Origin of the sequence: Candidatus Thalassolituus haligoni, assembly GCF_041222825.1 — a bacterium.
Lineage (GTDB): Bacteria > Pseudomonadota > Gammaproteobacteria > Pseudomonadales > Oceanobacteraceae > Oceanobacter > Oceanobacter antarcticus.
In genome coordinates this window covers 3,878,726-3,934,576 of sequence record NZ_CP139482.1, presented here as the reverse complement: position 1 = coordinate 3,934,576, position 55,851 = coordinate 3,878,726, and the positions used below count along the sequence as shown (strand labels likewise).

At 52.0% G+C, this 55,851-nt stretch carries 58 protein-coding genes (1 of these 58 running past the window's edge); 34 read left to right on the top strand and 24 right to left on the bottom strand.

Annotated features, from left to right (window positions below; translation table 11 throughout):
* Positions 1-17: 17 nt before the first annotated feature.
* The gene (locus tag SOJ49_RS17795; RefSeq protein WP_369855824.1) at positions 18-1,247 is read left to right on the top strand and encodes an ABC transporter substrate-binding protein; all 1,230 of its coding nucleotides are present in this window, start codon (positions 18-20) and stop codon (positions 1,245-1,247) included.
* Between the two features lie 133 nt (positions 1,248-1,380).
* Here the strand turns inward: SOJ49_RS17795 and SOJ49_RS17790 are convergent, their stop codons facing one another.
* On the bottom strand, positions 1,381-2,436 hold the full coding sequence (locus SOJ49_RS17790; protein ID WP_369855823.1) for a Rieske 2Fe-2S domain-containing protein: 1,056 nt from the start codon (positions 2,434-2,436) through the stop codon (positions 1,381-1,383).
* Between the two features lie 115 nt (positions 2,437-2,551).
* Positions 2,552-3,523, bottom strand: a complete 972-nt coding sequence (locus SOJ49_RS17785) for a 2Fe-2S iron-sulfur cluster-binding protein (RefSeq protein ID WP_369855822.1) — start codon at positions 3,521-3,523, stop codon at positions 2,552-2,554.
* A 236-nt stretch (positions 3,524-3,759) separates the two neighbouring features.
* On the opposite strand from SOJ49_RS17785, the gene SOJ49_RS17780 reads away from it, so the two are divergent.
* Positions 3,760-5,538: a sigma 54-interacting transcriptional regulator gene (locus SOJ49_RS17780; protein ID WP_369855821.1), complete on the top strand. Its 1,779-nt coding sequence runs from the start codon at positions 3,760-3,762 to the stop codon at positions 5,536-5,538.
* Positions 5,539-5,562: 24 nt separating this feature from the next.
* On the opposite strand, the gene SOJ49_RS17775 is transcribed toward SOJ49_RS17780, so the two are convergent.
* Positions 5,563-6,453 (bottom strand): LysR substrate-binding domain-containing protein, encoded by an 891-nt coding sequence (locus SOJ49_RS17775; protein ID WP_369855820.1) that lies wholly within the window; start codon positions 6,451-6,453, stop codon positions 5,563-5,565.
* A gap of 236 nt (positions 6,454-6,689) precedes the next feature.
* Between SOJ49_RS17775 and SOJ49_RS17770 the strand changes: the two genes are divergently transcribed.
* The gene (locus SOJ49_RS17770) at positions 6,690-7,619 is read left to right on the top strand and encodes a catechol 2,3-dioxygenase (protein ID WP_369858085.1); all 930 of its coding nucleotides are present in this window, start codon (positions 6,690-6,692) and stop codon (positions 7,617-7,619) included.
* Between the two features lie 332 nt (positions 7,620-7,951).
* Here SOJ49_RS17770 and SOJ49_RS17765 read toward each other — a convergent pair whose 3' ends face one another.
* A complete protein-coding gene (locus tag SOJ49_RS17765; RefSeq protein WP_369855819.1) occupies positions 7,952-9,691 on the bottom strand; it encodes a sigma 54-interacting transcriptional regulator in 1,740 nt (579 codons plus the stop codon).
* Between the two features lie 302 nt (positions 9,692-9,993).
* Here SOJ49_RS17765 and SOJ49_RS17760 point away from each other — a divergent pair, with 302 nt between their 5' ends.
* The 7 genes from SOJ49_RS17760 (at position 9,994) to SOJ49_RS17730 (ending at position 15,797) form a co-directional block, all read left to right on the top strand.
* Positions 9,994-10,284: a phenol hydroxylase subunit gene (locus SOJ49_RS17760; protein WP_369855818.1), complete on the top strand. Its 291-nt coding sequence runs from the start codon at positions 9,994-9,996 to the stop codon at positions 10,282-10,284.
* Between the two features lie 153 nt (positions 10,285-10,437).
* A complete protein-coding gene (locus SOJ49_RS17755; RefSeq protein ID WP_369855817.1) occupies positions 10,438-11,424 on the top strand; it encodes an aromatic/alkene monooxygenase hydroxylase subunit beta in 987 nt (328 codons plus the stop codon).
* A gap of 11 nt (positions 11,425-11,435) precedes the next feature.
* Positions 11,436-11,705, top strand: coding sequence for an MmoB/DmpM family protein (locus SOJ49_RS17750; protein ID WP_369855816.1), 270 nt, complete (start codon positions 11,436-11,438; stop codon positions 11,703-11,705).
* Between the two features lie 52 nt (positions 11,706-11,757).
* Complete coding sequence (locus SOJ49_RS17745) at positions 11,758-13,257, top strand: aromatic/alkene/methane monooxygenase hydroxylase/oxygenase subunit alpha (protein ID WP_369855815.1); 1,500 nt, start codon at positions 11,758-11,760, stop codon at positions 13,255-13,257.
* A 193-nt stretch (positions 13,258-13,450) separates the two neighbouring features.
* A complete protein-coding gene (locus SOJ49_RS17740) occupies positions 13,451-13,813 on the top strand; it encodes a phenol hydroxylase subunit P4 (RefSeq protein ID WP_369855814.1) in 363 nt (120 codons plus the stop codon).
* A gap of 4 nt (positions 13,814-13,817) precedes the next feature.
* Positions 13,818-14,879 carry an NADH:ubiquinone reductase (Na(+)-transporting) subunit F gene (locus tag SOJ49_RS17735; RefSeq protein ID WP_369855813.1) on the top strand — a complete coding sequence of 354 codons (1,062 nt, stop codon included), beginning with the start codon at positions 13,818-13,820 and terminating at the stop codon, positions 14,877-14,879.
* Between the two features lie 96 nt (positions 14,880-14,975).
* The gene (locus SOJ49_RS17730; protein ID WP_369855812.1) at positions 14,976-15,797 is read left to right on the top strand and encodes an alpha/beta fold hydrolase; all 822 of its coding nucleotides are present in this window, start codon (positions 14,976-14,978) and stop codon (positions 15,795-15,797) included.
* A gap of 192 nt (positions 15,798-15,989) precedes the next feature.
* Here SOJ49_RS17730 and SOJ49_RS17725 read toward each other — a convergent pair whose 3' ends face one another.
* Positions 15,990-16,217 (bottom strand): hypothetical protein, encoded by a 228-nt coding sequence (locus tag SOJ49_RS17725; RefSeq protein WP_369855811.1) that lies wholly within the window; start codon positions 16,215-16,217, stop codon positions 15,990-15,992.
* 158 nt (positions 16,218-16,375) lie between these two features.
* On the opposite strand from SOJ49_RS17725, the gene SOJ49_RS17720 reads away from it, so the two are divergent.
* The 7 genes from SOJ49_RS17720 (at position 16,376) to SOJ49_RS17690 (ending at position 22,607) form a co-directional block, all read left to right on the top strand.
* Positions 16,376-17,311, top strand: coding sequence for a catechol 2,3-dioxygenase (locus tag SOJ49_RS17720; RefSeq protein ID WP_369855810.1), 936 nt, complete (start codon positions 16,376-16,378; stop codon positions 17,309-17,311).
* A gap of 179 nt (positions 17,312-17,490) precedes the next feature.
* Positions 17,491-18,846, top strand: a complete 1,356-nt coding sequence (gene benA, locus SOJ49_RS17715; protein ID WP_369855809.1) for a benzoate 1,2-dioxygenase large subunit — start codon at positions 17,491-17,493, stop codon at positions 18,844-18,846.
* Positions 18,847-18,857: 11 nt separating this feature from the next.
* On the top strand, positions 18,858-19,349 hold the full coding sequence (benB, locus tag SOJ49_RS17710; RefSeq protein ID WP_369855808.1) for a benzoate 1,2-dioxygenase small subunit: 492 nt from the start codon (positions 18,858-18,860) through the stop codon (positions 19,347-19,349).
* Between the two features lie 196 nt (positions 19,350-19,545).
* On the top strand, positions 19,546-20,556 hold the full coding sequence (gene benC, locus SOJ49_RS17705; protein WP_369855807.1) for a benzoate 1,2-dioxygenase electron transfer component BenC: 1,011 nt from the start codon (positions 19,546-19,548) through the stop codon (positions 20,554-20,556).
* A 58-nt stretch (positions 20,557-20,614) separates the two neighbouring features.
* Positions 20,615-21,400 (top strand): 1,6-dihydroxycyclohexa-2,4-diene-1-carboxylate dehydrogenase, encoded by a 786-nt coding sequence (locus SOJ49_RS17700; protein WP_369855806.1) that lies wholly within the window; start codon positions 20,615-20,617, stop codon positions 21,398-21,400.
* Positions 21,401-21,615: 215 nt separating this feature from the next.
* Positions 21,616-21,918 (top strand): hypothetical protein, encoded by a 303-nt coding sequence (locus tag SOJ49_RS17695; RefSeq protein ID WP_369855805.1) that lies wholly within the window; start codon positions 21,616-21,618, stop codon positions 21,916-21,918.
* 125 nt (positions 21,919-22,043) lie between these two features.
* Complete coding sequence (locus SOJ49_RS17690; RefSeq protein ID WP_369855804.1) at positions 22,044-22,607, top strand: CBS domain-containing protein; 564 nt, start codon at positions 22,044-22,046, stop codon at positions 22,605-22,607.
* Positions 22,608-22,700: 93 nt separating this feature from the next.
* Here SOJ49_RS17690 and SOJ49_RS17685 read toward each other — a convergent pair whose 3' ends face one another.
* From SOJ49_RS17685 to SOJ49_RS17675, 3 genes are all read right to left on the bottom strand, one after another.
* Positions 22,701-24,089 carry a TRAP transporter large permease subunit gene (locus SOJ49_RS17685; RefSeq protein ID WP_369855803.1) on the bottom strand — a complete coding sequence of 463 codons (1,389 nt, stop codon included), beginning with the start codon at positions 24,087-24,089 and terminating at the stop codon, positions 22,701-22,703.
* A complete protein-coding gene (locus SOJ49_RS17680) occupies positions 24,079-24,630 on the bottom strand; it encodes a TRAP transporter small permease subunit (RefSeq protein WP_369855802.1) in 552 nt (183 codons plus the stop codon). Before SOJ49_RS17680 ends, SOJ49_RS17685 begins: the two co-directional genes overlap by 11 nt.
* 109 nt (positions 24,631-24,739) lie before the next feature.
* Positions 24,740-25,789, bottom strand: a complete 1,050-nt coding sequence (locus tag SOJ49_RS17675; RefSeq protein WP_369855801.1) for a TRAP transporter substrate-binding protein — start codon at positions 25,787-25,789, stop codon at positions 24,740-24,742.
* Positions 25,790-26,086: 297 nt separating this feature from the next.
* Here SOJ49_RS17675 and SOJ49_RS17670 point away from each other — a divergent pair, with 297 nt between their 5' ends.
* Positions 26,087-29,578, top strand: a complete 3,492-nt coding sequence (locus SOJ49_RS17670) for a PAS-domain containing protein (protein WP_369855800.1) — start codon at positions 26,087-26,089, stop codon at positions 29,576-29,578.
* Between the two features lie 143 nt (positions 29,579-29,721).
* Here the strand turns inward: SOJ49_RS17670 and SOJ49_RS17665 are convergent, their stop codons facing one another.
* Entirely contained in the window at positions 29,722-30,336 is a 615-nt protein-coding gene (locus tag SOJ49_RS17665) for a response regulator (protein ID WP_369855799.1), read from the bottom strand.
* A gap of 440 nt (positions 30,337-30,776) precedes the next feature.
* Here SOJ49_RS17665 and SOJ49_RS17660 point away from each other — a divergent pair, with 440 nt between their 5' ends.
* Positions 30,777-31,871: a DcaP family trimeric outer membrane transporter gene (locus tag SOJ49_RS17660; protein ID WP_369855798.1), complete on the top strand. Its 1,095-nt coding sequence runs from the start codon at positions 30,777-30,779 to the stop codon at positions 31,869-31,871.
* Positions 31,872-32,089: 218 nt separating this feature from the next.
* Here SOJ49_RS17660 and SOJ49_RS17655 read toward each other — a convergent pair whose 3' ends face one another.
* The 5 genes from SOJ49_RS17655 to SOJ49_RS17635 all read right to left on the bottom strand — a co-directional run bounded on the left by SOJ49_RS17655 (position 32,090) and on the right by SOJ49_RS17635 (position 34,493).
* The gene (locus SOJ49_RS17655; RefSeq protein ID WP_369855797.1) at positions 32,090-33,085 is read right to left on the bottom strand and encodes a helix-turn-helix transcriptional regulator; all 996 of its coding nucleotides are present in this window, start codon (positions 33,083-33,085) and stop codon (positions 32,090-32,092) included.
* Positions 33,086-33,105: 20 nt separating this feature from the next.
* A complete protein-coding gene (locus tag SOJ49_RS17650; RefSeq protein WP_369855796.1) occupies positions 33,106-33,369 on the bottom strand; it encodes a hypothetical protein in 264 nt (87 codons plus the stop codon).
* 192 nt (positions 33,370-33,561) lie between these two features.
* Complete coding sequence (locus tag SOJ49_RS17645; protein WP_369855795.1) at positions 33,562-33,933, bottom strand: VOC family protein; 372 nt, start codon at positions 33,931-33,933, stop codon at positions 33,562-33,564.
* A 52-nt stretch (positions 33,934-33,985) separates the two neighbouring features.
* Positions 33,986-34,240 carry a type II toxin-antitoxin system BrnA family antitoxin gene (gene brnA, locus SOJ49_RS17640; protein WP_369855794.1) on the bottom strand — a complete coding sequence of 85 codons (255 nt, stop codon included), beginning with the start codon at positions 34,238-34,240 and terminating at the stop codon, positions 33,986-33,988.
* Between the two features lie 79 nt (positions 34,241-34,319).
* Positions 34,320-34,493: a BrnT family toxin gene (locus SOJ49_RS17635; RefSeq protein WP_369855793.1), complete on the bottom strand. Its 174-nt coding sequence runs from the start codon at positions 34,491-34,493 to the stop codon at positions 34,320-34,322.
* A 155-nt stretch (positions 34,494-34,648) separates the two neighbouring features.
* Here SOJ49_RS17635 and SOJ49_RS17630 point away from each other — a divergent pair, with 155 nt between their 5' ends.
* Both SOJ49_RS17630 and SOJ49_RS17625 read left to right on the top strand, forming a co-directional pair.
* Positions 34,649-34,888, top strand: a complete 240-nt coding sequence (locus SOJ49_RS17630; RefSeq protein ID WP_369855792.1) for a type II toxin-antitoxin system ParD family antitoxin — start codon at positions 34,649-34,651, stop codon at positions 34,886-34,888.
* Positions 34,888-35,181, top strand: a complete 294-nt coding sequence (locus SOJ49_RS17625) for a type II toxin-antitoxin system RelE/ParE family toxin (protein WP_369855791.1) — start codon at positions 34,888-34,890, stop codon at positions 35,179-35,181. Before SOJ49_RS17630 ends, SOJ49_RS17625 begins: the two co-directional genes overlap by 1 nt.
* An 84-nt stretch (positions 35,182-35,265) precedes the next feature.
* Here SOJ49_RS17625 and SOJ49_RS17620 read toward each other — a convergent pair whose 3' ends face one another.
* From SOJ49_RS17620 to SOJ49_RS17585, 8 genes are all read right to left on the bottom strand, one after another.
* The gene (locus SOJ49_RS17620) at positions 35,266-35,688 is read right to left on the bottom strand and encodes a hypothetical protein (protein ID WP_369855790.1); all 423 of its coding nucleotides are present in this window, start codon (positions 35,686-35,688) and stop codon (positions 35,266-35,268) included.
* Positions 35,689-35,810: 122 nt separating this feature from the next.
* Entirely contained in the window at positions 35,811-36,074 is a 264-nt protein-coding gene (locus tag SOJ49_RS17615; RefSeq protein ID WP_369855789.1) for a Txe/YoeB family addiction module toxin, read from the bottom strand.
* A complete protein-coding gene (locus SOJ49_RS17610) occupies positions 36,067-36,321 on the bottom strand; it encodes a type II toxin-antitoxin system Phd/YefM family antitoxin (RefSeq protein WP_369855788.1) in 255 nt (84 codons plus the stop codon). Before SOJ49_RS17610 ends, SOJ49_RS17615 begins: the two co-directional genes overlap by 8 nt.
* A 151-nt stretch (positions 36,322-36,472) precedes the next feature.
* On the bottom strand, positions 36,473-38,080 hold the full coding sequence (locus tag SOJ49_RS17605; protein WP_369855787.1) for a P-loop ATPase, Sll1717 family: 1,608 nt from the start codon (positions 38,078-38,080) through the stop codon (positions 36,473-36,475).
* A gap of 161 nt (positions 38,081-38,241) precedes the next feature.
* Positions 38,242-38,790, bottom strand: a complete 549-nt coding sequence (locus tag SOJ49_RS17600; RefSeq protein WP_369855786.1) for a toll/interleukin-1 receptor domain-containing protein — start codon at positions 38,788-38,790, stop codon at positions 38,242-38,244.
* Positions 38,791-38,806: 16 nt separating this feature from the next.
* Entirely contained in the window at positions 38,807-39,250 is a 444-nt protein-coding gene (locus SOJ49_RS17595; protein ID WP_369855785.1) for a hypothetical protein, read from the bottom strand.
* On the bottom strand, positions 39,251-39,940 hold the full coding sequence (locus SOJ49_RS17590) for a TIR domain-containing protein (protein ID WP_369855784.1): 690 nt from the start codon (positions 39,938-39,940) through the stop codon (positions 39,251-39,253).
* Between the two features lie 117 nt (positions 39,941-40,057).
* Positions 40,058-40,522, bottom strand: coding sequence for a hypothetical protein (locus tag SOJ49_RS17585; protein WP_062383255.1), 465 nt, complete (start codon positions 40,520-40,522; stop codon positions 40,058-40,060).
* 913 nt (positions 40,523-41,435) lie between these two features.
* Here SOJ49_RS17585 and SOJ49_RS17580 point away from each other — a divergent pair.
* From SOJ49_RS17580 to SOJ49_RS17555, 6 genes are all read left to right on the top strand, one after another.
* Positions 41,436-42,401, top strand: a complete 966-nt coding sequence (locus SOJ49_RS17580; protein ID WP_369855783.1) for a lipase family alpha/beta hydrolase — start codon at positions 41,436-41,438, stop codon at positions 42,399-42,401.
* Positions 42,402-42,404: 3 nt separating this feature from the next.
* Entirely contained in the window at positions 42,405-43,547 is a 1,143-nt protein-coding gene (locus tag SOJ49_RS17575; protein WP_369855782.1) for a lipase secretion chaperone, read from the top strand.
* A 268-nt stretch (positions 43,548-43,815) separates the two neighbouring features.
* Positions 43,816-44,292 carry a tRNA (N6-threonylcarbamoyladenosine(37)-N6)-methyltransferase TrmO gene (gene tsaA, locus SOJ49_RS17570; protein ID WP_369855781.1) on the top strand — a complete coding sequence of 159 codons (477 nt, stop codon included), beginning with the start codon at positions 43,816-43,818 and terminating at the stop codon, positions 44,290-44,292.
* A gap of 445 nt (positions 44,293-44,737) precedes the next feature.
* Entirely contained in the window at positions 44,738-45,022 is a 285-nt protein-coding gene (locus SOJ49_RS17565) for a 2Fe-2S iron-sulfur cluster-binding protein (RefSeq protein WP_369855780.1), read from the top strand.
* Between the two features lie 56 nt (positions 45,023-45,078).
* Complete coding sequence (locus tag SOJ49_RS17560; RefSeq protein WP_369855779.1) at positions 45,079-45,426, top strand: 2Fe-2S iron-sulfur cluster-binding protein; 348 nt, start codon at positions 45,079-45,081, stop codon at positions 45,424-45,426.
* A 477-nt stretch (positions 45,427-45,903) separates the two neighbouring features.
* Entirely contained in the window at positions 45,904-47,178 is a 1,275-nt protein-coding gene (locus SOJ49_RS17555; protein ID WP_369855778.1) for an ABC transporter substrate-binding protein, read from the top strand.
* On the opposite strand, the gene SOJ49_RS17550 is transcribed toward SOJ49_RS17555, so the two are convergent.
* The gene (locus SOJ49_RS17550) at positions 47,167-48,063 is read right to left on the bottom strand and encodes a LysR family transcriptional regulator (protein ID WP_369855777.1); all 897 of its coding nucleotides are present in this window, start codon (positions 48,061-48,063) and stop codon (positions 47,167-47,169) included. The two genes, SOJ49_RS17555 and SOJ49_RS17550, sit on opposite strands and share 12 nt — an antisense overlap.
* A 546-nt stretch (positions 48,064-48,609) precedes the next feature.
* Between SOJ49_RS17550 and SOJ49_RS17545 the strand changes: the two genes are divergently transcribed.
* The 6 genes from SOJ49_RS17545 to SOJ49_RS17520 all read left to right on the top strand — a co-directional run bounded on the left by SOJ49_RS17545 (position 48,610) and on the right by SOJ49_RS17520 (position 53,412).
* Positions 48,610-48,939, top strand: coding sequence for a phenol hydroxylase subunit (locus tag SOJ49_RS17545; RefSeq protein ID WP_369855776.1), 330 nt, complete (start codon positions 48,610-48,612; stop codon positions 48,937-48,939).
* A gap of 23 nt (positions 48,940-48,962) precedes the next feature.
* On the top strand, positions 48,963-49,946 hold the full coding sequence (locus SOJ49_RS17540; protein ID WP_369855775.1) for an aromatic/alkene monooxygenase hydroxylase subunit beta: 984 nt from the start codon (positions 48,963-48,965) through the stop codon (positions 49,944-49,946).
* Between the two features lie 10 nt (positions 49,947-49,956).
* Complete coding sequence (locus tag SOJ49_RS17535; protein ID WP_369855774.1) at positions 49,957-50,226, top strand: MmoB/DmpM family protein; 270 nt, start codon at positions 49,957-49,959, stop codon at positions 50,224-50,226.
* Positions 50,227-50,363: 137 nt separating this feature from the next.
* Positions 50,364-51,863: an aromatic/alkene/methane monooxygenase hydroxylase/oxygenase subunit alpha gene (locus tag SOJ49_RS17530; protein ID WP_369855773.1), complete on the top strand. Its 1,500-nt coding sequence runs from the start codon at positions 50,364-50,366 to the stop codon at positions 51,861-51,863.
* Between the two features lie 122 nt (positions 51,864-51,985).
* The gene (locus tag SOJ49_RS17525; RefSeq protein WP_369855772.1) at positions 51,986-52,348 is read left to right on the top strand and encodes a phenol hydroxylase subunit P4; all 363 of its coding nucleotides are present in this window, start codon (positions 51,986-51,988) and stop codon (positions 52,346-52,348) included.
* A 2-nt stretch (positions 52,349-52,350) separates the two neighbouring features.
* The gene (locus tag SOJ49_RS17520) at positions 52,351-53,412 is read left to right on the top strand and encodes an NADH:ubiquinone reductase (Na(+)-transporting) subunit F (protein ID WP_369855771.1); all 1,062 of its coding nucleotides are present in this window, start codon (positions 52,351-52,353) and stop codon (positions 53,410-53,412) included.
* A gap of 96 nt (positions 53,413-53,508) precedes the next feature.
* On the opposite strand, the gene SOJ49_RS17515 is transcribed toward SOJ49_RS17520, so the two are convergent.
* On the bottom strand, positions 53,509-55,437 hold the full coding sequence (locus SOJ49_RS17515) for an FAD-dependent monooxygenase (protein ID WP_369855770.1): 1,929 nt from the start codon (positions 55,435-55,437) through the stop codon (positions 53,509-53,511).
* A gap of 149 nt (positions 55,438-55,586) precedes the next feature.
* Between SOJ49_RS17515 and SOJ49_RS17510 the strand changes: the two genes are divergently transcribed.
* Positions 55,587-55,851, top strand: the 5' portion of a protein-coding gene (locus SOJ49_RS17510; RefSeq protein ID WP_369855769.1) for a LysR family transcriptional regulator. It continues 674 nt past the right edge of the window; only the first 265 of its 939 coding nucleotides appear in the window; its start codon is at positions 55,587-55,589; the stop codon falls past the right edge of the window.

Below are 55,851 nucleotides of genomic sequence, written 5' to 3'. Positions count from 1 at the left end.
GAACGGGTGTTGAGTTTATGAATATGATTGGGTTACTGACGGCCTCGTTCAGAGGCTGTGTCTGGTTATTGGCGCTACTGGTGTTACCGGTCGTGGCCGCCGATACCGTCAAAATCGGCATGACGTTTCCGAATACCGGACGCTACAAAAATCTGGGTATCGATCAGGCGCGTGGAGCCTTGCTGGCGATTGATGAAATCAACGCGGCAGGTGGCGTGCTGGGCAAGCCGCTGGAGTTGCTGCTGTCGGCCTCTGGCCGCAAAGGTAAGGAACAGGAACATGTGAGCGAACTGGTCAACGCGGGTGTCAGCATGGCTTTTGGCAGCTCGCTGCAACCGCAGGCAACCGCCACGGCGGCGGCCAATGCCAACCTGCTGTATTTCGATACCCTGTTTCATTCGCCCGGCGACCGTATACAACGGCCGACGGTGTTTTATGCCTCTTACGATGCCTGGATGGCAGCCAAGACGCTGGCGTTTTATATCAACCAGTCGCTTGGCGGCAAGAAGATGTTTTATATCACCAGCGATAGCCCTGGGGGATTAATGACAGAGCAGATTCTGCGCAAATTCACCCATACCACCGATCTCAGTGTGCACGGACAGTCGTTAACCCGTTTTCCTGGCCCGCGCCGCAAGGAGTTTATCGCCGCCGTTGAGCAAGCCAGGGATGACGGGGCCGAGGTGCTGGTACTGGTGCAAGCGGGTGATGACCTGGCCAAGGCATTGCAGGTGATCCATGAATTGGGGCTGACCACGGCGTTAAAAATCGTCGCTCCCAATATGACGCTCAGTGTGGCCCGCGCGGTGGGAGCGGACATGCTGGAAGGGGTGATTGCGACGGTTCCCTGGAGCTGGCAGGTCGCGAAAGACTACCGCTATGGCGATGGTGTGCGTTTTACCGAGGCTTATGTTGCACGTTACGAAACCAACCCGTCGGCGCTGGCAGCTACCGCCTATAGCCTTGTCTGGCACTACCAGCGCGTGGCCGAGGAAGCAGGCACACTGGATTCCCGGACACTGGCGAAACGCCTTGAAGGGCTGACCTTTACTGGTTTGAAGGACCCGCAAAGCTGGCGGCGTTTTGATCACTTGAGTGTGCAGTCGGTGTACGTGGTGACCGGTAAGCCTCGGGAACAGGTGATGCAAGGGAGTTTGCGGGAAGACTACTTTCGGGTGGTTTCCAATATCGCTGGTCAGATCATCGTCCCCACCGAGAAGGAAGTCGCTGAGCGGGCCTGGGAATAAACCGTCGTCGCTGCCGCTGTTAGGCTTAGTTTTGGGTTTAGTTTTAGTTTTAGTTTTAGTTTTGGGCTGTTGCTTCACAACAGCCCGGTCGAGTGGCAGAACGGAATCGATCAGCCGGTTCGCACGTTAGCCATCATAATGGCTGATGTTCCAGCGTAATCTGTTCAGCCAGTTTGCGACGCACCTTGACGGCGGCAATGTCACTGGGCAGCAAGACCGGCTTCAGGCTGAACAGGTCGGTGGTGCCCATTTGCTGGTGAACTGCATCCAGCACCGGGCCATCTTCGGTTTCAAAGGCATCGTGCATGGCTTTGGTTTTCATGGCGTTAAATTCCGCATCATCTTCCAGATGATTGCGCCGGGTACCAAAGAAATAGTGAGTTGAGTTCAGCGTTTCCGGAGTACAGGTATGCAGGTCGTATTGACCGACACAATGATGCAGATCCAGGCTGTCATTGTTCTGGGTGGCACCCACCGTCAATTGAATATTGGCCGGGGCGCTCCAGGTAATACCGATAAAATGCCGTGCTGAGGCTTCGGGGGCTGGCAGGAACTGGTTAAAAATCAGCATGGGTGGTGTCTGTTCCCATTCCCAGCGGGCCGACACTGTGTCTGCTGTTTCGGACAGTTGCGGCACCTGGGGTGACAGTTTGCCGCGAGTGGTGATGATTTCACCATGCAGATGGTCAATGTGGCTCAGATCCATCACGTTGTCGTTGATCAGCTCGTAGTTGCATTCCCGGCGCATGTAGGTGTAACCGACGCCGTTCGGGTGGCCATCAACCAGCGGGCCATAGTCGGGAATCAGGTCCGGGTTGGCTGGCTGGTTGCCCATCCAGATCCAGAGGAAGCCATAACGCTCCACCAATGGGAAAGACTGCACCACCGCTGCCTCGGGAATATGCTGGTTGCCATGGGGGTTGTGGTTGCACTTGCCGCTGCAATCGAAGCTCAGGCCGTGGTAAGGGCAGACCACGCTGTCACCGTCTCGCTTGCCTTGCGACAGCGGCACAAAACGGTGTGGGCAGCGATCACGCAAGGCAACCGGGGTGCCGTCCTGGCGGCGGTAGATCATGACGCTGGTGTCCAGCAAGGTGCGGCTGAACAGGGCCTCATCATCGACTTCGGTGGACAGGGCTGCGACGTACCAGATATTGCTCAGATAGGGGAGATTTTGCGTTGTTGTCATTGTTATATCTCATGTTGTGTTGAAGGGTGGCCGACGCTGTACGGCCATAGCGTGGCTGAGACTGGCTCAACCAAAACGGTGACTGAACGGGTGTTATGACTGGCTGCCCATCCGCCTAGATATCCAGTACCAGACGTCTGGATTTGGCGCGGGAGCAACAGGGTGTGAAACGATTGTTAGTGGCTTTTTCAGCCTCGGTCTGAAAATAGTCCTGATGATCCGGTTCGCCATCGATCACCGCCGTGAGGCAGGAGCCACAGATGCCCTGCTCGCACGAGATCGCCACCGGGACACCGGCTGCGATCAGCGCCTGGGCGGCAGACTGATCGGCAGAGACCGGGATAATCTGACCAGAGCTGGCCAGTTGCAGCTCAAATGCATGACGGTTGGACAGCGCCTCGTGGTTGGTAACGGGGGCTGAAAACTGCTCGTAATGCACCTGAGTGGTCGCCCAGAGGCAGGACTTGGCCGTTTCCGTCAGATGGCGAATAAAGCCTTCCGGCCCGCAGACGTAGAGATGGCTGGAATCCGGGTTGGCTAACAGCGCCGGGGCATCCAGTGGTGCGGTTGTCGGGTCGTCATCAAAGTGCAACTGCACCCGGCTGGCAAAGGCAGATGTTTGCAGACGATCGACAAAGGCGGCACGGGAACGCGAACGGGCACAGTAGTGCAGTTCAAAGTCCTGCCTTTGCCGCTGCAGGCTTTCGGCCATGGCCAGAATCGGGGTAATACCGATGCCTCCGGCAAACAGCCGGTAGCGTGGAGAAGGCTGGAGTGGAAACAGATTACGCGGTGCGCTGATGGTGAGTGTGTCGCCTGCTTGCAGGGTCTGGTGAATCGCCAGCGAGCCACCCCGGCTCAACGGATCCAACAGGATTCCCAGTTGGTAGTGGTCGCGTTGTGCCGGGCTGTTGCAGAGCGAATATTGACGCACCATGCCATTGGCAAGGTGGATATCGATATGGGCACCGGCCTCAAATTCGGGTAATAAACTACCGTCTGGTGAAACAAGCGTTAGGCCAATAATATCTTCTGCCAGCGTGAGTTTTTGCTGAATACGTACGGTGAAAAGCAATGGACCGGTCATGGCCTGCTCCCTTGATCATTTTTATTATTGTTCAAAGTCCCGGTTGTCGGGCTGACTAGGAGATAGCAACCGATATGCCAGTTTTTTAATTCTTGTAACATATTGAATTTTATGGGAATTTAATTTTATTGCTGATGGTTTAATAGACTGCTTTAATAAAATGATGAAATTCAGCAATTGCTTAAATAAAGAAAATTGCTCTAATAATAAAAATAAACAGGAGGTGGGAAACTGCTATGTCAGCCCACAACCAACATCAGACGTTACATCCGATCCGTGAATTTATTGATGATCAGGCACTGGCGGAAAAACTCCGCTTTGCACCCGATAGTGGACTTATCCAGCTGTTTGAAAATCGCATGTTACTGGTGCATGGATTTTCTCTGGCCGCGCTGCGGCGGGAGTTGATCGAACGCTTGGGGCTGGACAAGACCCGAGAGATGTTCACCCGGTTGGGCTATCAGCAGGGCGTGGCCGATGCCCGCTCGCTGATCGAGTCCGAAGGCGGTCAGACAGACACCAAGCTGGCGATGTTGCCGAGGCTGCGGGAACTGCAGGGATTCGTTCGTAATCAGGCCGTCGACCGCATGCACTTCAATGAGCAGACCGGTGATTTTTGGGGCGATTATTACTGGCAATCGTCATGGGAAGCCGATGCTCATCTGCAGCATTACAGCATCAGTGGTATTCCGGCTTGCTGGATGATGACGGGTTACGCCTGCGGTGCAACCACGACCATTATGGGGCGTCCGATTCTCTGGCGCGAGGTAGAATGCGTTGCCATGGGTCATGCTCGTTGTCGCGTGGTTGGACAGCCGTTAGATGAGTGTGACGACTCCGCCGAACACCTGAAGTTTTTACAAATCGAGGACTTTGTGGCGGCACCAGGCCGACGACCGCCACCCCGGCAGGACAAGGGTTTTCAACTGGCCGACATCAGCAGTTTACCCGATCTGGTCGGTGCCTCCGCCAGCTTTAACGCAGCGGTACACTTGTTGAAACGGGTTGCCCCGACAGATGCCACGGTACTGCTGAAGGGCGAAAGCGGCGTTGGCAAGGAACGTTTTTCGAAAACCCTGCATGCGATTGGTCCCCGTGCGGATAAACCGATGATCTCGGTAAACTGCGCTGCGATTCCGGCAGATCTGGTCGAGGCAGAACTGTTTGGCGTGGAAAAAGGCGCTTTCACCGGGGCGACCGTATCGCGCCCAGGACGATTTGAACGAGCCGATGGCGGCACCCTGTTTCTGGATGAAATCGCCAGCTTGCCACTCCATGCCCAGGGCAAATTGCTGCGGGTGCTGCAGGAAGGTGAAGTTGAACGGGTCGGTGACATCCGGGTTCGGGCGGTGGATGTGCGTATTGTTGCCGCTGCCAATCGTAACCTGCGCGACGAAGTCAAAGCCGGACGTTTCCGTGAAGACCTGTTCTATCGGCTGAATGTTTTCCCCATCGAAATACCTCCACTGCGGGAACGCCGGGAAGATCTGCCGCTGATGGTCAGCGTGTTTGTAAAACGTTATTCGCAGCGCTTTAACAAGGTGATCAAGGGCATCACACAGCGCGCCAGCGAAGCCTTGTGGGCTTATGAATGGCCCGGCAATGTGCGGGAACTGGAAAATATCATCGAAAGAGCAGTTATTCTGGCGGATAACGACGCCAATATCGATTTACACCATTTGTTTTCCGGTGATGAAGACAATCTGGAAATCCTGTTCAAACTGGGGCCGGATGGCGAATTGACCCGTTCCGGCAGGGGAGAGCCGAGTGCTGCTGCGGATATCAGGGTGACTGAACATCCGTTACCCTCGGTTGGTGGCGGTAGCAGAGATGGACTGATTGCCTCGTTTCTGGATACTTTCGGTTCGCTGGAAACCATGGAAACCAGCGTGCTGGACTATGCCCTGGCACAAAGTGGCGGCAATCTCTCGGCCGCAGCCAGACTGCTGAAAATGACCCGAGCCCAGTTTGAATACCGGTTGAAAAAATATCGACAGTTGCAGCGCTCGCACTGACGAGCATAGTGCTCGCCAGTCCAACTAAGTCAGCGCGGTTGTCCTTACGGTCTCCAGGAACGAGGTCAGGATCGGTGACTCCCGGTCTTTCAGATACACGCAACTGAGGTCGACCGAAGCGGCTTCCGACAAGCCTTCAAAGGGTTTGAATATCACGCCGGGCAGCCCGAGTTTGGTGGCGGACTGAGGTACAACACACACGCCAAAACCACTGGATACCAGCGCAACACCGGTGACGGCATCACCGACCTCCTGCACAATATTGGGCAGAAATCCCTGTTCCTGGCAGAGGTTGACAATCTTGTCGACAAAGTTGGGGCGGCCAGAATTGGGAAAGGCAATCAAGGGTTCGTTTTCCAGTACCCGGAAAGGCAAGGCAGCAAGGGCAGCCAGCGGCGATTGCACATTCACGGCAATGTACAGTTTTTCGGTGCCAATCACTTCGCTGACGATATCGGGCAGCGGTGCCAGCATGCGGTTAAATCCGACCGTGATACGGCGCTGGCGTAACGCCTCGATCTGCTCGCCTTTCTCCATATTGTGCAGCACCACATTGACGTCGGGATGGCGGTTGCGGAACGCCAATAGCAGCTTGGGGATGGTATCGAAAATGGCCGAACCAAAAATCCCGACATCCAGGCGGCCCAGTTGGCCTCGGCCAGCACGCTGGGTGCGTTCGGCCGCCAGTGCGACGACCGAACGGATATTCCTGGCTTCTTCCAGAAACATGGCACCGGCTTCGGTCAGTTCAACGCCCTTGGGGGTACGGACAAACAACTGCACTCCCAGATTCTCTTCCAGTTGCTGAATCTGACGGGTGAGAGGTGGCTGGGAAATATGCAGTTTCAGCGCTGCCCGGCCAATATTGCCTTCTTCTGCAACTTCAATGAAATAGCGGATCTGGCGAAGTTCCATACGTCATTCCTGGGATGGCCAACGAGATCTTAATACCTTATTGGCATGAAGTGGCCGGGTCAATAGTATTAGACGAGTATCGGGTGCTGGGATAATTTGAGGCTCATATGGTGTGAAATCGATCATCGCCAACCGTCGGCAAGACGACGTTTTATGGTGAGTTGACCGTTTCTGCATCCGCTGATTTTTAAAAATACCCACTGTGAAAATAACAAAAAGGGGACAGCAAGATGGCAATGACAGGTGTTTTACGTCCAGGGCATGCCCAGATTCGGGTAATGAATCTTGAAGAAGGGGTTCATCATTACCGGGACATCCTCGGCATGACCGAAACCGGGCGAGATGATCAGGGCCGCGTCTATCTGAAATGCTGGGAAGAGTACGATCACAGCAGTGTGATTCTGCGTGAAGCCGACTCCGCCGGTATCGATTTTTTTGCTTTTCGCGTGCTGGATAACGCGACGCTCAACAAGCTGGAAGCCGACCTGATTGAATACGGTTTGCCAACCACCCGTATCCCGGCCGGAGAACTGCTGGAAACCGGTGAGCGGGTGCGCTTTACCCTGCCGTCCGGCCACGATATTGAACTGTATGCCGAGAAGACCCGTATTGGTAACGGCCTCGGTGGTATCAACCCGAACCCTTGGAACGAAGGGGCTGAAAAAGGCATTGCGCCACTGCGTCTTGATCACTGCCTGCTGTATGGGCCAAATGTGATGGAAGTGCAGAAGATTTTTGAAGATGTACTGGGCTTTCAGTTGGTGGAGCGTTCACTGACGCCGGATGGCGAAGCCAATATGGGTATCTGGATGACCTGTTCCAACAAGGTTCACGATATTGCCTTTGTTGAACACCCGGAACCCGGCAAGCTGCATCACCTGTCATTCCTGTTGGATAGCTGGGAAAAAGTGCTGCGTGCTGCCGACCTGATGTCGATGAACGATGTACCGGTCGATATTGGCCCAACCCGCCATGGCATCACCCGTGGGGCGACCATTTATGCCTGGGATCCATCGGGTAACCGCTTTGAAACCTTTATGGGTGGTTATACCGTGTATCCAGACAGTGAGGTATTAACCTGGACCTTTGAAGGACTGGGAGAAGGCGGCGGTCTGGATTTTGCGCAACGTAAATTGCATGAATCCTTTTTGACGATCGTAACCTGATTCAAACGCGATTGGTTGCCGGGTTGTTTGAGGGTCATATCGACCTGACCCGGCTGCACAAGTTGCCACTGGAACTCACAATCAGTCTGGATTAGTAACCCTGAGAACCCGGTGCATATAATCATCCGGGTACCGTGGACACTGTTAAAATACTGCGACTATTGCCAGAGTATTAAGAATATTGTTGGCCTCTTGGAATATTCCGGTTTTGACCTTTGGCGGGTGCAATTGTCGCCTTTTTTGCCCCGCTTTTTTTACCCGCCTTTTTACACCGATATATCCTTTCTTGTTATGTAAATTATTATTTTTGGCTGTTTCTGTTTTGGCTGTTTCTACTGCGAATCGTTCTTTTCCATATCATTCAGCTTCTTTAATCGATAGGACATGGCCGCCCGGCTGATACCCAATAACTGCGCTGCATGGGTGATGTTATTAGCGGATTGTTCCATCGCTTGTTGCAGCATCTGTTTTTCTACTTCTTCCAGCCCGACACCACCGTCGATCAGGCTGCGGATATGATTCTGCTGCACAATCAGCTGGGACGTGCTGGCCGACAGTGAACCGTTCTGGTCGATTACATTCAGCGGATGCGACGGTTCCATCAACGATGGAAACAGATTACACAGATCAATTGATGTACCGTTGTCGGTGAGAATAACGCCTCGCTCGATCATGTTTTCCAGCTCGCGAATATTACCTGGCCATTTGTAGCGAATCAGCGACTGCATGGCCTTGTCGGTGATGCCAGCCAGCTGTTTACGGTAAAGGTTCTGGTATTTTTCGAGAAAATATTCCGCCAGCAGGGGAATGTCCTGTAGCCGTTCGCGTAGTGGTGGAATTCGCACCGGGAAAACGTTCAGCCGGAAAAACAGGTCAGCCCGGAAGCGACCTTCCTTGACGGCTTTTTCCAGATCTTCGTTGGTGGCTGCGACCACTCGGACATCAATGGCGCGGGTCTGGTTATCGCCGACCCGCTCCAGTTCACTTTCCTGCAAAACCCGTAACAAGGTTGCCTGGGCGCGAGGGGAGAGTTCGATGACTTCGTCGAGAAAAATAGTGCCACCGTTGGCCCGCTCAAAACGGCCTTCACGGCTGACGGTCGCCCCGGTAAATGCGCCTTTTTCGACTCCGAACAATTCCGCCTCGATCAGATCCGGTGGAATACAGGCGCAGTTGACGGCGATAAACGCTTTATTGGCCCGATCGCTGGCGTTATGCAGCCCGCGCGCGACAACCTCTTTGCCGACGCCGGTTTCTCCCTGTAATAACACCGTGGCCCGACTCTGGCTGGCTTTGCGAATCAGCTGACACACCTGCATAAAGGCTTCCGATTGACCGACTGAATTGGTCAGCAGATCGTCATCCAGTGCACCCTGGCGGAAGCTGGCTTTCAGATGACAGACCTGTTGTTGCAGCGAGAACAGCTCATCGGCGAGGTGGTCGGGTGTCATCAACCGCTGCATGGCTTCACGGTCTTCCCACTGTTCTGCCGGTTTGCCGACAATTGAACAGTGTTCATGTCCCATGCCCCGACACTGCACTTCCTTGTACAAAATGGGCATGCCCAGAAAGGCCGACGTATAACCACTGGCGTACCCCAGCAGCGTCCAACACACCGGTGAGTCAGACAGCTCATGCTTGGCCAGATACTGATCCGCCTCATACGAGCCGTGCCAGTCGAACTCACCATAAAAATGATGGATCGACGGATCCAGCTGCACTTTTTTGGCGACCACCAGTGCAATACCTTCGATGGCATGGAGCTGAACCCCGGCCATAAACCCCTGTTCCAGAGACATATGGCTGCGTATTTTGTGGGCGACTTCGGCATCTCGCTGGCCTGACTGGTAGCCAAAACGCATGAGAAACCCCCGCGCCCGTTCCATCCCCATGGACGTCACCAGCTCCTCCCGCAGAATGCCCATATCACTGGCATGAATCAGCAGCATGCGGGCTTCCTGCAGCCATATTTCGCCTTTTTCATGGCAAAAGCGGATTTGGGAAATCAGATCTTTGGCATCCGGTACTTCGGGTGGCTGCACGTTATTTGATGTCGCTGATGAAGTTGTCATAGGTATCTTTTTATTGTTTTGGAATTGCCGTCGACGGTCATATGCGATGTAGCAGGTTCTGTTTTTGCTGCATCGGAATCGAATCGGTTAATTATATCAGTTACCGCCGCAACGCATGACCTGATCATATCATGAGGCTATTTCGGTCGCCTGATGAATTGCTCAGGTACGGAGGGTTATATCGGCGATATAGCCCCTGTTCTGGCCTGAAATGTAGCGTTGTTTGTGGCATACGTCTTGCTGATATACCTGGGTACAGAAGATCACTGGTTAGCTAAAAATAATAAACAGGTTATTTCAGTATGCATGAACTCAAATATGAATCCTCAAACACCCATTTTAATGAAGCAACTCGCTATATCCGTGTGCGTAGCCCGGAAGGTGCCCGCTTTGTTGAATTCGATTTTGCTATTGGAGATCCGACCCTGTTTGTCGAACTTATTATGCCGCCAGCGGTATTTGAGACCTTTTGTCGCGCCAATAACGTCATCGAAATGACCGAAGCACAAAAGCAGACAGTGGATGCTGAAACGGCGAAATGGCGCTACGGCGAAGATACGCTGATGGCTGATAACCATTCCCGAACCCACTAGCAGCTATTGAATATTCGCCTGCGTTGGCATCACTGGGTGAAAAGCGATCAGAAAATGCACAGTTAATCGCCATACATACATGTCGCGTATCTGGCCATTTTTACCAGTAGCTACTGACTCTGAAAACAACAACAACCAATCAGGACGTCAATTATGACTGTAGAAATCAAAACCTCGACGCTGGAGCCGGTGCGCCAGACCTTCGCCAATCTGGAACGTCGCTTTGGCGACAAGCCAGCCTCCCGTTACCAGGAAGCCACTTACGATCTTCAGGCTGAAATCAACTTTCACTACCGTCCGTTATGGCAGCCAGACAAAGAACTGAACGACCGTTCGAGAACGGCTGTGGCCATGGCCGACTGGTACGACCTGAAAGACCCACGCCAGTTCTATTACGGCACCTACGTACAGCAACGCGCCAAAATGCAGGAGCAAGCCGAGAACAACTACAGCTTTTTTGAAAAGCGCGGCTTGCCAGAACACCTGTCGGACGCAGTCAAGGCCAGTCTGGTTCGACATCTGATTCCGCTGCGCCATGTCGAACACACCGCCAACCTTAACAACGTGTATGGCTGCTCCATCGGTTTTGGTACATCCATAACCCAGGCGCTGCTGTTTAACGGTATGGATCGTTTGGGCATTGCCCAGTACCTGTCGCGGATTGGCCTGATTCTGGATGGTAATAGCGGTGACCTGCTTACGCAGGCCAAGCAACTCTGGATGCAAGACCCCATCTGGCAAGGCATGCGTGCCCTGTGTGAAAAAACCCTGACGGTACAGGACTGGTTCGAAACCTTTATTGCCCAGGATCTGGTGATCGACACCTTGGTCTTCGAGCTGTTTTACGTGCAGTACGATCAATGGCTGAACGCCAATGGCGCGCAGGACGTCGGCATGTTGACCGAATTTATGCGTGAGTGGAATCGTGACAACAGTCGCTGGATCGACAGCGTACTCAAGACCGCCGTAGCAGAATCCGACGCCAACAAGGCACTGATAGGCCAGTGGCTGAACGACTGGCGTGGCCGCGTCGCCGAAGCGCTGGCTCCAGTGGCGCAGGAGCTCTGTGGTGGTACGGCATCACTGGAAGATGCCTTGCTGGCACTGGATAAACGTACCGCCAAACTCGGCCTGTCCTGAAGGGGAACCCCATGTCCAAAGTGTATTTGATCCTGCAAGACAACGACGTCTCACGCTATATCGTCGAAGCGGTAGAAGAAGATAACCCAGAAGTCACGGTGATCTACCAGCCCGCCATGATCCGCATGGAGCAGGAGAACCTTATGGTGGTGAAGCGGGAAACCGTAGAAGAAAAACTCGGCCGTGATTGGGACGTGCAGGAACTGCATCTGAACCTGATTTCCCTGGGTGGCAACGTGGATGAGGATGAAGACCGGCTTGAGCTGAGCTGGGTGCTTTGAAAGCCGTCTGCCCCCGACGCCTGACCCAACAAAAATAACAAGGAGCCACATCATGGCTGTAAAAAAACTGAATTTGAAAGACAAATACAAGTTACTGACTCGCGATCTTGACTGGGAATTCTCCTACGAAGATCGCAAGCAGGCCTTTCCTTACGAAGATTTTGAGGGCATCAAGATCAACGACTGGTCGAAGTGGGAAGACCCTTTCCGTTTGACCATGGACGCTTACTGGAAATACCAGGCCGAGAAAGAAAAGAAGCTCTACGCCATTTTTGATGCATCGGCACAGAATAACGGTCACCTGAACGTCTCTGACCCCCGTTATATGAATGCCATCAAATTGTTCCTGACCGGTATTTCACCGCTGGAATATCAGGCTTTTCAGGGCTTTGCCCATGTTGGCCGCCAGTTTGGCGGCGTCGGTGCCCGCGTGGCTTGTCAGATGCAGTCCATCGACGAACTGCGACACGTACAGACCCAGATACATGCCATGAGTCAGTACAACAAGTTCTTTGATGGTTTCCAGGACTGGAGCCATATGCACGACCGGGTCTGGTATCTGTCGGTGCCAAAATCCTTCTTTGATGATGCCCGCACGGCAGGCCCGTTCGAGTTCCTGGTAGCGATCAGCTTCAGCTTTGAGTACGTACTCACCAACCTGGTATTTGTACCCTTTATGTCGGGCGCGGCACACAACGGCGATATGGCGACGGTGACGTTCGGCTTTTCGGCCCAGTCCGACGAAGCCCGCCATATGACCCTGGGTCTGGAAGTGATCAAGTTCCTGCTGGAACAGGACGAAGCCAACGTACCCATCGTGCAGAAGTGGATTGACAAATGGTTCTGGCGTGGCACCCGTATGCTCAGTCTCGTCGGCATGATGATGGACTATATGCTGCCGAACAAGGTGATGAGCTGGCAGGAAGCCTGGGAAGTTTACTTTGAAGAAGCCGGTGGTGCGCTGTTCAAGGATCTGGCCCGCTACGGCATTCGCAAGCCGAAGTACGTTGAGACCACTGAAAAAGAAAAAGAACACATCAGCCATCAGACCTGGTGGACGTTTTACACCTTCGGCCATGCTGCGGGCTTCCATACCTGGATTCCGACCGAGAAGGAAATGGATTGGCTGAGCGAAAAGTACCCTAATACCTTCGACAAATACTACCGCCCACGCTGGGAGCTGGCGCAAAAACTCGAAGACGAAGGCAAGCGTATATACAACAAGGCGCTGCCGCAGCTATGTAACACCTGTCAGATACCAATGCTGTTTACCGAAATGGACAACCCCGGCCAGCTCTCCTACCGGATGTCGGAATACAAGGGCGACAAATACCACTTTTGCTCGGACGGCTGTAAAGACATCTTCGATGACGAGCCGGAAAAATACGTTCAGGCCTGGTTACCGGCACACCAAATTTTCCAGGGCAACTGCGGTGGCCCGGGGATGGAAGAGGTGCTGCGGGATTATTACAACTTTAATCTCGGAGCCGACAACCTCGACTTTAAAGGCAGTCCGGATGAAAAGCGCTGGAAGGAATGGAAATCAGCCTGACCCCACCGGATGTGGTGGGCGCGAAGCGGACAGGGACAGGAGCGAAACGGACAGGGACAGGAGCGAAACGGACAAGGACGGAGCGAAACGGACAGGGACGGAGCGAAACGGACAGGGACAGAGCCCGTCCCTACGGAAAAAACAACACCGAGCCTGACAGCAGATGTCAGGCTCCAGACAAGAGAATAACAATATGGCTGTTCAAGCAATCACGCCAGACTATGTCGGCGAAATCAAAGACAAGATCGAAAACTTCCACGGCAACCAGGTGGTGTACGCCGGTTGGGACAGACACCTGATGTTCCCGGCGGCCTTCGCCTGGCCAGTGCCACCGGCGATGCCATTCAGCGACTTTCGTGACCAGGTCATGGGCGAAGCCTTTGGGATTCATCCTGAATGGGAACAGATCAACTGGGATACCGTTGTCTGGCTACTGGATGGCCAGTCCTTCACACCCGATATCAACAAAGGCCTGGCGGAACAAGGCATTGGCCACAAGTCACTGTTGCGATTTACCACACCGGAACTGACCGGTTTCCAGGGCGCAGGGGTATAACAGCATGAGCTACATGGTCACCATTGAACCCACTGGCGAGCAGATTGAGGTAGAAGAAGGGCAAACCATTCTGGATGCAGCGCTGCGCCAGGGGGTCTGGTTACCCTTTGCCTGTGGCCACGGCACCTGCGCCACCTGCAAATGCCAGGTGCTGGAAGGGGATGTCGATGTTGGTGCTGCGTCGCCGTTTGCCTTGATGGACATGGAAAAAGACGAAGGCAAAATTCTCGCCTGCTGTGCCATCCCGGAAAGCGATCTGGTGATAGAAGCCGACATCGACGTCGACCCGGATTTTGCCGGACACCCGGTAGAAGACTTTGACGCAGAAGTAACCGACATCATCAACCTGTCGCCCACCATCAAGGGTGTTCATTTCCGTCTGGATCGGGATATGGCTTTTCAGGCCGGGCAATACATCAACCTGATTATTCCCGGCGTTGAAGGCAGTCGCGCATTCTCCATTGCCAATACACCGTCACAAGCCGACACCCTGGAACTGCATGTCCGTTTGGTGCCCGGTGGTGCCGGTACGACCTGGCTGCACAATCAGCTCAAGGTCGGCGACACACTCACCATCTCCGGCCCTTACGGCCAGTTCTTCACCCGCAAATCGGACGACAAGGACGTGATCTTTATCGCCGGGGGTTCCGGCCTGTCCAGCCCGCAATCCATGGTGCTGGATCTGCTCGAAGAAGGCGACAGTCGCCAGATCTACCTGTTCCAGGGAGCGCGCAACATCAGCGAACTGTATAACCGCGAGATTTTCGAAACCCTCGAACAGCAGCACAGCAACTTCCACTACATTCCGGCACTGAATGCCCCGGAACCCGACGACCAGTGGCAAGGCTTTACCGGCTTTGTCCACGATGCTGTCAATGCCCGGTTCGATGGCAAATTCGAAGGCCACAAAGCCTACCTGTGTGGCCCGCCACCGATGATCGACGCCGCCATCAGCACCCTGATGCAAGGGCGACTGTTTGAACGCGATATTCATATGGAGCGATTTGTTACTGCTGCCGATGGTGCGGAAGAACAGCAGCGTTCGGCCTTGTTTAAACGGATTTGAGTTTAAACGGATTTGAGTTTAAACGGATCTGAGTTTAAGGGGCCAACTATTTAATTCAGCATTCTATAAATGCGGATGATGTAATCGGAGAGTGTCATGACCAATCCAGAAATATCGAAAAATGTCGTAGCGGCGAATATTCAAACGAATTATCACGACAGTGGCGAAGGGCCTGTGGTTATTCTGATTCATGGCTCTGGCCCTGGTGTGACCGCTTATGCCAATTGGCGGTTGAATATGCCAGCTATTAGTGAACATTTTCGTGTTATCGCCCCAGATATGGTCGGTTTCGGATTCACCGAACGGCCTGCTGATTTCGAATACCGCATGGAGAATTGGGTTGATCATATTATTGGGCTGATGGATGCCCTGGATATTGAAAAAGCCCATGTTGTTGGCAATTCCTTTGGCGGCGCCTTGGCCATTGCTGCTGCGGTAAAATACCCGGAAAGGGTGGATCGAATGATTCTCATGGGTTCTGCCGGTACAAAATTTGAGCTCACGGATGGCTTGAATGCAGTTTGGGGCTATGAGCCATCGATTGCGAATATGCGTAAACTGCTTGATGTTTTTGCCTATGATCGCTCGCTTGTGACCGATGAATTAGCTGAACTGCGTTATAACGCCAGTATTCAGCCCGGATTTCAGGAGTCTTTTGCGCGTATGTTCCCAGCGCCGCGCCAGCGTTGGGTCGATGCCCTGGCCAGTTCGGATGAAGCGCTACGAGCACTGGCTAACGACACGCTGATTGTGCATGGACGCGAAGATTTTGTCGTGCCGCTGTCTGCCGGTCTTCGTCTGGCAGAACTTATTGAGCGGGCAGAATTGCATGTATTTGGTCGTTGCGGGCATTGGACTCAAATAGAACATAAAGACCGCTTTAATCAGCTTGTCGTCAATTTTTTTAAAGGAGCATAAGCTGCTGACCGGCAGCGGTTTTTAAAACGATTGCTGTCGTGATTTTAAACCAGATTGATTAAACATCGGCGAAAGGTACTCGTTTATTATTCATAAACGGTACTGTATCGCCGATTTTTTTTGCCCTCTGCCGAACAGGGAGTTTCCTGCTGTTTTTATGGCGGATCAATCCAAAGTCGGGATATCCTTTTGTCAAAAATGGTTGACTGATTCTTGCCGGGTAATCCCCTTTTTTTTGCTGCTGATTTTTAACATCCAAAGCACCCCAATAAACCATAAAATCCCGCTTTTTAGCCATAAACCGAAGCCTATTTGTGCCATATATCCACGATCTGGAAGCACCTCTGCGACCGTGCTTGAGGCAATCTGGATAATCAATCCATTGCCGTCATCCGACGTTAAAAAAACAATTTTTCTCATCGAGTATTGACCTGGCACTAAGTCAATGATGCTCGTCAAAATACAATACTTCATGCAAAAACAGTATTGGACTCTTTCCTATTAGGTATTAGATCGGAATGGTGTCGCTGGATACCTTAATCGTCTAACTGGTAAACAATAACAAGAGGTATCAACTGATGGCGATTCAAGGTGTATTGCGGCCGGGTCATGCTCAGATCCGGGTGCTGAATCTCGAACAGGGCGTTCATTTCTATCGGGATGTGTTGGGCTTGCTGGAAACCGGCCGGGATGATCAAGGCCGGGTCTATTTCAAGGCCTGGGATGAGCAGGATCATAACAGTGTGGTGATTCGTGAAGCTGATCGTGCCGGGATCGATTTTTTTGCTTTCAAGGTGCTGGATAACGACACCCTGCTCCATTTTGAGCGCGCATTAAACGACTATGGTCTGGAAACCAGTCGTATGCCTGCTGGCGAGATGCTGGAAACCGGCGAGCGGGTGCGTTTCACTTTACCTACTGGTCATCTGATCGAACTGTACGCCGACAAGACGTGGGTGGGCAACGACAGCGCTGAGTTGAATCCGGCACCCTGGAATGCCAACGCCGAAAAAGGCATCGCCCCTATTCGTATGGATCACTGCTTGCTGTATGGCCCGGATACTGCGGCTGCCAAAAAGATTCTGATTGAGGTGCTGGGCTTTCAGTTGGTTGAGCGCACCCTGACCCCGGATCGGGAGGGTGAAATTGCGCTCTGGCTCAGCTGTTCCAACAAGGCCCATGATATCGCCTTTGTTGAACATTCCGAGCCTGGCAAGCTGCACCATGTCGCCTTCCAGCTGGAAAGCTGGGAGAAGGTATTACGTGCGGCTGACATTATGGCGATGAACGATGTGCCGGTGGATATTGGCCCCACTCGCCATGGTATTACCCGAGGTTGCACCATTTACGCCTGGGATCCTTCCGGTAACCGGTTCGAAACCTTTATGGGCGGTTATCAGACCTATCCGGATCACAAACCGATCACCTGGACATTTGAAGGGCTGGGCGAGGGCGGTGGTCTGGATTACGCGCATCGCAAGTTACACGACACGTTTCTAACGGTTGTTACCTGATATTTTTGCAGACGGCCAGCGGGGTAAACACCCCGTTTTCTGGCCTGCGGCTGCGGCTTTTTTCGGCTCGATTAAACTCATTACCCGGCTGTGCACAAAACGGATAAACCTTATCCGGCTCTGGATAGTTCGTATTTCGTCAGGCTTTTAACCTGAACATCAATACGGAGGGTCCATTGATGAACGAGCAACTGATAACAAAAATCCAGAGCATGATGGAAGAAGACAAGGAACAGGGCCTGTTTCGCTGTCGCCGTGACATGTTTACCGATCCTGAGCTGTTCGAGCTGGAGATGAAGCACATCTTCGAAGGCAACTGGATCTATCTGGCCCATGAGAGCCAGATTGCCGAGAACAACGATTTCTTCACCACCTATATGGGTCGCCAGCCGGTATTTATTGCCCGTAACAAGGACGGTGAACTGAACTGCTTTATCAACGCCTGTTCCCACCGGGGCGCGGTGTTGTGCCGTACCAAAAAGGGCAACAAGTCGGTTCTTACCTGTCCATTCCATGGCTGGAGCTTTAATAACTCCGGCAAACTGTTGAAAGTAAAAGATCCGAAAGAAGCCGGTTACCCGGATTCCTTCAACTGCGAAGGCTCCCACGACCTGACCAAGGTCGCCCGCTTTGAATCCTATCGTGGTTTCCTGTTTGGCTCGCTGCGAGAAGACGTCAAACCACTGACCGAACACCTGGGTGAAGCGGCCAAGATCATCGACATGATTGTCGATCAGTCACCGCAGGGGCTGGAAGTAGTCAAGGGCGCATCCAGCTATATCTACGATGGTAACTGGAAGGTTCAGGCTGAAAACGGTGCCGATGGCTACCACGTGTCGTCCGTGCACTGGAACTATGTGGCGACCACCGCACGCCGTAAAAATGGCATGTCCGACGATGACGTCAAAGCCATGGATGCGTCGACCTGGAACAAACAGAAAGGCGGCTTCTACGCCTTCGAGCAAGGCCACATTCTGCTGTGGATGCAATGGCCTAACCCGCAAGATCGCCCGCTGTATGAAAAACGTGACGAGCTGGTTGCCCAGTATGGTGAAGCGCGGGCCGACTGGATGATCGGTAACTTGCGCAACCTGTGTCTCTACCCGAACGTCTTTCTGATGGATCAGTTCAGCTCGCAGATTCGTCACTTCCGCCCGATTTCAGTCGATAAAACCGAAGTCACCATCTACTGCATCGCACCCAAAGGCGAGAGTGCCGACGCCCGTGCCCACCGCATTCGCCAGTATGAAGACTTCTTTAATGCCTCAGGCATGGCGACGCCGGATGATCTGGAAGAATTCCGTGCCTGTCAGGAAGGCTTCAAAGCCGGTGGTCTGCCATGGAACGACATGTGCCGGGGTGCCACCCACTGGATCAACGGCCCGGACGACGCGGCCAAAGCCCTTGACCTCAAGCCGGTGATGAGTGGTGCCAAATCGGAAGACGAAGGTCTGTACACCATTCAGCACCGTTACTGGGTGGATTACCTGTCTGCCTGTGTCGACAAAACCGGTTCGGATAAAGCCAAAGGCTAAGGAGCAACATAATGAGCTTTGAATACCAACAGATTCTGAACTTCCTGTACTCCGAAGCCCGTGCGCTGGACGACAAGCAATGGGATCAGTGGCTGGAACACTACGACCCGGAAGCAGAGTTCTGGATTCCCAGCTGGGATGACGATGGCGAACTGGTGACCGACCCGCAAGCCCACGTCTCGCTGATGTACTATCGCCGTCGCGACGGTCTCGAAGACCGGGTGTTCCGTATCAAGACTGAACGCTCCAGTGCCTCCAGCTTGCCGGAGCCGCGTACCAGCCATAACACCAGCAATGTTGAAATACTTGCCGACCATGGCGACAGCTGTGATATCCGCTACAACTGGTGTACCCACAGCGTGCGCTACAACACCGTGGATTCCTATTTCGGCAACGCTTTTGTGACGCTGAAAAAGACCGACGCTGGTATTCGTATTCTGAAGAAAACCGTCGTGATCAAAAATGATTACATTCATCACGTCGTCGATATCTATCACGTGTAAGACGATGTCTGATGCTCGATAACAAGCACACAGGGTGCGCAGTGTTCACCCTGTGTGCTTGTTATCGGCGGCTTCAAGTGGAGTGGTGCAGCGGGCGATGGTCAAATCAGGCACCTGCCCGTGCGTACCGCTCAACCGCCACTCTCACGCAGAACCATAACGACAAAAGCCTTCAACAAAGGCTGGAGACACCGCTATGACCAAAATAGCACTCAATTTTGAAGACGGGGTTACCCGTTTTATCGACGCCATGGCGGGTGAAACCGTTGCTGATGCCGCCTACCGCTCGCAAATCAATATCCCGATGGACTGTCGTGACGGTGCCTGTGGCACCTGCAAATGCCAGTGGGAATCCGGCCAGTTCGAAATGGATGATTACATCGAAGATGCGCTGTCAGATCAGGAAGCGGAAGCGGGCAAGGTGCTCACCTGCTGCATGATTGCAGCAACGGATTGCGTAATTAACGTACCGGCGCTGTCGGAAATGTGTGTACGTACCGTGATGGCAGATATTCATGCCGAGGTGGTGGCACTTAACCGACTGTCACCATCCACCCTCAGCTTTACCCTTGCCAGTGACCAGATTCGTGCCATGCATTTCTTGCCGGGACAATACGTCAACCTGCAAGTGCCCGGCACCGATCAAACCCGTGCCTACTCGTTCAGCTCGCTGGTGCAAGAAGACCGTGGTGCTGTGTCGTTCCTGATTCGGGTCGTGCCGGACGGCTTGATGAGCAGCTGGCTGGTCAACGACGCCAAGCCGGGCGATACCATGACATTGCGTGGCCCGTTCGGCAGCTTCTACCTGCGTGATGTCAAACGTCCGCTGTTGATGCTGGCCGGTGGTACCGGTTTGGCACCTTTTCTGGCGATGCTGGAGAAACTCGAACGTGACGGTTGCCCTCAGCCGGTACACTTGATTTACGGCGTTACCAACGACGGTGACCTGGTTGAAATGGACAAGCTGGAAGACTTTGCCGCACGGATCGACAACTTCAGTTTCACGGCCTGTGCCGCCAACCCGGATGCGGAATACCCGGTTAAAGGCTTCGTGACCCATCATATGGACGACGGCGTGCTACACAACGGCGACCTCGATATTTACCTCTGTGGGCCGCCGCCCATGGTGGATGCCGTCAACGGCTTTATGACCGATAAAGGCATCAAGCCAGTGAATTTCTATTACGAGAAATTTGCTTCCAGTTGAACATCGCCCGTTTGTAGTGGTGTGTTTTGCACACCACCTCGCTTCAGGAGAACACCTCATGCGTCCATCCCGTTTTGAAAACAAAGTCGTTATCGTCACCGGAGCTGCTCAAGGCATCGGCCGGGCGGTGGCGGAATCCATGGCGGCGGAAGGCGCGATACTGGCCTTGATTGATCTGTCGCCCATCGTCGAAGAAGTGGTCGAATCCTGCCTCGCTGCCGGTTCACCCAACACCCTCTACCGACTGGCCAATCTGGAGCAATTCAAAAGTGCCAACGACGCTATCCGTTCGGTCATTGAAGAGCTGGGTCGGGTCGATGTGCTGGTGAATAATGTCGGCGGCACCATCTGGGCCAAACCCTATGAAGCCTACAAACCGACCCAGATCGAAAAAGAAATCAGACGCTCGCTGTTTCCGACCTTGTGGGGTTGTCATGCGGTGCTCGATACCATGCAGGCACAACGCAGTGGCACCATCGTCAACGTCTCGTCGATTGCCACCCGTGGCCTGAACCGGGTGCCCTATGCGGCTGCCAAAGGCGGTGTGAATGCCTTGACCGCTTGTCTGGCGTATGAAAATGCCGAATACGGTATTCGGGTAAACGCTACCGCGCCGGGCGGCACCGACGTTGGCCCGCGTCGAATTCCGCGCAACACCAACAAACAAAGCAAGCAGGAAGAAATCTGGTATCAGCAGATTGTCGACCAGACCATCGATTCTACTCTGATGAAGCGCTACTCGACGCCGCAGGAACAGGCCAATGCCATTCTGTTTTTGGCATCGGATGAATCTTCCTACCTTACCGGTTCGGTGATTCCGGTCGGTGGTGGGGATTTGGGCTGACTCCCGGCATACGTTAACGGCATTTTTGATGCCATTCCGTTAGGTGGGGCAATAATGATGTAATAATTTACAGGATTGTCCCATTTGAACGTCTTTGGTGGAGAACTTAAACAGAATATTCAGTCTATACTTCAACAGTGACGCTAAATCCGTCATCTTGAACGTATCAACCACCGATTGCCGTTTAGCGCAATCTATCGAACCGGGGAGAGCTAATGATCAATCGTTGCATCATGCTGCGTATGCTCTTCTGTGTCTCCTTGTTGGGTGCTGTCAGTGCGTTCAGTTTGCTGGATGCCCATGGTAATCATGACGCCTTCTGGAGTAGTCAGGTTGCATTCAGTGATCCCCCCGCATTGCTGGATGGCGACAACGACCGCTATGTTCCACCTGCTCCGGTTACGTTATTACTGCTGACGCTTGTGCTGATGGTTGTGCTGTTGCCTGCGATGGTGCCGGATTACCGGACGCAGCATCGCGCCAGCATTCGGGTTCGCGGCCCTCCTCGCCGTTTTTGATTGCTCTGGCCAATGGACAGCTTCCCCCCTCCCTTTGGCCAGACTCCCGAATCTCACCCAACAATCAGAATATTGCCTGACCGATCAGTATCGCTGCGGTAACAGGCAAAAGAGGAGTATTTCCCATGCATAAATTGACTCTGCACCCAGTACAAAACGTCGATGAACTGGCCTTTCCTGAAAAGCCGGTTCATATCTCTCTGAACAGCCCAGCAAAGGCGTTTTTTACCGATTTTGTCGACAGTGAACCGATGGTGATTGAATCCTCGGTGACTGCCGTCGAAGCTCGCAACATGATGATCAAGACCCATGTTCGCCTGAAGTTGGTGGTGGATGAAAACAACCGCTTTCTCGGTATCATTGATGCAGAGCATTTGTCGGATCAGTACATTCTGCTGCAAGCGACCAATACCGGCCTCAGCAGCCTGAAAGAAGTGCTGGTCTCGGAACTGATGACCCGCAAGAAAGATCTGACCGCGCTGAATTACTCCGAACTGGTGCTCTCGACCATTGGTGATGTGGTGAACTGCCTGCAAGATAACTATCAGCAACACTGTCTGGTGGTGGATCGTGAAAACCACAAAATCCGGGGCCTGTTCTCCGCCAGTGACATCTCTCGCAAGCTGCGCTTGCCGATTGATATTCATGAACAATCCAGCTTCGCACGGGTATTTTCAGCGGTATCCTGATGCGGTACCCCAGAAAAGGGGCTGCCTGCAAGGTGGGGTGAGATTCCGCCTTGCAGGCACGGCCAGCCATGGCCACTTTGATCTCTCCGGTTGTTATGGCCCGTAGACGTAGGCCGGGAACCAGTTGACCAGACCGGGGAAGATGATCAGCAACGCCAGGGCGGTCAGTTGCAGCAGAATAAACGGAATCACGCCTTTATATATGGTCGCTAACGATACTTCCGGCGGGCATACACCTTTCAGATAGAACAGCGAGAAACCCACCGGCGGTGTCAGGAACGAGGTCTGCAAGGTCAGCGCGACCAGCATCACAAACCACACCAGAGTCGGATTATCCATGACGCCGTAGCCGTTGATGGAAATTTCCAAGGCACTGATCACCGGCGCAACCAGCGGTAGAATAATCAGCGTGATTTCGATCCAGTCGAGGATAAAACCGAGTAAAAATACGATGCCAAGAATAAACAGAATAATGCCGTAGGGGCCAAACGGCAGGGCGGTCAGTAACGACTCGATGTATTCGTCACCGCCCAGTTCCCGCAGTACCAGTGCAAACATGGTGGCCCCGATAAAGATCGCGAAGATATAACCGCTGACGTTGAGGGTATCGTGCAGACACTCGCGCACGACCTTGATATTCAGCCGTTTGTTTTGCCAGGCCAGGCCCATAGCCGCCGCTGCACCTACGGCAGAAGCTTCCGTCGGCGTGGCAATACCGGCAAAAATACTGCCGAGTACGGCCAGAATCATCGCCAATGTGGGTGCTACGGCCTTGAAAACATCGATCCAGACCTTGGCCGTCACTGGCTGAATGTTGTCGTCCAGAGGCATGGATGAGGGTTTAAACAGACCCCAGCCGAGAATGTAGACGATGTACAACACGCCCAGCAGCAGGCCGGGCATAACCGCTCCCATAAACAGGTCACCGACCGACAGTGCCAGCTGGTCGGCCATGATCACCAGCATGATGCTGGGGGGAATCAAGATGCCCAGCGTCCCGGCGCTGGCAATGGTGCCGACGGTGACGGTTTTGTCATAACCCTGGCTCAGCATGGCAGGCAGTGACATGACCCCCAGCAATACGACCGAGGCACCGACAATACCGGTGGATGCCGCCAGAATAATCCCGATCAGCACGACAGTAATGGCCAGCCCGCCGCGTACCCGGCCAAACAGCGCCTGGAAAGATTTCATCAGATTTTCGGCGACACCAGACTTATCGAGCAGGTTGCCCATAAAGATAAACATCGGCAGTGCCACCAGAATCCAGTTGTCCATGATCTTGTAGGTGCGGTCAACGACCAACCCCACCGAGGTAAAGTCGATACCAATCAGGGTGTCGAGGTACGTATCCGACAGGTAGGCCAGCAGGGCAAACACAGTACCAACACCGCCCAATACCCAGGCGACCGGAAAACCGCTAAACAGCAGCAGGATAAAACTGGCGAACATGGCGATGATGAGGATTTCATTAATTTCCATCGTGGTGACCTCCGCTCAGATGACGTTGCAGCAGGATGGCTTCACGAAAGAGGCGGTTCAGTGCGGCGATGATCATTAACCCCATGGTGACAGGAATCAGGGTTTTGATCAGCCAGCGCCAGGGCAGCCCGGCGGGTGCAATCGAGCGCTCATCAATGCGCCACGACTGATAGACAAAATCCAGCCCGTGATAAAACACCAGCGACAAAAACGGCAGCAACAATAACGTCAGCCCGAGAATTTCTACCAGATGTTTGGCTGTTGGGCCGAACTGACAGTGCAGGACATCCACCCGCACGTGGCTGTTGTTGGCCTGGGCATACACGACACCGGCAAAGACGCCGATGGCGTATAAGTGCCATTGCAGTTCTTCCAGCGCGATCATGCCGGCACTGAAGCCGCGACGCAGCATGACCTGGGTGAGAATCACCACCATCAGGATGGCGAAGATCCAGGCGACGGCTTGACTGAGCCGGATCAGCAGCCGATCGACGGTGTCGGCAAATGGCACCGGAAGGGCAGTATCTGGGTGCTGGTTCATGGGTGTTCCTGCGAGTGTTCGTTGATAAAGCGTTGATGCGAAAAACAAAACAGGGTGTCTGGCAGACACCCTGTCGGCAGCAACTCAGCTGCGGCCCGGTAGGCTCGTATCAATCGCGAGGCAGAAAGGCGCGGCTGGACCACAACTTGTAGTTGCTGCGGAAGGTTTGCAGGTCGTCATATACCGCCGCGAAGGTCGGATCCTTGCGCTGTTCGGTGGCGACTTCTTCCCATGCGCCTTCAAAGGCATCCAGCATTTCTTTCGGCCACTCGTGCACGGTTACGCCGCGCTCCTCAATGTTGGCGCGGATCGCTTCAAACTGGATGTATTCAGACTCCGCCACCGAGTTGGTGACCGATGCCTTACAGGTGGTTGATACCACGGCGCGCTGCTGGTCGGTCATGCCTTTCCAGGTATCGCCGTTGACCAATAATTCAAAGAAGGTGGCCTGCTGATGCCAGCCAGGAAAGTAGTTGTGCTTGGCAACCTTGTAGAAACCGAGCTTCTGGTCGATCGCCGGTTGCGAAAATTCGGTGGCATCAATGGCTCCTTTTTCCAGTGCACCAAAGATTTCACCACCTGGAATCAGTGAGGTGGAGACCCCCAGCTTGGCCAGAACTTCACCACCCAGACCATAGAAACGCATGTTCAGACCTTTGAGGTCTTCAAGGGAGTTGACCGGCTTTTTGAACCAGCCAGAGGTTTCCGGGCTGATCAGTGCGCAAGGCTCAACGTGGACGTTGTAACCGGCATCATCGTACATTTTTTGATACAGCTTGAGACCGTTGCCATAGTACATCCAGGCGGCAAATTCCGGCGCTTCCGGGCCAAACGGGATGGTTGAAAAGATGGCGGCGGCAGGCATTTTGCCAGCCCAGTAACCGGCGATGGAGTAACCTGAGTTAACTTTGCCAGTGGATACCGCATCGAGGATTTGCAGCGGAGCGACCAGTTTGCCCGGTTCATACAGTTTCATTTTGACTTCGCCACCCGAGACAATCGGTAGTTGTTCAGCAACCCACGCGATGGGTGTTCCCAGGGCTGGCAGGTTGGAGCCAAAAGCGATCGGGGTTTTCAGTAAGACAGGTTTTGCCTGTACGGCAGTGCAGCAGAGCGCCAGCGCTGATGTGGCCACCAGAGTCGTAAGAGTGCGTTTCATAGCCTGATCCTGATTATTATTTTTTCAGTAGCTGTACGTCCATTGGTTGAAAAAATGGCACGCCAGAGTGTGTGAAAAACTATAGGGAGGCGGCCTGGGGCATCCTACCCTTCTTTGGTAGGGGAATTTGCCAAGACCTACCAAAGTAGGTTGAGCGGGAGAAATAACCTGTATACAAGAGAGATCAGGCCGATTCCGATTCACGTTTTGTGGGGTAAACAATAATAATGGCCTCAGTAATAATGACTTCAGTATCAACAGACCGCGTGAAGACTGGCGCGAGTAGAGGCCGATTCCATGGATAGCCTGATTCATCAGGTCTGGTTTGTCGGTGGGCTGTCACTGATGTACGTCGGCTTTTTGTTTGTGATCGCCATTTGGGGGTCACGCTGGATGCGGCCTTCCTGGCAGCCTTATGTGTACAGTCTGACGCTGGCCATTTTTTGCACCACCTGGGCGTTTTACGGCACGGTACAACAGGCGCTGACCCATGGCTGGATTTTGGCACCGACCTACGCCGGAGCCATCCTCCTGATTACTGTGGGCTGGAAGGTCATGGATCGGATTATCCAGATCGCCCGGCAGGAAAACAGCACCACAATTTCCGATTTTATCTCGGCCCGCTTCGGTCATAGCCGGGGCGTGGGCATTCTGGTGGCGCTACTGTGTTTGCTGGGGGTGGTGCCTTATATCGCGTTGCAGCTCAAGGCGGTGTCTGCCAGTTTCCAGCTGGTAACGCTGACCAGTTCGGTCGAATTAAGCTGGTACAGCGACCCGACGCTGATCATCGCTGGCATCATGGCCATTTTCAGTATTCTGTTTGGTACCCGCACGGTGGATTCCAGCGAAAGCCATCAGGGCATGATGCTGGCAATTGCGTTCGAATCGCTGGTCAAGCTGGTGGCACTGACCGCCGTCGGGCTGTTTGCTGTGTATGGTCTGTACGACGGCTTTGCCGATCTGGTGAACAAGGCCATGGCAGAAGGTGATATTGCCCGTACCCTGACGGATTATGCCGATCCCAGTGTCTATCTGACCCATGCCTTGCTGGGGGGGGTCGCCATTATTGCCTTGCCGCGTCACTTCCACGTAGCGGTAGTGGAATACCGCTCGCAGCGCGATATTCGTGCCGCCCGCTGGATGTTTCCGCTCTACTTGCTGGCGATCAATCTGTTTGTATTGCCACTCGGCATGGTGGCGATGCTGAATCAGGATCTGCTGGAATCCTTCACCTATATCACGCTGGAACTGCCACTGGCATTTCATCAGGAATGGCTGGCGTTGCTGGCTTATATCGGCGGGCTGTCGGCAGGGACGTCGATGGTGATTATTTCCTCAATCACCCTGGCGACCATGGTGTGTAATGAAATCGTCTTGCCCATTCTGATCAAGTTTGGCTGGCAGGGTAACGGCACTGGCATCAAGCTGCGGGTGTTGCTGATCCGCCGGGTGGCGATTGTCGGTGTGCTGGCGCTGGCCTTTATTTACTACCGTTTGCTGTCGCAGTTTCACAGCTTGTCGGAAATCGGCTTGCTGGCCTTTGTTGCCATCGCCCAGTTTGCGCCAGCGATACTGGTCGGAATGATCTGGCACGGTGCCAATCGTATGGGGGCTTACTGGGGGATTGGCACCGGGTTTGCTGTGTGGTCTTACACGCTGTTCCTGCCGGTAGTATCGGATATGGGCTGGGTGGATCCGGCCTTTCTTGACGGGCCATGGGGGTTGGCGTTTTTACAACCCCACGGCTTGCTGGGGCTGAATGAACTCAATCCGATTGTGCACGGCACCTTCTGGAGCCTGATGCTGAATACCCTGATGCTGGTGATTGCGTCGCTCTATCACAAACCCAGTTTTGCCGACACCGAACAAGCCCAGCGTTTTGTTTACAGTACCGGCTCATCGGGTCAGCTCAGTTCCCGGCGTTATGCCATTCGAGCCCAGGATTTACGTGCGTTGCTGCAGCGGTTTATCAATCCGGCCAAGGTCAACGCGTTTTTTGAAGATTTCAGCAATCCGCTCACTGGTCGGATATTGCATCGTGGCGAAGTGGATGAACCCATGCTCAAAGAAGCGGATCGTTTGCTCAGTTCGGTGGTGGGACGCAAGGGTTCGGCGCTGCTGTTACGTAATCTGGTTGAGGACGATACCGGCCAGTACACCACGCTGAATAACCTGGTTGAGGAAGTCTCCGAGGTGGTGCTGTTCAATCGCGACCTGCTCAATTCCATTCTGCACAGCCTCAACCAGGGCATCACGGTGGTGGATGAACACCTGACGCTGGTGGCCTGGAATCAGCGCTTTGCCAGCTTGTACGGTTTCCCCCAAGGGTATTTGTACGTCGGCCAGTCGGTCGAGGCACTGCTGGGGCATATTGCCCGTTCCGGCGGCTATGGTGACCAGAATGTTGACGCACTGGTGGCGCAACGCTTCAGGGAGTTACGCAATCGGGAGATACTGCATTACGTGCGTAAAACCCGTGATGGTCGTTCGATCGAACTGAGTGGCACCCCGATTGGCGAAAATCTCTACATCACGGTGTACAGCGACATTACCGAATATCGCCATATCGAAGACCAGTTACGCAGCGCCAACGAAGTGCTGGAACAGCGGGTCGAAGAGCGCACCCGTAAACTCACCGAACTGAATAATGACCTGCAAAAGGCCAGCCGTAACAAGACCCGCTTTCTGGCCGCTGCCGGGCACGATCTGGTGCAGCCATTAAATTCGGCGTCGCTGTTTTCAGCGTCGATACTGAACAAACTGGAGCGCAAGCAGGCAGCCAGTCCCGGTGCGGTGGATGAAATCATGCCGGTGGCCCAGCATCTGGATCAGTCGCTGCACTCCGCTGAGTCATTACTGAACGAGTTACTGGAAATCTCCAAACTGGATGCCGATATCGTCCGCCCCCGCCGCCAAGTGTTTGCACTGTGTCGGGTGCTGGACTCGCTGGTGGATGAGTTTCGCCCGCTGGCGGAACAGAAAGGTATCGAACTTCACTATCTGCGCAGCAGCGCCAGAGTGGATTCCGACCCGGTACTGTTGCGGCGTATCGTACAAAACCTGCTGAGCAACGCGCTGCGCTACACCCGTCAGGGGAAGATACTGGTTGGCACTCGACGTCAGCAACAGGGCGTACAGGTGCAGGTACTGGATACCGGCATCGGCATACCGGCCCATGAACTCGATATGATTTTTGAAGAATTTCATCGTCTTGAAGGAGTCCGTAATGGCGTTGAGCCTCATGCTCCGGCGAATACCAAAGGCTTGGGGCTGGGATTATCGATTGTACGGCGTTTGTGTTTGTTGCTGGATCACCCGATGAGGGTGGTTTCCGAACCGGAGCAGGGCAGTTGCTTCAGTGTGTCGATTCCAACGACCGTCGCACCATTAACGGCCACGCCGTCTGCTCGTGATGATCAAGGCGAACGCGGTTCCGGGCTGGTGCTCTGCATCGATAACGAACAGCAGATTATTGATGGCATGGCCATGTTGCTGGGCGACTGGGGCTATCAGGTGATTACCGCCAACAGCTTTAACCGCGCCCGCAAAGCCCTTGCCGGGCAGATACCGGATCTGGTGATTATCGACTACCACCTGGATCAGGGTGTCACCGGGCTGGATGTGATGGCCGGATTCCGTCAGGTCTGGCAGCGCCAGGTACCTTGCATGGTGATTACTGCCGACTACACCGATGAGGTCAAACAGCGGATAGAAGAACTGGGCTTCATGTTGTTACGCAAACCAGTGAAACCAATGGCGTTACGAGCACTGTTGAACAAGATGCTCTAGCAGGCTGTCGGGCTTAGGGCTGCGCTACTGCGAAAAGCTGAAGCTGGCTCTTTTTTGAGCAAATTCTGGTTAAATAGAACCACTATTCGCCTCAAATTTGCGCAAACATCGCTCAAACCAGTCTTTCCCTCGCGACGAACGCCTCAGTCCGGAATATCCAGCTGCTGCACAATCAGTGCCGCCTGGGTGCGATTATTGATGTTCAGCTTGCGGAAAATATCGCTGATATGGGATTTGACCGTGGTTTCCTTGATGTTCAGCGTGTAGCCAATTTGCTTGTTCAGCGCCCCCTCGGCAATCAACTGCAACACCCGCAGTTGCTGGGGGGTCATCTGGCCCAGACGGGCCGTCATATCGTTGTTGGGCTGATCGGTAAATTCAGGAAAACTCAGCTTGCCTTCCATCACCTGCGCCAGCGCCTGACTGATACCTTCAATCGTGGTCGACTTCTGGATATAACCCAGTGCTCCCAGCTGGCGAACATTTTCAATCACCAGCCGGTCTTCACTGGCACTGACAACCACAATGGCCAGATGCGGAAACTCGGCCCGCAGTCGCATTAACCCCATCAGTCCGGTATTACCCGGCATACGCAGGTCGAGCAATAACAGGTCGGTGGCTTGTTGCCCAACCGTCTGCAGTACCTGATTAAAGTCCTCACATTCACTGCTGGAGCAGGGCATGCCGGTTTCAGCCAAGGCATCACTCAGTGCGCGGCGGAAGAGTGGGTGATCGTCAGCGATCAGAACCTGGTACATACATTATCCCGGTTTTTATAATTATCTCCGTGAATCTACTCCCGGCTTTCTGGGTCAGGCAAGCCTTTCCGGGAAGAAAGCACTCATATTCCTACTAAAGTAGGGCGACTATAGAAGGGAGACTATAGCAGGACGACTATAGCAGGGCTTTTAATATTATTAATAACCTTAACGAATTCATTGTCAGTGTTTTTTTTATTAATAATAAAAACAATCAAAATAGGCGGCTGACTAGTGCTTTGGTAGCCGTCGGGATTTTTTATTGCCGATTTTATAATCAATAACATATCCGGTTTTTTGCTCCCTACTATTTTACGGGATACCCGTCGGGAACCCTTGGATATAGTTTTTTGATCATTTGTGGCGCTGGCATGGCCAGAACGACCAATATCTGCAAATGGAAAATAACAAGCACAAAACAACTAACGGCAGGAAATACCATGCACAATAACAATAATGCAGGATGGTTCTCGATCACGGTTTTGGCGGCAGCGGTAATGGCAGCATCGGCCATGGCTCAGGCCGAGATTGAAAGCAGCAACAGCTTCAGTGGTTATGTCAAAACCGATATTCTGTTTGATGCCGAGAACGACGGCTCTGCAACCCATACCCGTGGACAGTCACTGATCACCCTGAATGAAAACGAAGCGGAAGACGAAGAGGGTGACCTGAACATGTCGTCACTGGAATCCCGCCTCAAGTTTGTCCACTCCAGCACCGGAACCCCCGCCGGTAACCTGAAAGCCGTGATTGAGGGTGACTTCTTCTCCGGCACGGCGCGGGTATTTAACCTGCGCCATGCCTACCTGCAGCAGGATAATCTCACCATTGGCCGCACCTGGAGTACCTTTATGGATCTGGGAGCACTGGCAGAAACCGCCGACTTTGGTGGCCCTGCTGCGCGTATTTTTTCACGTAAATCGCTGGTGAAATACGCCATCCCAATGGGGGATGACACCCTGGAACTGGCTGCTGAACAGCCGGTGAACTCGGAAGATCCGAACGTCCCGGATCTGGTTGCCAAGTACACCGCCAAAACCCGTTTCGGCCATCTTTCCGCCGGTGTGTTGGTGCAGAAAATCAATGTCGATGATGGCACCAAAGACGACAGTGCTACGGCGATTGCCGGACGATTCTCCGGTCGTATCAATATGGCGGGCGATAATCTCAAGTTTGCGCTGATCTCGGGTTCCGGCCTGGGTGGTTACATGAACTTTGGTGATGTGGCGGCCTACGATTTCAGCGGCGACAGCCTGGAGCTATCGAGGCAGACCGGCGTTAAAGTGGCCTATCAACACGTGTTTTCCCCGGCATTCCGTTCTACGTTGCGGCTGGCCAAAACCACCTCTGAAATTGATGGCAACGACATGGGTGACTTCTCTTCGATGCACCTGAACCTGATCTATAACGCCTACCAGCCATTGAAGTATGGCGTTGAGTTGATCAGGGCTACCAAGAAAAAAGCAGAGGGCAATACCTTTAGCGAAGACCTCAAATTGAGCCGCTTGCATCTGTTCGCCAAGCTGGCTTTTTAAACGCAGTTATTTGGGCAACTGGGTTGCAACTCACCGGTTACCCGACAGATATGTCGCTTGTAGCCCCGATATTGCCTGAGGGAGCAGGATTGCCCCTTCAAACGGAACAGGACGTTGGTATCAGGGCGGCACAAGGATGTTAAGCAAGGATGCAGGGCAAGGATGCAGGGCAAGGATGCCTCTTTTCTCGATGCTATTCAGGGACGTTATGCCGTCGTTTATTGCTGATACAAGGCCATCATCTTGTATGAGTTCTCCCTGAATTCATCCACCCAATGTGGCGGTGCGGTGACCCGAATATGATGATTCAGACCGTATACCCACCACTTGGTCTCCTGATCGTCGGGTACTCTGGCTTCCAGCTGATACCAGTCGCTGCCATCAAGCGGGGTAATCTTCTGTTCATCACCGAGTGGGGTTTCTTCAAGCCGTTGGGCGATAGCCGGAGCAATGTCTGCCTTGAGGGTGATCTCTCCGGCGGGTGTCCAGCCAAAATTAGCGATGTACTCATCAATATTGAAGTGAATATGCTCGTCGATGCTGTCGTCTGACAGCTCGGCATTCGAGATTCGGTGTAATGCAAAAATGACCGGGTTGGTGTAGTCGTTCGCCGTCGCAATAAGGTAGTGAACATTACCCTTGCTCACCAGCCCCAGTGGCGAGAATCGCAGGGTTTTCGGGTGATCTGCGGTGCGTTTGGCGTAGAGGGCCGTGAATTGTTTGCCGAGCAGCAGCGCCTGGGTCAGTGTCACCCAAACCTGATGATTAAATGCCGGTTTCTGCAATTGTTTTAATCCGGGGAGTACCCGAACTCGTTCAGGCCAGGCACTCAGGTGGCTGCCGTGGCGCTGGAGTACGGCTTCCGCTTCAGCAAACTGGGGCTCTATGCCCTGATAGACCTCGGCTGGTAATACTTGCTGCAAATAGGGCCGCGCCTGAAGGTAGCCCAATGCAATCACTGCCGTACTGGTCGGAGCAAGTTCCTTGCGACCTTTCAGAAAACGCCATGTCTGGCCTCTGCCCTGTTCACTGCAGTAGTAGGCGTAATGCTGCGACAGCTCAACCAGGTCTCGTTCAACGGTGCGCTTGTGGCAAGGGAAATGGGGATTGAGTTTTTCCCAGATGGCGCGGGTACTGACTGGCGGAGACGGTTCTTCCGGGATCATACGCAGCATTTCCATGCGACGTGCGAAGGTGGAGTAATCGTTAGACATGGTTCATATCCTTATGGGTCTTAGGCTCTATCCAGCCTGGCGAGTATAACGCCAAATAAATGCAGGGTATGTTGTGCTTTTTTGACAGCAAACAGACCGGCTGATTGAGTGAATGTATCGGTCTGCAGGTGGGCCGATAGTGTGTCTTGCTGATCAACGTACAGCGCATAGGCATGACAGTCCGGGCAAAATTCGGGTATCTCGCTCAGAGAGTTATACAGACTGTGCCAGCGACATTGTGAGCAGCTGGCGCGATAGACGAAGGATGGGCTGGTTTTTTTCATGGTCACTTCCTGTTTGATCCAGAGAATGGCCATTGTTGGGAGTGACTGCGTCAGTCTGCGTCGCTTGCGTGAAGAATCTTGCTGTTCAGGCGATGGTTGGATTAAACTTCACCATTCTCAGTGAAACGCCCTGTCTGGATCCGCATGCGGGGTGTTGTGGGGGCTGAGGGTTAGAGACCCTCGGCTACCCGATTATGCATTTTTCCCAACCCTCAACTGGAAAAGGTTACCCTCACAGTCACAGGCATCACATACTTGACGGCCACCAAACTCCCAGCTTTTTGGCGGATATATAGTGCCACCTTTTTCTTTGACTTTTCCCCCAATTAGTTCGAGGCGAATATCGACAAAGAATGTTGGCTTTAGCGGCGTATTCTCTCTGACCTCATGTGAATTAAGCGCCGTTTTAGAAATCTCCGTTTCAAGTAACACCAGCTCAAAATCTCCATCAACCAGTAACATATATGAACTGTCACTTTCGACGACATCAAGCCCGAAGACGTGAGAATAGAATTCGGCTAATCGACCAATTGATGAAGCGTAAATAACCAACCCTGTTCTCATATGCTCTCCTTACGCACCTTCGAATGTATAACGTCCAAAGAAACGGTGCAGTTTACTGCGTCCGGTTGCTTGACTTGTTAAAAGTTGATTGCTCCAAACGTTCAGCAAGCCATATCTTGATAATGGATTGGCGAGTAACGCCAAGACGTGTTGCTTCTTTATCAAGGGATTCAATCATCCAGGTAGGAAAGTCTACGTTGACTCTCTTCTGAGTTTGATTGGGACGCTTAATTGTTGATAGATCGAGTTCATCGACGATATCCGATTGGTTATCGTCGAACTTCTTATCCAGTGATTTAGCTTTCATAGAGTACCACCTCAGATTCCCGGGATCGCCTGACGGAGATAATCCGAATCTTGTCTTTACGGTAAGTAATAATGGCAGATCAATGCTTCCCGTCGATCATGCCGACCACCAAAGCCCTTGGCTCATCCTCTGATTTAGCCATAACTTTAATAAAATCAGTGTCTTGCCAGATGGCTTGGGCTTGAAAAAAGTCAATCCCATGCTTTTTCTGGTTAGATTCACTCTTCTTTGGGTCAAATTCAAAAGAATACATAGGTATAGAAAATATACCGTCATGGGGGGCCCGGCAAGATGTAATTTTAGACTTTTAATGCCCAAACAGCCGCGCGGCTTTATCGCGTCGGCCTGCCTTGCCTTGTTATGGGTGTTTTGGCAGAGTATACCAATATTTGGTACAGGAGGCACCCCATGGCTAGAAACACCAGTATTACACTTGGCCCCCACTTTGACGAGTTTATAGCCACACAGGTTGAAAATGGCCGCTACGGCTCGGCGAGCGAGGTGGTGCGTGCCGGGCTGCGCCTGCTTGAAGAAACGGAAAGCAAGCTTGAAAGGCTCCGGCGCCTGTTGGATGAAGGCGAGCAAAGCGGTATAGCGGACTACTCCCTTGAAAACGTTATTGCTGAGCTGGATAACGAAGCCCACTAATGCGCTCATATCTACTCACCGCCGCCGCTCGAAAAGACCTTATTGATATTGGCCGCTTTACCGCTGAAAAATGGGGAAAGCGGCAACGCGACAAATACCTCAAGCAGCTTGATGCTGCCTTCAAGCTGCTTGCTCGCCAACCTGAAATAGGCCGCGATGCGGATGAAATAAAGGCCAGGTACAAAAAGTTCAGTCAGGGCAGCCATATCATCTTTTACCGAGCTGGCATGGAATCCAAGATCGTTGTGATTCGAATCCTCCACAACAGTATGGATGTGGATCAGCACCTCTAAAACCCATAACACCCCGCTTAGGGGCAATAACTCGTGGGCTAAAATTTGGAGCGAAGCGACTGAGCCCACGTGTTAGGTGGCACTCTACATTTCATCCCAGTCAGGATACTGAATAGGCTTTTTACCGTTTTCACTGACGACTCTAGGATAAAAAGTATCCGGATTTTCCTTAACAGGCTTCTTTCTACTCTTTTTGAGTTGAAATAACCAACTATCGCCGAAGTCAAAATAGTAAAAAACCTTCTTTCCTTTGGAGCCTTCCAATAATTTCTCGACACTGGTTTCGTAGATTTCGTCGCTCTGACAGTCAAAATTGATTGAAGAGTGAGATCTAGGACTATTGCCGACTACAAATTCATATAAGTGATCATTTTCAAAGTCGACTGCATTCTGAATGGCGAGATGCAACTCCTCTAAACTGTGATCAACTGGAATTTCTAGGGTACACGACCATGATTGGTCAAAATAAACTCCTTCAAACAATTCAATTTCAAGAGTTTGGATCATAAATGCTAAAACTTCCTCGTGACACCTAACGCCCTAATTTGGCGGCACAAACGCATGGGCTATACTGCGAAGCAGAGCCCGCGCGTTTGTGTCCCAAACATTTATTTGTTAGCTGCCACCAACTAATAATGGTAACGACACGAGATAACAGTAATTGCCGTATCATCCACGGCGTATACTAAACGATTGGTATCATCTATTCTGCGAGACCAGAAGCCTGAAAGGTTTTCTTTAAGGGCTTCCGGTTTCCCAATTCCATCAAATGGTGAACGCTGAACATCGGTAATTAATTTATTAATGCGTTTTAAGGTTTTCTTGTCTTGAGTCTGCCAATAAACGTAACTGTTCCAGGCTTCATCAGTCCATGACAATAACCTGTTACTCATCAATAAGATCTCGCTGAGTCGTTTTACCCGTTTTAAACTGCGCAATTGAACGATTTAAGTGTTCAGCGTTCGCTGGTGAGCGAAGTAAATGTACAGTTTCCATAAGACTATTGTAGTAATCCAATGACATTACAACAGCATCTTCAGAGTCACGACGAGTAATTACAGTAGTATCCGCATCGTTAATAACATTGTCCAAGACGGCTTTTAGGCCATTTCGGGCTTCAGTAAAAGAGACAATTCTCATTTTGCACCTCACTTGTACAGTATGTCGCACAAGTGTAGTTTGAAAATAAGCACATGTACAGAATGTTGTGCATAACTTTGTTCGTGGTAGCTAACGCCGCACTCTGGGGCAAACCGAAGCGCAGCGTAGGTTTGTCCCTAGCAGTGCTTTGTTAGGCCTTTCCACGAGAAAGCTTCTTGCCAGTATTTAACGCTTTTGACATGCCGTAAAAAATTTCATAAGTTTCCCTCAACTTTACTTTTGGTGAGATATTTGAGTAGGTTCTATCTCTAAAGCACCAATGAATATGAGGCTTTCCTTCTTCGGTTCTCTCTATAAAACATATCACATTTAGATCATAGAGAAACTGAAGAAAGTCAGGAGCAGTAGACATAAATCTTGGTGTTTTATCATCAATTTGATTTAAATATTTTTGATGATTAGCATACGCTTTAATGTACTCATCATAGGTAAATTTATTTTTCCCATCCAAAAACTCAAAAAACTTAAGGAAGTTTTCGTATTCGTCATCACCATAGTAAAAAGCCAACTGATCTTTTACCTCTCCGAGCAAATAGTCAGCGTAATTACGCCTAAACGAACTTTGCTCGAAGTCGTCTTGCGAAAATGACCTATTCTTATCTTTTGATGTTCTTACGAATGTTTCTTGCAGCATTGAAAGCATTGTAACTATATCTCTGGGTCGATATAGAGCGAATCTTAAAAAGCTAACAAAGGAAGATGGCTTTTCAAATTGTGTCATCAAATTTGGTGTATCAAACGGGAAATAGTAATCCCATGAGTCGCCAACATCTAATTTTTTCGCTTCCTCTTGCTGATGTTTCAATATTTGATCCGATACTGAGAATAAATCACTAGAACGATGTTCTTTATAAGCAGTGCTCCAGTCTAGCAAAGCGGCGTTATCCCGTATCTTTGTGTTCTGATTCTGGAGGCCCAATAACGCAAAAATATCGGGACGTACTAAGAGGACGGCCCTCAGTCTTCCCTTTGAATCTCTGATACTTGGAAAAAAATCATTATTAATCTCCCATACCGCATTCGCTAACCCCTTAATGCAATCTAGATACTCATCAAATGGAATTGTTGACGGCCTAATGTCTATTCCATCAATAAAAATAATGTGACTTTTATCGAGTTTTAGTGAACTAATGGCCTGCTCAAAATTCTTCTGTATGTATAGCAAATTGGTTTGAAATCGAGATTCACTAAAGGCGATAGTTTCTGTTTGTTCGCCCTTGGCCTTTGCATGCTTTGAAAGCAACTCCGCAACGAGCTTGGATTCTCGAACAAATTGCAAAGCATGAATGATCTCTGGGGAGAATGCATGGAGATAATATTCTTGAATCGCATCATGGAGGGCTTGAAACTTGCTAAACCGTTTGAATAATCCGTCTTTGCCTTCATGCTGATATATTTGCTCTGACAAAAGTAAATATATAATTACCTTCCAGATGGAACTGTAATCTGAAAGGTCTAAGTGTTTTTCATTTTTAAGCGTTATGAATTTTTGATATTCCGTTTCTCTTATGTATCGCAACGATGATAGATTATCACCGTACGAATTGTTGGACATATAAACGGCATATGCTGTTTTTCCAGTTCCTTTTTCACCCACCAAGAACGTAGTGGAAGGCGAACACAGCTTTTCCAAAGAGGATGTCCTAAGAAATAGATGATTTAGAAGTTCCTTATTCTCCCTTCGCTTGTAGTTTTCTGCATCACTGAATCCTAGATTTAAATCTTCAATTTTTAGCATCGTATTTCCTTGGTCTATGATTCTCTCAATGGCAGCCTAACGCTTTGCTCATCGGCACATACTGCGGAGAGCGTTTTTGTGTAAACTGGAGCGCAGCGACACACAAAAACGAGCGTAGCAGTATGTGTCCGCGTGCAGCAATTTGTTAGGTGCGGGGCAATCTATCTGCACCATTCACTCAACTTAGTGGCCGTGTTATTTCGATAGTCGTAAACCATCCAAAGTGGCTTTGACTCACCTTTCATATTTCCATGAACGATATGTCGATAAAGCCCAAGATATTCTTGCTTGGCCCATGATTGGTCGTAACTATTTTGAGATGCAGGCAATAGTGCAACATTATTAGCTGAAAGACTGCAATCTCCTATCCCAAGTTCCCAAGGAACCCATTTTGAATCTTTACTATTTGTTGTTACAAACAGTACTAGACGGCTACTACTCTTTATCTGTCCTTTTATTAATTCGGCTGTTTCCGGGTTTGGTTCACCGGGCATTCTGTCATCGTCCAAATCACAATATACTGATGCCCCGTGATTTGCTAATAGTTTAATAACACCCGGCAGATACTCAGCATCTTTAGAGGAATGAGACAAGAATGTATCTTTTGCGCTCTTTGTAGACGCGGTAGATTTCAGTACAGTTTGTTCATTGAGTGTTAAGTTGCTTGTAAATCTCTTTAAATCACTAAATGTTGCAAAATCAACAGCCACGTTTTACTCCTAATAATTATCCGATCGCTATAGATTTTGTGATAAAAATTAAAACGATTAAAGAAAGATAAAAACCCCAGACGGAAAAAGATTTTAAAGACATCCATTGTAAGCTAGACATGTTACCTTCCGGTAATACTGAATACAGATCTTTTTCAGCAAGTGTCTTGTTGTGAAGCTTTGAGATAAAGTCGTTGTATGAGTTTCTAAATGCTTTTTCTAGGGCAAGATAGTAAGCGTCCAATGCGGCGAACACAAAGGCCGGAAGCAATGCAATATATGCATAATCGGGTTTACCTTTGTCAGCTACAATAACCAGAATCGCGGAGACTAATGTTACGCACCATGCTTTGCTAGCGGAGCTATTAGAGGCCATACGCTGTATTACATTCTGGAGTATACCTAAATGTGTTTGAATGGATGCTGCATCAGGATTAATGTCTAACGGTTCATCTGACATTTAGTTCGCCTTATTTTCTATTGCGTGATTTATCCAGCTTGCAATGTTATTTGAAATATCGTTATAGGCACTTAGAGAGTTAGGGTCGTAGCAAGGCACAACGCTTGATAACTTTCTACCATCATCAAACTTAATCAAGTCAAAAGGATTCCTACCTTTTCTACAGGTACCATTTCTAGGGCACTTTAGATTGTGGATATAGATGCCCAATAGAGCTTTACCATCATTCCATGCCTTTATAATTTCATGCTCTACCCATGGCCTTCCAGCGGTGTCGCTTCCGATTAAAACAATAATACAGCGCTTGTATTTCATGTTTTGATCTATCCAGTTTTCAACTGCCTTCTTACCTGTTCGTTTGAGTGTTTCCCATTCGTTTGGAGTTGTAGGAGCATTCCCTTCAATACTTCCAATGTTTCTTATTTGCTGGACTCTCATCACATCATTATCGAAATGAAAGCTATAAAAGACAGGTGTCTTTGCCATATTCTTCCCCTTATTTGATATTGTTCCGAAAGTTCCTCCGGCGAGGCTACCTAGAACCATGCCTCCAACTCCTGGAGCTATTAAATTACCCAAGAATCCGCCAATCACTGTTGGAAGCAGTATATTACCAACCCCTGATTTTTCCTCATCGAAGTCAGGAATCTTTTTCGGTTTTTTCAATAGTGATTTATTCTTCTTATTCACAAAACTGCACTATACACATTGGCACCTAACGCCGTGCTTTGGGGTGAGCGAAACGTAGTGTAGCGAGTCCCAGCCCGTAGGGCGACAACAGCGCCTTGTTAGAAGTTTTTTCGCTCATTATTTACCTACTGGAATATGGTAAGTTGTAAAATACCGACCTAATTGTTCTGTTTTATGAACTTTAGTGGCCATTTTATTTAGTGCCTTGTACTCAGGCCTACTTTCGAGTAAATGAAATAGTATTTCTTTATGCCCTAACTCATTAGCCCAACACATGAGCACTTTAAAAATTGGAATGCCAAAACCCCAGAATTTTTGTGAGATAACAACAGCTAATTCAAAACCATTATCATCTGGCTGAATTCCACACCAACCAGCTAAAACCCCACCTATATAAACTGCCCGAATACGACAACCCTCTATCGCATCCACTTTAATTTTATCTCCCATCCACTCTTGAAGGCTGGCTGCATCAAAATATGGATGATCGATTAAATGTGTTCTCAGAGAATCCTCATTGACGACTGCCATGAAGTCTTCTGGATTCACTTGATTAAAACACAAAAATTCAATTTCACTCATATCTCAATACTTCTAACAGTTTATTAGTGCGCATGCGCGGTTTCTGGGCAAGTCGGTTCCTGGGAAATCACCGTAACTACTTGAATAATAGGAAGTAAAATCCATTATCCAGATCAGTCCATTCTGTGAAAACGAGCATGCGCATTAACTCCTTTGTGCCTTGCGCATTAATCTGTAAACCTGCGCAACAACTTTCCGTGTATCAATGCCTTAACGATAACAACGTCCGGGAAAGCGCGCAAGGCTTCTGAAAAAGCGCGCATTGATTTGGGCAAACTTTCAATTATACTGGATATGCATACAGATCAGATCAAGGAGTGATCAATGACTTCCAGCCCCTTTCTCAATGACATTCGCCGCTTTATGCGCACCCGCGCAGCTCGCCTGGCGCTTGTGTTGGCTGGACGGGATCTGGTGATCGAATAATTCGGCGGGTTCTGCTGCTTTACTGCTGTTCTGTTTGGTCAGGACTAATCGAGACTGTTGCCTTTAAGGCACTATGGTAATGCCTTTTTGTCACTTTGTGACCTATCGACAGGACACTGAATACGTACACTTCCGATCGGTGCTGGCCCGGCAGACTCCGGGTACATGCACCAGTGAGATAACGTACTTAAGGCGTTCTCAATGATTTGCCACAGCCTGTCAGGAGGAAAGATTCCGCCAGGCAAGGCGTTGGACGCCGAGAATGGCGAGTCCTTTTCAAGTCCAATAACACCGCATGGCGGGATATTGACCCTGACCCTTCGGGCTGAGGCCAGTAACTTCCAGTACGGCGTTATTCGTCACTTGTTTAGCTCGCTAAACCACGCTCCTCATGCCTTGTTCTGAAGCCAACTGGCTCTCAGCAGGCTCGGTTTAATCATTGAGAACGTTCCCTAATCCTCAACAATAATAATCCGAGGAATACCAGATGTTGATGTCCTGTTTACAACGCAAAACCGGCTCGTTCACGCGTACCCTGATGTGTCTGTTGCTGTTATCGCCCGCCATGGGATGGGCGATGTCAGATCAGTCATCCGGTGGTTATACCGCGACCCGTTACCCGATTGTGCTGGCTCATGGCCTGTTCGGCTTTGATTCCCTGCTGGGGGTGGATTACTGGTACAAGGTTCCTGAAACCCTGCAGGCGGATGGCGCTCAGGTGTATCTGACGTCAGTGGCCAACTCCAACTCCCCCGAGGTGCGGGGAGAGCAATTGATTGCCGAGGTTGAACAGATACTGGCGTTGACCGGCGCCGATAAGGTGAACCTGATCGGTCACAGCCATGGTGGCCCGACCACCCGCTATGTGGCATCGGTACGGCCCGACCTGGTGGCATCGGTGACGTCGATCTCCGGGGTCAACAAGGGCACTCCGGTTGCCGATGGTATGAATGATTGGGTTGAGGGTGGCAGCGCCCTGTCTGGAGTTGCAGCGTCATTGGGAACGGCACTGGCTGTCGCGATTGATGTGTTGTCCGGTGGCGGTTACGAGCAGGATGTGATTGCTTCGCTGGCTTCGATGACCACCGCAGACTCGGTGGCCTTTAACCTGCAGCATCCAGGCGGTATTCCACTGACCGAATGCGGTGAGGGGGACTACGAGTTTAACGGTGTGCGTTATTACTCCTGGGCCGGTGCTGCGCCGTTGACCAATATTCTTGATCCGTTGGAAGTGGTGACTACCACGGCAGCGCTGTTTTTTGATGCCGGTGTTGCCAACGATGGTCTGGTCGGTGCCTGTGCGGCGCACCTGGGGATGGTGATACGGGATGATTTTGCCATGAACCATCTCGACGAAATCAACCAGACCCTGGGGATTCATCACCTGACCGAAACGGATCCGTTGACGGTATTCCGTACCCATGCGCATCGTCTGCAGCAAGCTGGACTGTAAACCATGGCTGAACCAGGTTCTAACTCTCCGTCACAACGGCCCTTTCTATACCGACTGCGCCACCCAATAGTCGCAGCATGGGGAATATTTGCTGCGCTGCTGCTGGTCGGTGTGTGGTGGTTAGCGGGGTCGGGTGCCTGGTCGCCGGAGACAGTACGGGTTCAGTCAGCGGCGGCAGTTGCCGCCGCTGACTCCGTTTCCGGTATGGCTGTGCCTTCATCATCGGCGGCACCGCTGCAGACCAGCACTCGTCGCGAAATATTGCCCGACGCGGTTGCTTTGGGGCTGGCCACCTTTCGTGGTGCGGCACCGGACGGTCGCTTGCACGTCAACGGTGCCAATCAGCTGATTATTGACCGGCAATTACGTTATTGGCTCGACAGCTGGTTATCGGTGCAAGGTGAATTAAGCCTTGAACAGGTGCTGGAATTAATCACTGAGCGCATGAATCAACTGCCGAATCCTGGTCGCACCGAGGCGTTGGCGCTGCTGGATGCTTATCTCGGTTATCGCAATCAGCTGGCCAGCTACGATGATCGCACCGGCCGCAGTCTGACCAGTGGCGATCTGGAGGCACTGCAACAGCGTCTCGACTGGACCGAACGGCTACGTCTGCAATGGTTCACGGCAGCGGTCAGCCAGGCCTTTTTCGCTCAGGACGACATTCTCGATCAGCGTTTTCTGGCGCAGCAGGCGTTACGCCAGGCCGCCAACACCAACACCAACGCCAACGCCCACACCAACACGGAGGACGATAGCAACTCAACCATGGTGCTGGAGCAACAGTTACAAGCCCTCGAACAGCAGCTGGCACCAGAACTGCAACAAGCCAGAAGCCAGAGTCGCCGCCTGATTACCTTGCAACAGGGTGAACAGCAACTGGCCCGGCAAGGTGCCGACAGTGATACGTTGCAGCAATGGCGCAGTGCCCAGTTTGGCGAGCAAGCCGCACAACGGCTGGCAGTACTGGATCAGCAACGGCAGCTCTGGCAACAACGATTGCAAGACTACGCGACTTTGTCTGGGCAACTGTCTGGGCAACTGTCAGGGCAACAGGGTGAACAGGCACTGGCACGTTATCGCACAGAACACTTCACCACGACGGAGCAGAAACGCCTCAAGGCTGCGCTGCAACTGCTGCCGTAATGGCGGTCTGGTTGACCGGTCAGGACGAATTCTGCACCTTGCGCGGCCATTGGGAATCACGTCACAATGCCTTATGTTGTGTTGCCGAACGTAAAAGGACTCACTATTTTGTGGTGTTTGCCGTCTTGTCCTGACGTCCCGCAGCACCCGCGCACGACGGCATGGATGCAGGACGGAGAGCGAAGCAGGGAGCCGAGCGTTGTGCGGGATTCAATTGATGGTTCCTGATGGCAAGTACTTGGCATCAATCAACAGGAGGTCGCTACACATGCACGTAATAAACCCGATTGGCGTAATACATTCCCCCCACACATCCATTGACGGCATGCCTATCCAACCAAAAGGGGCCGCTGACATTGCCGGGTACGTCATCATCGACAAACAATACCAGGACGGATTACGCGACCTTGAAGGCTTTAGCCATATCTATCTTTTTTACAGTTTTCATCAGGCCAGCCGCACCGAACTGCTGGTCACGCCTTTTATGGACAAGCAAGCAAGAGGGGTCTTTGCTACCCGCTCGCCACTACGGCCCAATCATATGGGTATGTCGATTGTGAAGTTAACCGGAATTGAGGGTAACCGACTGTCTGTTGAGGGGGTGGATATACTGGATGGTACCCCCTTGCTGGATATCAAACCGTACATCGCCAAATTTGATGCAGTCAAAGACAGTCGCTCTGGCTGGTTGCAGGCCAGTGATGCAGACATCAGCGCCAAGCGTTCAGATGAACGATTCCGTTAAACCACAGTAGGGCAGAGGCGCTGTCCTCTGCCGTGTCACCAGGATTAAATAGATGCCCCCTTATGTCTGGTTTCCGACAAAAAATCGGTAGCAATCAGTTTCGGCTCAGGAACTGACAAAGACGACATTATTATTGTCGCATTACCGACAGTTATCACTCCTTCCTTTAAAAAATCTTTTTATATCAATTGATTAGAAAGATCCTTTGCCATGGTCTGGCAATTGCAGTCTGATTTTTGAACAGCCCTGATAACGATAATGGCGATGCATTTTGCCTCTGGATGCAATCGCTGCCCGGATCCGTTTGTTGGCGCCTGGCTGCTGGCTATGCGTAACAAAACATCCGAGGCAATAAGGCTGGGTTCCCCGCGCAGAAAAAGAGGATCGGTGTTTCGTCCAGTGGCGTCAGACCGATGATTACTCCTTCCATTCAAGGAAACCAACCGTGGCTAAAGCTCAAATTACATTCAAGGACATTGATATCACCGTAACCGTACCCATTGGTGTACGCGTGATCGAAATCTCAGACAAAGTCGGCTCAGGTATTGTGTATGGCTGTCGCGAAGGCGACTGCGGTACCTGCCTTATGAAGGTCGAGGAAGGCTGGGATAACTTGTCCACACCGTCCGTTATTGAAGACAAGATCCTGCGCGACAACGCTGCGGGTAAACACCATCGACTGGCCTGTCAGGCTCAGGTTCTGGGTGACGTTATTGTCAGCCCGGCCTGATACCACAGCACAGACGCTTTTCGTTTTACTCACAGATAATTATCAAGGAGCCTGATATGGCTATTCTGACCTTCAGCAACCCATCGTATAAAGACAAGACCGTATACGCTACGGCAGGCAGTCACACGGAATCCGTGTTGAAAATTGCCAGGGAAAACAAGATCCCCATCGACTTCAACTGCGAAGACGGCAACTGTGGCACTTGCCTGATCAAGGTCACGCCACTGGGCAGCAAGCCTCGTATGGCTGGCCCGCTGACCGATAAAGAAGTATCCGCATTGACGGAGCTGGGGAAAATCAGCAAAGACGATGTTGATACCATGCGGGTTGACGATCTGCCAACCGTCTGGCGGCTGGCTTGTCAGCTGATTGCCCGTGATGAAGAGCTGTTGATTGAGTATTGATCACAGTTCCGGGGGAGGGTGTCGGGCATAGCCCGGCATTCGCCCGTTCTGCTCGTTGTATCTGGCGATGTGTGACGACCTGTAAACAGAGTCCTTTCGTCATCGTGTTGAATTCACGGCAGAGCTGGATGATTTACGGATAAATATCTTCGTAAGGGTGGTATTGAGTTCCGGTTTCCAGCATAACCGACACGCTTGGTGTCGAGAGCAGAGCCAACTGATAATCATGGCCGGTGTTGGGTTTGGCACCACGAATGGGATAAACACTTGCTCTGACAGCTCCGGTTGCATAAACGAGAAGTTATATTCCTGGATGCAGGAGTATAGCGGTCATCGGGGTTACCAGCCGATCCGGTTGCTGCTGTCATGGATTGCGGTGTTCGAATCGGTTCCGGTTCGGTATACAGGGAACAAGGTGCATCGGAGCTGATCGGCAGTGATCAGCATGCGCCAGACCACAGGATCAGGATTATAATAATGATAAAAAAAGACCCGTTATCCCGCCGCCGCTTCATTGCCGCTGGTGGTTCTGCCGCGCTGGCTGGATTGCTATTACCGTCGTTTGCGACGGCCAATAGCCCAACTTTCAAAATAGGTTATATCAGTCCGAAAACTGGCCCGCTGGCAATATTTGCTGAACCGGATGCTTTTGTGATGGAGCAGGTGCGGCAGCAAACGGCGGCGGGGATTCCGGTTGGCTCCGAGCGTTTTCCGGTCGAGATTCTTTACCGTGACAGCCAGTCGAGTGTCGATGTTGCCGCACAGGCAGCCCGTGATCTGATTGTCAGGGATCGGGTGGATATTGTACTGGCAGCTTCGACACCGAAAACCACCAATCCGGTGGCCGATATGTGTGAACGCATGGGGGTTCCCTGTGTGACCAATGATGCCCCCTGGCAAAGTTATTTTTTTGGTCGGGGTGGCGATCCGAAGCAAGGCTTCCAGTGGACGTATCATTTTTTCTGGGGGCTGGAGGATGTGATTGAGTCCTATATCTCGCTTTGGCAACAGATCGAGACCAACCGGCGGATTGGTGTGTTGTGGCCGGATGATGCCGATGGCCGGGTATGGGCTGATGAGAGCATGGGCTTTCCGCCAGCGCTGCGCCAAGCCGGGTTTGAGATCGTTGACCCCGGTCGCTTTCAGGCCGATTCCGTCGATTTTGAAGGGATTGTCCGGCAGTTCCGGGAGCAGGAGGTCGACATTGTCTCGGGCGTGTTACCGCCGCCATTTTTTCAGCGCTTCTGGACGGAAGCATTAAAGCAGAACTTCAAACCGCACATCACCACGGTTGCCAAGGCATCCGAATTTCCGTCGTCGCTGTTACCTTTCAAGCGTGATGCCAACGGGCTCAGTGTGGAAGTCTGGTGGAGTCCTGGTTTTCCGTTTTATTCCGGCCTGACCGGGCAATCCGCTTTTGAGCTGGCGCAGGCCTATACCAAAAGCACCGGGCGTAACTGGACGATGCCGCTGGGCTTTAAACATGCTTTGTTTGAGGTGGCTCTGAATGCCCTGAAACATTCCAATGGGCCGGGGCGACTGGAAAGCATTCGTGCGGCGTTGGCGAGCACCGATTATCAGTCGATAGCCGGGCGGATTAATTTCCAGACCGGCCCGGTACCGAATATCAGCAAAACCCCACTGGCGTCGGGACAGTGGGAATATCGTTATCGGCAGCTGGAATTACTGGTGGTGGATAACAAGGGGGAGGATGATATTCCGCTGCAGGCGCGCCTGCGTTCAATGCGCTGATGGCTCGGATGTGGGCAGGGTGAGGTAAGCGCGGAAGCGTTGCAGGTGGTCTGAATTGTCATTTTTACGGATCGACATGACCAGTGGTGAAACCAGCCCCTCTTCGCGGATGGACAGATAGCAGACGTCATTCCGCTGCATCAGGCGCACGGATTCAGGAATAATGGTGACGCCCATACCCGCAGCAACCAGCCCCAGTGCTGTTTGCAGACTGTTGGTTTCAAAAATGTCGTTCAGTTCCAGCCCTCGGGCCTTGAACTGGTTCAGTACCTGGTCGGCAAAACTGGGGCGCGGCGCAGACGGGTAAAGGATCACCTTTTGCTCGCAGATTTGTTGCAGCGACAGATCGTTCCAGGCTGCCAGTCGGCTGGAGGACGATGCCGCAACGATCAGCTTGTCTTTGGTCAGGGGGATGCTGTCGATGGATTCATCACTGATCAGCAGTCGCCCGAAGCCAACGTCAATGCGGCCACTTTTCAAGGCTTCGGTTTGTTGCATTGAGGTGAGTTCAGAGAGCGAAATATCGATGTTGCTGTTGTCACTGATAAAGCGTTGGATCGCTTTGGGAATATGGCTGTACAGCACCGATGGTACAAAGCCTATGCCCATCCAGCGTTTCTTTTCTGCCCCCAAATGATGAGTCGCACGTTTGATTTCCGCAATCCGAGCCAGTACTTGCACCGACTGGTCGTAAAAAAACTGCCCGGCGTTCGTCAGCTTCAGCGGGCGGCTGGAACGATCAATCAGGGTGACTCCCAGCTCCTCTTCCAGGTTCTGCACCTGACGTGACAGTGGCGGCTGTGCCATATGCAGCTCTTCTGCTGCCTTGCTGAAATTCAGCAAGCGGGCCACCGCCTCGTAGTATTTCAGTTGGCGTAATTCCATATATACCTCAATAGTATGAGCAGGATGATGATGGCGATATTTAAGCAGAAATAGCGATAAGAACCGAGATAAAGCCAGAGTTTATATCAACAGGATATGATCACCGACTGGCAGTCAGCCCCGCGAAAGCAGATCTTTCCATTAACCGTCGGGTATGTTCCCGGTTGTGGGACGGAGGCTGTATGGATGTTGGTGGTTACACTGCCGGTTGCTCCCTGACATCATAAAGGTACGTCGTATGAGCGTGAATTTGGTACTGCTTTGTGTCGCTGCCGGGTCTGCGTTATCCACCCAATCGGGCATCAACGCCCGGCTCAGTGCCGGCCCGCGCTTCGCAGCTGGTATGACCTGTCTGTTTTTAAACACCTGGCCGCAACACGGCTTTTACCGCTGTTTGATATTACGCAGTTCGCGTCTTTGCATATTTCATAAAAAACCATCATTTCTCTATAAAATCCTTTAAAAACAAATAGTTATTTAAGGTTTTAAAAGCTGGCACGGCGGCTGCTATAGCTCTGATGACGTAATAACAATAACGAGAACATCATGAGTAGCGCCGAATCTTCTTTGCCCGGTTCTTCCGCCGGTCTGAGTCTGGTGTCGTCCCGCGACCCGCTCCAATCACACACCCGCTATATCCGCGTCAGAAGCGCACCGAACAGCCGTTATGTCGAATTCGATTTCGCAATTGACGACCCGAGCCTGTTCGTCGAGCTGATCCTGCCACAGCAGGCATTTGAAATATTCTGTCAGGCCAATTCGGTGGTCGCTATGACCAAGCAGCAGGCGGCTGGAATTGACGCAGAAATGGACAAATGGCGCTACGGCCACGACACCCTGGTAGGGCGTTCACACAGCAGTGCCAACCAACAATAACAACCAGCAGGTGGGAATAATTTATGAGCGTTGAAATCAAGACAGCAACACTGGAGCCAGTGCGTAATACCTTCACACCCATCGCCAAACGCTTTGGCGACAAACCGGCCAGTCGTTACCAGGAGGCTTCCTACGATATTCAGGGGGTGACCAACTTTCACTACAAACCGGCCTGGAATGAAGAATTCGAGATCAATGATGCACGCCGCACTGCCATTCAGATGGAAGATTGGTACAGCCTGAAAGATCCGCGCCAGTTCTATTACGGCACCTACGTCGGCAGTCGCGGCAAAATGCAGGAAAACGCTGAAAACAACTACAGCTTTTTTGAAAAACGCCACTTTGCCGCGCGCTTGCCAGACGTCGTTAAAGAGAAATTGATTCGTCTGGTCGTGCCTCTGCGTCACGTTGAACAAGCTGCCAACCTGAACAATATGTACGGTGTTTCCGTTGGTTATGGCACCACCATCACCCAAGCGCTGGTGTACGAAGGTATGGATCGGCTGGGGATTGCTCAGTACCTCTCCCGTATTGGCCTGATTCTCGATGGCAATACCGGCACGGCGCTGGAGCAGGCGAAGCAATTTTGGATGAACGACGGCTGTTGGCAAGGTGTGCGTGCGCTGTGTGAAGAAACCCTGGTGCAGCAAGACTGGTTCGAGCTCGTCATTGCCCAGAACCTGATTATCGACACGCTGATTGGCGATCTCTATTACCGCCAGCTGGATCAATGGCTGGCTGATCAGGACGTTCCCGACGTTAGCATGTTGCTGGAATTTATGCAGGAATGGCAAAAAGACCGTAATCGCTGGCTCGATAGCATCCTTAAGCTGGCGGCGGCTGAATCCGACAGCAACCGGGCGCAACTGCTCACCTGGGCGGACAAGTGGAGCGCCAAGGCCAGCGTTGCTCTGACGCCGGTCGCGCTGGAATTACTGGGTGAAGACGCACTTTCCCAGGCGCAAGACGTACTGGCAACGCGCCTCAACAAACTCGGTATCAAATAAGGATTCCACTATGACCAAGGTGTATATCGCCCTGCAGGATAACGACGTTTCCCATTACCTGGTGGAAGCCATTGAAGCAGATAACCCGGACGTTACGGTGCAGTACATGCCCGCGATGATTCGCATCGAAAACGAACACCAGTTGATTGTTAAGCGCGCAACCGTGGAAGAAAAACTCGGCCGCGATTGGGATGTGCAGGAACTGTCGCTGAGCTTGATCACCATTGGTGGCAACGTTGAGGAAGACGAAGACGCCTTTACTCTGACCTGGAACCAGTAATCAGCGCCAGTGCTGTGACGGTGTTGGGCATGACTTTTGGTATGGCCCAACAGCCAGAGTGACAGCACAAAACAACAACGCGCCGAGCGTCTGCCTCAGGCAACGTTCGACCTGAAAAATAAAAAAGGGGCCACACCATGGCGACCAAAAAGCTCAATATGAAAGACAAATACAAAATGCTGACCCGTGATCTCGACTGGGAGTTTTCCTATCAGGATCGCAAGCAAGCCTTTCCGTATGAAGAATTTGAAGGCATCAAGATTACCGACTGGTCGAAATGGGAAGACCCATTTCGTCTGACCATGGATTCCTACTGGAAATACCAGTCAGAAAAAGAGAAAAAGCTGTACGCCATTCTCGATGCTTTTGCCCAGAATAACGGCCATTTGAATATTTCTGATCCGAAATACGTCAACGCACTCAAAGTATTTTTGGGCGGCGTGACGCCGGTGGAATATCAGGCCTTCCAGGGTTTTGCGCATGTTGGTCGCCAGTTTGGCGGCGTTGGGGCACGGGTTGCTTGCCAGATGCAGTCGATCGATGAGTTACGGCATGTGCAGACCCAGGTGCATGCCATGAGCCATTACAACAAGTACTTCGATGGTCTGCACAACTGGTCTGGCATGCAGGACAAGGTTTGGTACATGTCGGTACCGGTCTCTTTCTTCCACGATGCCCGTGCGGCTGGCCCGTTTGAATTTCTGGTAGCGATTTCGTTCAGCTTCGAATACGTGCTCACCAATCTGTTGTTTGTGCCGTTTATGTCGGGTGCTGCCTATAACGGCGATATGGCCACCGTCACGTTTGGTTTTTCTTCCCAGTCGGACGAAGCCCGCCATATGACTCTGGGCCTGGAAGTGATCAAGTTCCTGCTGGAGCAGCATGAAGACAACGTCCCCATCGTACAGAAGTGGGTCGACAAATGGTTTTGGCGCGGCACCCGAGTGCTGGGGATTGTTGCCATGATGATGGACTACATGCTGCCCAACAAAGTGATGAGTTGGCGCGAAGCCTGGGAGGTTTACTTTGAAGAAGCAGGCGGTGCCTTGTTCAAGGATCTCGCCCGTTATGGTATTCGTCCGCCGAAGTACGCCGATATCGCCACCGCACAGATGGATCATATGTCGCATCAGACCTGGTGGAATTTCTACAACTTCGGTGAAGCCGCCGGCTTCCATACCTGGATTCCGACCGCTACCGAGCTGGACTGGCTCAGTGAGAAATACCCGGACACCTTCGACAAGTACTACCGTCCACGCTGGGAGCTGGCCAAAAAGATGGAAGCAGAAGGCAAACGATTCTACTCCAAAGGGCTGCCACAATTATGCAACACCTGTCAGGTGGCGATGCTCAACACAGAAATGGATGACCCAACCCAGTTGGTTTATCGCAGTTCTGAATACAACGGCGACAAGTACCACTTCTGCTCGGATGGCTGTAAGGACATCTTTGATGACGAGCCAGAAAAATACGTCCAGTCCTGGCTGCCGGTGCACCAGATCCTGCAAGGCAACTGCGGTGGTGCTGATCTGGAAACCGTCATGCGCGAGTACTACGGCATGGACGTCGGTGTCGACAACCTCGATATGAAGGGTTCGCCAGACGAACAACGCTGGAAGGAATGGAAATCAGCCTGACCCCGCCGGATGTGGTGGCGCCAGGGACAGGAGAGAAACGGACAGGGACGGAGCCCATCCCAGCGGAAAAACAACACCGAGTCTGACAGCAGATGTCAGGCTCCAGATAAGAGAATAACAATATGACTGTAAAAACCACCGCCGCCGAGTACATCGGCGAAGTTCGAGATCGTATCGAAAATTTTCACGGCAACCAATTGGTGTACATCGGTTGGGATCAGCATCTACTGTTCTGTTCCGCCTTCACCTTTATGGTGTCGCCGACGACCAGCTTTCGTGCATTGCGGGATGAAAACATGGCTGGCGTGTTTGGCGAGCATCCTGAATGGACGGACATTAACTGGGACACGGCCAGCTGGCTGCTGGATGGCCAACCATTCACCCCGGATCTGGACAAAGCCATTACGCCGCAAGGGATTACCCACAAATCCCTGCTGCGGTTGGTGACGCCGGAGCTGAAAGGCTTTATGGGTGCGGGGGTTTAACCATGAGTTATCGCGTGACCATCGAACCGACCGGTGACCAGATTGATGTGGAAGAAGGCCAAACCATTCTTGATGCTGCCTTGCGTCAGGGGGTCTGGTTGCCTTTCGCCTGCGGTCATGGCACCTGTGCCACCTGCAAGATCCAGGTATTGGAAGGCGACGTGGATGTGGGCGAAGCCTCGTCGTTTGCGCTGATGGATATGGAGCGTGACGAAGGCAAAATCCTCGCCTGCTGCGCTATTCCTGAAAGCGATATGGTGGTGGAAGCCGACATCGACGTCGATGACGACTTTGCCGGTTACCCGGTGGAAGATTACCAAGCCGAAGTGGTCAAGATTATGGATTTGTCACCCACCATCAAAGGCGTGCATTTCAAACTCGACCGCGAAATGAGCTTCCAGGCCGGACAGTACATTAACCTGTTGATTCCTGGTGTTGAAGGCACGCGGGCGTTTTCTATCGCCAACAACCCCTCGCTGGCAAACGAACTGGAGTTGCATGTTCGATTGGTGGAGGGCGGTGCTGGCACCGGCTGGATTCACCAGGAAATGAAGGTGGGTGACAAACTCACCGTCTCCGGCCCGTATGGACAGTTCTTTGTGCGTAAATCGGATGGCGGCGGCGCGATCTTTATTGCTGGTGGCTCCGGCCTTTCCAGTCCGCAGTCGATGATTCTCGACTTGCTGGTGTCGGAAGATCCACGCCCGATGTATCTGTTTCAGGGGGCACGTAACCTGGGCGAACTGTACAACCGCTCGTTGTTTGAACAACTCGATCAACAGCACGACAACTTTCATTATATCCCGGTACTCAGCGCCCCCGAGGCTGATGATGATTGGCAAGGCCTGACCGGTTACGTGCATGACGCCGCCAATCAGTACTTCGACGGCAAACTCCGTGGCAACAAAGCCTACCTGTGCGGGCCGCCACCGATGATCGACGCTGCCATCACCACCCTGATGCAAGGGCGGGTATTTGAGCGGGATATTCATATGGAAAAATTCGTCACTGCCGCTGATGGTGCCGGAGACGGAGAACGTTCCGCGTTGTTTAAACGGATCTGATCAGAATGTTGGGAGGCAGTAGAGGATAGCGGGATAGCAATAAAAAATCCCGGTGAGTCATCACTCACCGGGATGTAGAGAACTGCGGGCGGGTACTTACTTCAACACGCCGTTAAAAAAGGCTGTCAGACTGGCGTAATCATCCAGTGGCAGTACGTCAGCTACGTACTGATCTGGCCGTACGATAACAATACAGCCCTGTTCCTTGTTGATGCCGCGCATGTCATAGACATTTTTGCCACCGCCGGAAGATTCAGGGCGGTGATCGGCACAGAACACTTTCTCGTGGTCGCGCAGGCCATACTTACCCTTTTGTGGTGCCAGTACCGGATGAATGGTGCCGGTTTCCACTGCCTGGTGGTGCTGGTTAAACACCGCTCGTACATCGATTACGGCGTCGGCATCGGCTCCTGCCGGGGTGTATTGCTGCAGCGGTGAGCTGGCATCGTTGGCAAGAAATTCACACAAGGCTTTGACGCCACACTGATCCGACATTGCGTCTGCACTGCCGCCGAAGGCATAAATACGATACGCGCCATTGGCGGTATGGCAGTGACCCAGCTGTACCGGTTTGGCATCGCCGTGGCGAACAACCGGAGCCGAGTGGAAGCGTTTGCCGACGGTCAGGCCGCTGGCCAGATGCTGATGCTGGCCGTCAGACACCATAATGGATGGCTTGTACTGGATCGAAACGCCTGCGGTGTATTTGCCAAACAGCTGGAAATAACGCTGGAATTCGGCTGGATCGACTCCGTCCGGGTTATCGGCTGACTTCGGTTTGGCGCTAAACATTCTGGAGAACTCGCGGTCGAAATCGATCAGCGCCTGACCATACTCACGCCGCTCGGCAGAATAGGTTTTTAACAGATCCTCTTCGGCCAGACCGGTCAGAACGTGAGCCAGTTTCCAGCCCAGGTTCCAGGTATCCATCACCGACGTGTTCAAGCCCTGACCGGCTTTCGGGCTGTGGGTGTGACAGGCATCACCCGCCAGAAAAACCCGTGCCGAACGATCGTTAGTGGAATCATCAAAGGCCGTGGTAATACGCTGACCAATCTCGTACACACTCCACCAGGCTACCTCTTTCACATCAATGGTGTAAGGCTGCATGATGCGGTTAGCGCCAGCAATCAGTACGTCGGCAGTCATCTCGTCACGGGCGACGCGCTCATTCTCCTTGAGTTTGTCCAGCTCGATGTACAACCGTGCCATGTAACCACCCTCACGCGGGATGATCAGCATATTGCCTTCGTTGTTGGAGTGAATCAGCGACTTCAGGCGAATATCCGGGAAATCGGTATTCAACAGCACATCCATCACACCCCAGGCCTGGTTGAGAGCATCGCCGACCAGCTCCTGACCAATCGCACTGCGCACGCTGGAACGGGCACCATCACAACCGACGACATATTTGGCTTTAACGGTCTCGATTTCCTGGCTGTACTGGGAATAGTTGACACCGCGCTCCAGCTTGACCGTGACCGGATACTCGCCGCCTTCCGGGTCGACCTCCAGGCCCAGCAATTTACGCTGGTAGTGCGGCTCCACCTTGCCAGGGCCTTGGCGCATCACATCCAGAAACATATCGTGAACACGGGCCTGGTTGATGATCAGGTGCGGCATCTCAGACAGATCATCTTCAACATCCGGCACCTTGCCGCTACGAGCAATCTCATGCGGTTTGTTGGCATCCGGCTTCCAGAATGCCGCTTCGCTGACCTGATAGGCTTCCTGAATAATCTGATCGGCAAAGCCGTAAGCCTGGAACATCTCAATGGTACGGCAAGCGATACCGTCAGCCTGACCGACCAGCAGACGGTCGTCTTTCTGGTCAACGATGGCGACCGAAATATCGCCAAACTGCGACAGCTGCGCCGCCAGATTCAGCCCGGCAGGGCCACAGCCAACGATCAACACATCAACACACTCAGGCAGAGGACGTTTGATCGGTGGTACTACAACGGCATCCTGTGGATCGGAAAAACGAGGATCGCCGGGATGAAAACCATTGAGATGGAATTGCATGATGTGCTCCTGAAGCGGGGTGACGGCGCACGCACACCCCTGCTATTCGATTGTATGGATTATTTTGATGAATCAGCCATAGCACTTTACCCGCCGCAAGTTATCAGGAAAAATCGGTTTTTAGGTTTAGATGCAAAGAAAACACATATATGAACCCCAACCTGCTCAAACAATTGGCGATGGTCGTTAAACAAGGATCGATCAGTGCTGCTGCTGAACAGCTGTTTATTACCCAACCGACTCTGACCCGCTCCCTGCAGCAATTGGAAATGCGGGTAGGGGCACCGGTGCTGGCCCGCACCCGCTACGGCATGATACCCACAGAAATAGGTGCCCGACTGGCACAAATTGGCGAACGGATACTGGCCGAAACCGAACAGGGTGACGAGGTTATTCGCCAATGGCACAGCGGTT

What these genes read in the sequence shown, in the direction of transcription:
- SOJ49_RS17645 (WP_369855795.1), bottom strand. Translation starts at nt 33,933, where the DNA reads ATGAGAACAGGGTTGGTTATTTACGCTTCATCAATTGGTCGATTAGCC.
- benB (WP_369855808.1), top strand. Translation starts at nt 18,858, where the DNA reads ATGAGCTTTGAATACCAACAGATTCTGAACTTCCTGTACTCCGAAGCC.
- SOJ49_RS17740 (WP_369855814.1), top strand. Translation starts at nt 13,451, where the DNA reads ATGGCTGTTCAAGCAATCACGCCAGACTATGTCGGCGAAATCAAAGAC.
- SOJ49_RS17670 (WP_369855800.1), top strand. Translation starts at nt 26,087, where the DNA reads ATGGATAGCCTGATTCATCAGGTCTGGTTTGTCGGTGGGCTGTCACTG.
- SOJ49_RS17575 (WP_369855782.1), top strand. Translation starts at nt 42,405, where the DNA reads ATGGCTGAACCAGGTTCTAACTCTCCGTCACAACGGCCCTTTCTATAC.
- SOJ49_RS17745 (WP_369855815.1), top strand. Translation starts at nt 11,758, where the DNA reads ATGGCTGTAAAAAAACTGAATTTGAAAGACAAATACAAGTTACTGACT.
- SOJ49_RS17795 (WP_369855824.1), top strand. Translation starts at nt 18, where the DNA reads ATGAATATGATTGGGTTACTGACGGCCTCGTTCAGAGGCTGTGTCTGG.
- SOJ49_RS17515 (WP_369855770.1), bottom strand. Translation starts at nt 55,437, where the DNA reads ATGCAATTCCATCTCAATGGTTTTCATCCCGGCGATCCTCGTTTTTCC.
- SOJ49_RS17735 (WP_369855813.1), top strand. Translation starts at nt 13,818, where the DNA reads ATGAGCTACATGGTCACCATTGAACCCACTGGCGAGCAGATTGAGGTA.
- SOJ49_RS17755 (WP_369855817.1), top strand. Translation starts at nt 10,438, where the DNA reads ATGACTGTAGAAATCAAAACCTCGACGCTGGAGCCGGTGCGCCAGACC.
- SOJ49_RS17580 (WP_369855783.1), top strand. Translation starts at nt 41,436, where the DNA reads ATGTTGATGTCCTGTTTACAACGCAAAACCGGCTCGTTCACGCGTACC.
- SOJ49_RS17545 (WP_369855776.1), top strand. Translation starts at nt 48,610, where the DNA reads ATGAGTAGCGCCGAATCTTCTTTGCCCGGTTCTTCCGCCGGTCTGAGT.
- SOJ49_RS17675 (WP_369855801.1), bottom strand. Translation starts at nt 25,789, where the DNA reads ATGAAACGCACTCTTACGACTCTGGTGGCCACATCAGCGCTGGCGCTC.
- SOJ49_RS17720 (WP_369855810.1), top strand. Translation starts at nt 16,376, where the DNA reads ATGGCGATTCAAGGTGTATTGCGGCCGGGTCATGCTCAGATCCGGGTG.
- SOJ49_RS17690 (WP_369855804.1), top strand. Translation starts at nt 22,044, where the DNA reads ATGCATAAATTGACTCTGCACCCAGTACAAAACGTCGATGAACTGGCC.
- SOJ49_RS17520 (WP_369855771.1), top strand. Translation starts at nt 52,351, where the DNA reads ATGAGTTATCGCGTGACCATCGAACCGACCGGTGACCAGATTGATGTG.
- SOJ49_RS17585 (WP_062383255.1), bottom strand. Translation starts at nt 40,522, where the DNA reads ATGAGTGAAATTGAATTTTTGTGTTTTAATCAAGTGAATCCAGAAGAC.
- benA (WP_369855809.1), top strand. Translation starts at nt 17,491, where the DNA reads ATGAACGAGCAACTGATAACAAAAATCCAGAGCATGATGGAAGAAGAC.
- SOJ49_RS17695 (WP_369855805.1), top strand. Translation starts at nt 21,616, where the DNA reads ATGATCAATCGTTGCATCATGCTGCGTATGCTCTTCTGTGTCTCCTTG.
- SOJ49_RS17790 (WP_369855823.1), bottom strand. Translation starts at nt 2,436, where the DNA reads ATGACAACAACGCAAAATCTCCCCTATCTGAGCAATATCTGGTACGTC.
- SOJ49_RS17685 (WP_369855803.1), bottom strand. Translation starts at nt 24,089, where the DNA reads ATGGAAATTAATGAAATCCTCATCATCGCCATGTTCGCCAGTTTTATC.
- benC (WP_369855807.1), top strand. Translation starts at nt 19,546, where the DNA reads ATGACCAAAATAGCACTCAATTTTGAAGACGGGGTTACCCGTTTTATC.
- SOJ49_RS17620 (WP_369855790.1), bottom strand. Translation starts at nt 35,688, where the DNA reads ATGATCCAAACTCTTGAAATTGAATTGTTTGAAGGAGTTTATTTTGAC.
- SOJ49_RS17560 (WP_369855779.1), top strand. Translation starts at nt 45,079, where the DNA reads ATGGCTATTCTGACCTTCAGCAACCCATCGTATAAAGACAAGACCGTA.
- SOJ49_RS17550 (WP_369855777.1), bottom strand. Translation starts at nt 48,063, where the DNA reads ATGGAATTACGCCAACTGAAATACTACGAGGCGGTGGCCCGCTTGCTG.
- SOJ49_RS17615 (WP_369855789.1), bottom strand. Translation starts at nt 36,074, where the DNA reads ATGAGTAACAGGTTATTGTCATGGACTGATGAAGCCTGGAACAGTTAC.
- SOJ49_RS17665 (WP_369855799.1), bottom strand. Translation starts at nt 30,336, where the DNA reads ATGTACCAGGTTCTGATCGCTGACGATCACCCACTCTTCCGCCGCGCA.
- SOJ49_RS17655 (WP_369855797.1), bottom strand. Translation starts at nt 33,085, where the DNA reads ATGTCTAACGATTACTCCACCTTCGCACGTCGCATGGAAATGCTGCGT.
- SOJ49_RS17595 (WP_369855785.1), bottom strand. Translation starts at nt 39,250, where the DNA reads ATGTCAGATGAACCGTTAGACATTAATCCTGATGCAGCATCCATTCAA.
- SOJ49_RS17725 (WP_369855811.1), bottom strand. Translation starts at nt 16,217, where the DNA reads ATGAGAAAAATTGTTTTTTTAACGTCGGATGACGGCAATGGATTGATT.
- SOJ49_RS17770 (WP_369858085.1), top strand. Translation starts at nt 6,690, where the DNA reads ATGACAGGTGTTTTACGTCCAGGGCATGCCCAGATTCGGGTAATGAAT.
- SOJ49_RS17750 (WP_369855816.1), top strand. Translation starts at nt 11,436, where the DNA reads ATGTCCAAAGTGTATTTGATCCTGCAAGACAACGACGTCTCACGCTAT.
- SOJ49_RS17630 (WP_369855792.1), top strand. Translation starts at nt 34,649, where the DNA reads ATGGCTAGAAACACCAGTATTACACTTGGCCCCCACTTTGACGAGTTT.
- SOJ49_RS17525 (WP_369855772.1), top strand. Translation starts at nt 51,986, where the DNA reads ATGACTGTAAAAACCACCGCCGCCGAGTACATCGGCGAAGTTCGAGAT.
- SOJ49_RS17650 (WP_369855796.1), bottom strand. Translation starts at nt 33,369, where the DNA reads ATGAAAAAAACCAGCCCATCCTTCGTCTATCGCGCCAGCTGCTCACAA.
- SOJ49_RS17635 (WP_369855793.1), bottom strand. Translation starts at nt 34,493, where the DNA reads ATGTATTCTTTTGAATTTGACCCAAAGAAGAGTGAATCTAACCAGAAA.
- SOJ49_RS17535 (WP_369855774.1), top strand. Translation starts at nt 49,957, where the DNA reads ATGACCAAGGTGTATATCGCCCTGCAGGATAACGACGTTTCCCATTAC.
- SOJ49_RS17780 (WP_369855821.1), top strand. Translation starts at nt 3,760, where the DNA reads ATGTCAGCCCACAACCAACATCAGACGTTACATCCGATCCGTGAATTT.
- SOJ49_RS17765 (WP_369855819.1), bottom strand. Translation starts at nt 9,691, where the DNA reads ATGACAACTTCATCAGCGACATCAAATAACGTGCAGCCACCCGAAGTA.
- SOJ49_RS17555 (WP_369855778.1), top strand. Translation starts at nt 45,904, where the DNA reads ATGATAAAAAAAGACCCGTTATCCCGCCGCCGCTTCATTGCCGCTGGT.
- SOJ49_RS17700 (WP_369855806.1), top strand. Translation starts at nt 20,615, where the DNA reads ATGCGTCCATCCCGTTTTGAAAACAAAGTCGTTATCGTCACCGGAGCT.
- SOJ49_RS17730 (WP_369855812.1), top strand. Translation starts at nt 14,976, where the DNA reads ATGACCAATCCAGAAATATCGAAAAATGTCGTAGCGGCGAATATTCAA.
- tsaA (WP_369855781.1), top strand. Translation starts at nt 43,816, where the DNA reads ATGCACGTAATAAACCCGATTGGCGTAATACATTCCCCCCACACATCC.
- brnA (WP_369855794.1), bottom strand. Translation starts at nt 34,240, where the DNA reads ATGAAAGCTAAATCACTGGATAAGAAGTTCGACGATAACCAATCGGAT.
- SOJ49_RS17605 (WP_369855787.1), bottom strand. Translation starts at nt 38,080, where the DNA reads ATGCTAAAAATTGAAGATTTAAATCTAGGATTCAGTGATGCAGAAAAC.
- SOJ49_RS17540 (WP_369855775.1), top strand. Translation starts at nt 48,963, where the DNA reads ATGAGCGTTGAAATCAAGACAGCAACACTGGAGCCAGTGCGTAATACC.
- SOJ49_RS17680 (WP_369855802.1), bottom strand. Translation starts at nt 24,630, where the DNA reads ATGAACCAGCACCCAGATACTGCCCTTCCGGTGCCATTTGCCGACACC.
- SOJ49_RS17530 (WP_369855773.1), top strand. Translation starts at nt 50,364, where the DNA reads ATGGCGACCAAAAAGCTCAATATGAAAGACAAATACAAAATGCTGACC.
- SOJ49_RS17610 (WP_369855788.1), bottom strand. Translation starts at nt 36,321, where the DNA reads ATGAGAATTGTCTCTTTTACTGAAGCCCGAAATGGCCTAAAAGCCGTC.
- SOJ49_RS17660 (WP_369855798.1), top strand. Translation starts at nt 30,777, where the DNA reads ATGCACAATAACAATAATGCAGGATGGTTCTCGATCACGGTTTTGGCG.
- SOJ49_RS17625 (WP_369855791.1), top strand. Translation starts at nt 34,888, where the DNA reads ATGCGCTCATATCTACTCACCGCCGCCGCTCGAAAAGACCTTATTGAT.
- SOJ49_RS17785 (WP_369855822.1), bottom strand. Translation starts at nt 3,523, where the DNA reads ATGACCGGTCCATTGCTTTTCACCGTACGTATTCAGCAAAAACTCACG.
- SOJ49_RS17760 (WP_369855818.1), top strand. Translation starts at nt 9,994, where the DNA reads ATGCATGAACTCAAATATGAATCCTCAAACACCCATTTTAATGAAGCA.
- SOJ49_RS17775 (WP_369855820.1), bottom strand. Translation starts at nt 6,453, where the DNA reads ATGGAACTTCGCCAGATCCGCTATTTCATTGAAGTTGCAGAAGAAGGC.